Origin of the sequence: Pseudomonas sp. NPDC096950, assembly GCF_044762525.1 — a bacterium.
Taxonomy (GTDB): Bacteria; Pseudomonadota; Gammaproteobacteria; order Pseudomonadales; family Pseudomonadaceae; genus Aquipseudomonas.
The window spans coordinates 1-54,869 of the sequence record NZ_JBIWEL010000020.1 but is presented as its reverse complement, the minus strand read 5'-3'; the positions used below and the strand labels follow the sequence as shown (position 1 = coordinate 54,869).

The window sequence follows — 54,869 nt, the reverse complement described above, 5'->3', positions numbered from 1 at the left end:
GTGTTGCTCGACGAAGTGGAGAAGGCTCACCCGGACGTACACGAGTTGTTCTACCAAATGTTCGACAAAGGCTGGATGGAGGACGGCGAGGGCCGGGTGATCGACTTCAAGAACACCTTGATCCTGCTGACCACCAACGCCGGCACCGAGCTGATCAGCCTCGCCTGCCGCGACCCGCAGAACGTGCCGCCCACCGAAGACATCGCCAAGGCCCTGCGCATGCCGCTGCTGGAGGTGTTCCCGCCGGCCTTGCTCGGGCGCCTGGTGGTGATCCCGTATTACCCGCTGAGCGACGCCATGCTCGGCAGCATCATTCGCCTGCAACTGGGGCGGATCGAAAAACGCATCGCCGACGGCCAGCAAATCCCGTTCACCTGGAGCGACGAAGTGGTCGAGCTGATCGCCAGCCGCTGCACCGAACTGGAAAGCGGCGGGCGGATGATCGACGCGATCCTGACCAACTCGGTGCTGCCGGCGATCAGCTGCGAAATTCTCAACCGCCTGCTGCGCAACGACCCGGCCACTCAGGTCGCGGTCGGTGTGCAGGACGGTGAGTTCAGTTATGACTTCGAGGCGCGCCGAGGAGAGACCGCATGATCGTCCAGATTCGACTGACGTCGCAGAAGTGGGCCTACACCGATTCCATCGAGCAACTGCGCAGCGTGCTGGCGATCGGTGGTCGTTCGGGTTTTCTCCGGCTCGACCTGGTGCTGGAGACTGGAGGTCCTGTTGAGGCAAATCTGCTGATGTCACGCAGAACCCTTTACATCGATGGTTTTCTCGCCAGGAACGGGACTTGGTATTACTTCTCCGATTCGTTTCCCGAGGCGCCGCATCGGCCGGTCGCGCCGGGGTTGATCGACGGCAAGGTGCAGCCTCTGAAGATGCTCGGTACCCATCCTGAAATGGGCACCCACAAAGCAGACACCCGGTTTGATTCTGCCACGCCGCTTGCGTTGCGCGACTTGAGCTCATTCACCGGCGGCAAAGACTTGCACTTGCACAAGACCCTGTCGTTTGCAGCCGTGGCTTGCGCCGAGGCGGCGCGTTTCAAGGAAGTGGAACACACCATCGCGCGCCTGCTCAGCGGCGGTGTCACCGAGTACAAGCCGATGGACGACTGGCGGAACCTGTTCACCAAGTGGGAGGACTACACCGCCGCGGGCAGTGCAAAGGTTTGGGTCAAGCACATTCCCACCGAGGTCCCGGCCGTAGGTGGCAGCAAGGTCAAGGGCTGGAAAATCAAGACAAATAAACAAGCAGGGGGCAGCAATGGCGGATGACCACAACGCGAGGCCTGCGTCCTGCGCCTTGACTGCCTGCCACCCCGTGCTCACTGCGCGGGCTCTTGCCTTTACGTAGACCGAACCCATGGCCACTACCCAGATCAACCGCGAAATCCAGGTCAAGTGCAGCCTCAGCGCCGATGTGCTGCTGTTCCGGCGCATGGACGCTCGCGAAGCCCTGTCCGAACTCAGCGACTATCGCCTGGAGCTGTACAGCGAGCGCGCCGACCTGGCCATCGATGACCTGCTGTCGACGCCGATGACGGTCACCGTCGACCAGCCCGACGGCGGCGAACGCTATTTCAGCGGCCTGGTCACGCGCTTCGAATTCACCGGGCGCCAGGGTCGCTTCTCGACCTATCAGGCTACGGTGCGGCCGTGGCTGTGGTTCCTGACGCTGGCCAGCGACTGCCGGATTTTCCAGAACCTCAACGTGCCGGACATCCTCAAGAAGGTGTTTACCCCGTACACCATCGCCGACGTCGATACCAGCGGTCTCAGTGCCAGCTACAAGCCGCTGGTCTACTGCGTGCAGTACCGCGAGAGCGACTTCGATTTTGTCAGCCGCTTGATGGAGCAGGCGGGCATTTACTACTTCTTCAAGAGCGCCGCCGGGCGTCACACCCTGGTACTGGCCGACTCCTACGCCGCCCATGCGCCGGCCAAGGGGTACGAGAGCGTGCGCTACCTGCCGGCGGAAGATCAGACCATGCGCGAAAGCGAAGTGATCTACGACTGGCGCCAGAGCGGCGAGGTCGAATCCGGCGGCTATGTGTTGCAGGACTTCAATTTTGAGAAGCCTTCGGCCAGCCTGCTGGTGAAGTCGGCGCAGGTGCGCTCGTATGGCCAGTCGCGCCACGAACGCTACGACTATCCGGGGCGCTACATCGAGCGCGCGCAGGGCGAAACCTACGCACGCACCCGGCTCGACGCCTTGCAGAGCCGCTATCGCCGGATCAAAGGCGCCACCCGCGCACGCGGGCTCTTTCCCGGTGCGTTGTTCAGCCTCACTGAACACCCGCGCGGCGACCAGAACGGCCAGGTGCTGATCCTCAGCGCGATCTATCGCTTGTCTTCGGACCGCTACGAACCGACACCGCCGGACGATCCGGAACCGGTGCTGACCTGCGAATTCACCGCGCTGCCCAAGCAGCTCGAATTTCGTCCCGACTGCCGCACCCCGAAACCGCTGATGCACGGCCCGCAAACCGCCATCGTGGTGGGCAAGCGCGGCGAGGAAATCTGGACCGACCCCTATGGCCGGATCAAGGTGCAGTTTCACTGGGACCGCGAAGGCAAGGACGACGAAAACAGTTCCTGCTGGGTGCGCGTCGCGCAAGGCTGGGCCGGCAAGCGTTGGGGCAGCTTGTACACCCCGCGCATCGGCCAGGAAGTGGTGGTGAGTTTTCTCGAAGGCGATCCCGATCAACCGCTGGTCACCGGTAGCGTCTACAACGCTGACAGGATGCCGCCGATCAATCTGCCGGAGCAGGCCACCCGTTCCACCCTCAAGAGCAATTCCTCGAAGGGTGGCGCTGGTTACAACGAGCTGCGTTTCGAAGACAAGAAGGGCGCCGAACAGGTGTTCATCCATGCACAGATGGACCTCGACCAGCGCATCCGTCAGGACTCGCTGGACTGGGTCGGTCGCGATCGCCATTCGATGGTCGCCAAGGACTCGCGCGAGCAGATAGGTGGCGACCAGCACCTGGCGGTGGCCGGCGATCGCAATGAAAAGGCCGGCGGCGATGTGGCCGTGGCCGCCGGCACCAACATGACCCTCGACGCGGGCCTGAAACTGGGCCTCAGCGGCGGCATGGACGTACACATCAAGGGTGGCATGAACGTGGTGATCGAGGCGGGCGCGAGCATCACGCTCAAGGCCGGTGCGTCGTTCCTGACCATCGGTCCGGCCATCATCGCCTCGATGCTGCCGATCCCGTTGCCCCAGGCCGCGACCGCCGCAAACGCCCTGGTGCTGGCGTCGCGGCCGAAGCCGACCGCCCCTCCGCTCAAACCCAAAGAGGCTGACGATGGCAAGCAATAACGCCAGCCCGCGCCGCCATAGCTTAATGCTCAGGAGACCGACATGCCTTTGATACTTCAGGTGAAAAGCTACCGTGACCAGCCTCTGGCCGGGCGCTACTGCGTTATCGCCTCCAGCTCCGGCACCCTGGGCCGCGCCGAAGGCAATGACCTGGTGCTGGAAGATCCCGGCAAATACATCTCCCGGGTCCACGCCCGGGTCGAGCAGCGCGGTGAGCTGTTCTTCCTCACCGACATCGGCAGCAACCCCAGCGTGGTCAATGACCGATTGCTTGGCAATGGCCAGGAAACCCGGCTGGAGGAGGGTGATAGCATCGTCATCGGCGAGTATCGGCTGGAAGTCCAAATGCAAGCCGAGACTGCGGTCGAAGCGGCGGTGACGGACGATGACTCGGCGAGCCAGACCCAGAACCTGACTCTGGCGGTGTTTGAACCCGCCGCGGCTCTGCCGCTGGTCAGCACTGCACCGTCGTTGCCGACCATCGACACCCTGTCGGCGCCCAAGCCCAATGTCTCGCCACCGAGCCCCTCGACCAGCCTGCCGGACGCCTTGGCGGCGGCACGGATTCTGGAGAACGGGCCGCTGATCGAAGCCGAACTGCCGCTGGACGATCCGCTGGGGCTGAACCTGTTCGCCCAGACCCACGAAGCGCGGATGCCGGGGCTGGGCAATCCCCGTGAAGTGCTACTGCGCCCGGCGTTCCGTGGCGCGGAAAACGATCATCTGTCACCGGAACTGCAGGCGTTGCCGTCACCCCTCATCACCCCGGCGGTCGCGCCCGTGACGACTGCGTACGCAGTGCCGGTGGTCACGCCGTTGCTGATTCCCGCGGACTACGATCCGTTGGCGGATTTCCTGGCTGCACCGTCACCAGCGCCTGCCACCCTTCCAGACGCGGTGCCAGTCGCAGCAGCCGTCGAGCCGACTTCTATTGCAACCGCGGCGCCCACGCCAGCACCTGCCCCGAGCGTCCCCGCACCCAGCGATGACGGGGTGCTGCAAGGGCTGCTCGAAGGCCTCGGTTTGCCCGACCTGCGCACCAGCCGCGAGCCTCGTGACCTGGCGCGGCTGGTGGGGGAAATGCTCCGCGAAGCCGTGGGTGGAACCATGGACGTACTGCTGGCGCGGGCCATGACCAAGCGCGACAGCCACATCGACATGACCATGATCGGCGCGCGCTCGAACAACCCGTTGAAGTTTTTCCCCAACCCGGAAAGTGCCCTGAGCCAGATGCTCATCGCCGATGCCCCGGCCTACCTGCCCGGCGTCAGCGCGCTGGCGGCGGCGTTCGATGACCTCAAGGCCCATGAATTGGCGGTGATCGTCGGCATGCGCGCGGCACTGGCGGAAGTGGTGCAGCGCTTCGAACCGGCGCGGATCGAACAGCGTCTCGCCGTGCCCGGCCGTTTCGACAAGTTGATGCCGGGCACCCGCAAGGCCCGGCTGTGGGACCTGTTGACCGCGCTCTACGCCGACCTGGTGCGCGACGGTGATGAAGATGTGCAGCGCATCTTCGGCGAGAGATTCGCCCTGGCCTACCAACAACAAATCGCCCGGTTGCGCGCCGCCCGTTAGGCCACGTCGCCAATCACGCCCACTCATTCAAGCGAGAACCGAACATGTCCTGGAACAGTAAAGTCGTCTGGTCGGAAGGCATGCTGCTGCAACCGCAGCACCTGCAGCAACACGACCGTTTTCTGCAAGCACAGCTCGAAGCCCGGGTCGGTGCCTTGCGCGCCTATGGCTGGGGTTTCAGCCGTTTTGAACTTGACGAGCAGCATCTGGCGCTCGGAAAAGTGGCGCTGAAAACCTACAGCGGTGTGTTGCCTGACGGCACTCCGGTTGGGTTGCCGTTCGATGAAATGCCGTTACCCCTGGAGATTCCCGCCGAGGCCCGCGACATGACCGTAGTGCTGGCATTGCCGACGCAACGGCATGGCGTGGCCGAGGTCGATGATCGGCCCAGTGCGGAAAACTTCGCCCGCCATCGTGCCGTGGGATACGAAGCTTGGGACAGCAACGGCCTGGACAGCAGTGCGCTGATGACCGTGGGCAAACAACGTCTGCGCCTGGCCTTTGCCAACGATGTGGCGGACGCCTACACCAGCCTCGGCGTGGCGCAGGTGATCGAACGTCGCGCCGACAAGCGTGTGGTACTCGACCCCGAATATTGCCCACCGTGCCTGGAGGTCAACGCGGCGCCGCTGTTGGTGAATTTCCTGGAGGAACTGCTGGGCTTGCTGCACCAGCGCAGCGAAGCCATGGCGATGCGTCTGTCGCAGCCCGGTGGCAGCGGCGCGGCAGAGATTTCCGACTTCCTGCTGCTGCAAGTGCTCAACCGCAGCGAGCCGTTGATCCGTCACCTGGCGAGCATGACCGGCCTGCACCCGGAGGCGCTGTATCAGGCGCTGGCGCCATTGGCCGGCGAACTGGCGACCTTCACCCGTCCCGACAAACGCAGTGCGACGTACCCTGTGTATCGCCATGCCGCTCTGGCGGAAAGCTTCGCGCCGTTGATGGTCGACCTGCGCCGCTCTCTGGCCACAGTGATCGACGCCCGCGCTGTACAAATACCGCTGGAAGAGCGCCAGTTCGGCATCCGCGTGGCGGTGGTGCCCGACCCGCAACTGCTGCGTTCGGCCACCTTCGTGCTGGCGGTGCATGCGCAGATGCCGGCCGAAGCGGTGCGCAGCGGCTTCCCGCCGCAGGTCAAGATCGGTTCGGTGGAGAAGATCCGCGACCTGGTCAACCTGCAACTTCCCGGCATCGCCCTGCGCCCGTTGCCGGTGGCGCCACGGCAGTTGCCGTTCCATGCAGGGTTCACCTATTTCGAACTCGATCGCGCCAGCGACTATTGGCAACAACTGACCAATTCGGCGGGTTTCGCCATGCATGTGGCGGGCGCGTTCCCAGGGCTGGAGATGCAGTTCTGGGCGATCCGCAACTAAACCATGACCCGCCAAAGCGAAGGTAAATCGACGTGAATCTGAACGATCCTCTCGGCGCAGGACAAGACCCCGACCGCACGCTGCTGATCCCCAACCCCGGTGGCCGGCGCAATGCTGCTTCCGGCTCGGCGAACCCGGTGCGGCCGGTGGCTGAACGGTTGTCGCTCAATGGCAAGGGCCTCAACCCGTTGGTGCGCGCGGCCAACCCTCTGCTGGACCTGGTGGTGCCGCTGCGTTCGCTCAACAACGCGCCGGACATGGAAGCACTGCGTGAGCGGCTGGTTCAGGCGATGCAGCATTTCGAAGCCCAGGCCCGCGCCAGCAAGGTGGACCCCGAAACCGTGGCCGCCGCTCGCTACGCGCTGTGCACCCTGGTCGATGAAACCATTTCCAGCACGCCGTGGGGCGCCGGCGTCTGGAACAGCCGCAGTCTGTTGGTGACCTTTCACAACGAAGCCTGGGGTGGCGAGAAGTTCTTCCTAATTCTGCAACGGCTTTGCCAGGACTCTGGCCGCCATATCGATGTCTTGGAGTTGTACTACCTGTGCATCGCCCTCGGCCTCGAAGGACGCTATCGAGTGATCGATCAGGGCTTCGAGCAGTTGAGCACCCTGCGTGAGCGCTTGCTCGGGCTGATTCGCCAGCAGCGCGGCGTGCAGGAACAGGACTTGTCGCCACGCTGGCGCGGTGCCGTGACCGAGCAGCGTTCGATGCTGCGCCTGGTGCCCGTGTGGGTGTTGGCGGCGGTCGCGGCGGTGCTGCTGCTGACGCTGCAACTGACGTACAACGGGTTGCTCAACCGCGACTCCGATCCGGTGTTCGCGCAAATGGGCACAGTGCGCGTGGTCTCGCCGTTGCCGCCAGTGGTCGCACCCATCACGCCACCACCGGTGCGGGTTTCGGGCTTCCTCGCGCCGGAGATCGCCGAAGGCCTGGTCAGCGTCAAGGAAAGCGCCGACCGCTCGGTGATCACCCTTCGCGGCGATGGCGTGTTCGGTTCCGGCAGCGCAGAAGTGTCGAGCGCGTTCGAGCCGTTGCTGGCGCGGATCGGCGATGCCTTGGCCGGTCAGCCTGGCGCGGTGGTGGTGGTCGGGCATACCGATAACGTGCGGCCGTCCGCGTCGTCGCGGCTGTCGTCGAACTTCGACTTGTCCCTGGCCCGGGCGAAAACAGTCGCGCGTTTATTGACCGAACGCGCCGGCCCCGCCGAGCGCTACCGCACCGAAGGCCGCGGTGAAACCGAACCGCTGGTGGACAACGACACACCGGCCAATCGCGCACGCAACCGTCGCGTCGACATCACCTTGCTCGTTCCCGCACAGGCGCAGTAACCATGGGTATTTTTAATATTTGGAATGCCTGGTCGTTGATCAGGCGCTATTCGAACTGGCTGAGCAAGCCGTGGCTGCTGTCGCTGATTGGCGTGGTCCTGGTCTCGTTGCTGGTGTGGTACGAAGGCCCGCTGCTGGCGTTCGACGGTCGTCAGCCATTGGCTCCGGAAGCCTGGCGCTGGCGCTTGATCGGTTTGTTGGTTTTTGTCTGGGCGCTGTGGTGGGTGATCGCTTTGTGGCGGGTGCAGCGAGCGAACCGCTTGCTGATGCAAGGAGTCGCCGGCGACGAAGCCTCGGCGCACAAACATGCCGGGGCCAAGGCCTCGGAAGCTGAAGTGGCGCTGCTCAGCGAACGCATGCGCAGCGCCATGGCGGTGCTGCGCAAGGCCTCGCCGGGCTGGAAACTCAGCAGCCAGTATTTGTATCAACTGCCCTGGTACCTGTTTGTCGGCGCGCCCGGCAGCGGTAAAACCACAGCGTTGACCCATTCGGGCCTGCAATTTCCCTTAAGCGATTCCCACGGCGCAGCGGCGGTGGGCGGCGTCGGCGGCACGCGCAATTGCGACTGGTGGTTCACCGATGAAGCGGTGCTGCTGGACACCGCCGGGCGCTACACCACTCAAGATAGCTACACCGAAGTCGACAAAGCGGCGTGGTTCGGCTTCCTGGATCTGTTGAAAAAACATCGCCGTCGGCGCCCGGTGAACGGGGTGATCGTCGCCCTCAGTGTCAGCGATCTGTTGCAGCAGAGCGAGGCGCAGCGCCAGACCCAGGCGCAGGCAATTCGCGCCCGAATCCAGGAATTGCATGAGCGGCTGGGTTTGAATTTCCCGGTGTATGTAGTGGTCACCAAATGCGATTTGCTCGCCGGTTTTGCCGAGTTCTTCGAACCCATGGGCCGGGAAGAACGCTCGCAAGTGTGGGGCGTGACGTTCCCGCTGACCCAGGGCGATCAGGTGCAATTGCCCGGCGCAGCGCTGGCAAGCTTCCCTGGCGAATTCGATGCCCTGGAAAAACAACTGCACGGCCGGGTACTGGAGCGCATGCAACAGGAACGCGACCTGTCACGGCGAGCCTTGCTGTACAGCTTCCCGCAGCAATTCGCCGGGATTGGCGAGGTGCTGACACGGTTCCTCAACACCGTGTTCGAACCCAATCGCTACCAGGACCCGGCGCTGCTGCGCGGGGTCTATTTCACCAGCGGCACCCAGGAAGGCAGCCCGATCGATCGGGTCATGTCGTCACTGGCGGCAGCCATTGGCCTCGGTCGCAATGTGCTACCAGCGGGGTTTGGCAGCGGCCGAAGCTACTTCATCACGCGGCTGATGCGCGAGGTGATTTTCAAGGAAGCCGGGCTGGCCGGGGTCAATCCCTTGCAGGAGCGCCGCCAACGCCTGTGGTTGCGCGGCGCGATGGTGCTGATCGGGGTCACGGCGCTGTTGCTGGTGCTCGGTCTGACGGTCAGTTACCAGCGCAACGAAGCCTTGGTACAAGCCTCGGCCGTGGCGGTGGCCGACGTCGCGCAAAAGGCCCGCGAACTGCCGACCCAAGGCACGGTGCTGGTGACGTTGCCGCTGTTGATCGCTGCCCGCGAGCTGCCGGCCGGCTTCGCCCATCGCGATGATTCGGTGCCGCTGCTCAATCGCCTGGGCCTGTATCAAGGCGACAAGCTCGGCACTGGCGCGATCAATCTGTATCGGCGCCTGCTACGCGGCACCTTGTTGCCGCACATCGTCAGCAACCTTGAAAGCGCCTTGCGCCGTGGCGATGCCAGCAATCAGGATTTCCTCTACGAAACCCTGCGCGTGTACCTGATGCTCGGCGAGCGGCAGTTCTTCGACGCGGCGTCGGTGCAGGCCTGGGTCGAAGTGGATTGGCGCCGTGAAGTGCCGCAAGCCACTGAAGCTCAACGCCTGTCGGAGCACGTTCAGGCGTTGCTCGATGCCGATGATGAAAGCGCCGAACCGGTGCAACTGGACGCGGCGTTGATCAGCAAGGTGCGCCAGACCCTGGTGAGCATGCCGCTGGCCGAGCGCACCTACAACCGCCTCAAGCGCCAGATTGCGACGTTGCGCTTGCCGGAGTCGAGCGTCAATGGCGCGGCCGGTCGCGACGTGTCCTCGCTGCTGGTGCGCCGCAGCGGCACGCCCTTGTCGCAAGGCGTCAGCGGCGTGTTCAGCGTCGCCGGTTACCGTGAATTTGTGGGACGCAGCGGCGCTGCCGTGGCTGAAATGGCCAAGGACAATTGGGTGTTGGGCAGGGAAGAGAAAACCAGCGCCGCCGATGCCGAAGCCATGCAGCAAGCGGTGCTGGGTTTGTATTACGCCGAGTACATCCGTCAATGGGACGCCTTGCTCGCCGACGTGCAACTGGTGCCGTTTACCGGCCTCGACCAGGCGGCGCTGGTCAGCGGCGCGCTGGCGGGCAATGACTCGCCGCTGCGGTCGTTCCTGCAACTGGCCTCTCGTGAAACCACCCTGGAAGGCGCGCTGAAAGCCAAGGCCGACAAGGACGTCGATCCGCAAGTGCGCAAGAGCTTCGACGAAGCGCGCAGGAAACTCGAATCGGCACTGGGCAGCAACGACCGTAGCGAAACGCCGCTCGACACTTCGGGCAATCCGGTCGACCCGCATTTCGCTGCGTTGCACAGCCTGGTCAACAGACCGGCACCCGGTCCGCTGGATGAAGCGAGCGCAATGCTCAAGGACGCCGCGCAGTACTTCGACGGCGCCGAAGCAGCCCGCCGCAGTGGTTCGCCCGCGCCTTCGGGGGAAGTGCTGACCCGCCTCAAACGGGCGGCGACCACGCTGCCGGTGCCGATTTCCTCGGTGTTGCGCGACGTCGACAGCAGTGGCGGGGCACTGACCCTGGGCAACGAGCGCGAACGCCTGAATGCGCTGTGGAATTCGGTCGGCGCGCCGTTCTGTCGCGCTGCCATCGACGGTCGTTATCCCTTGGTGCGCAATGCGAGCCGGGACATCACCGCCGATGATTTCGGCAAGTTCTTCGGCCCCGGTGGCGTGATGGACGACTTTTTCAGCAAGAATCTGGTGCCTTACGTCGACATGAGCAGTAACCCGTGGCGCGCCCGTGCGGCGGGCAGTGGTTCGGTGAGCCTGTCCCAGGACGTGATCAATCAGTTTCAGCGCGCGGCGCAGTTGCGCGACATGTTCTTCGTCAACGGCGCCCGGCAACCGTCGCTGCGTTTCGACCTCAAGGCCTTGAGCGCCGATCCCGGTTTGAGCAAGGTGACCCTGGATATCGATGGCCAACCGGTGGTGTACGAGGCGGGTGTGACCGCCAACTTCACGCCGATTGTGCTGCCAAGCGGCAGGGGTGGCGACCGCGTGCAATTGCAGAGCGAGCCCGGGTTTGCCGCTGCACTCAACAGCGACGGCCCTTGGGCCTGGTTGCACGTGCTGGACAAAGGCACGGTCAAGGGCGGGCAGGGCGAGCGCTATCAAGTGGCGTTCAACCTCGACGGGCGCACGGTGCAGTACGAACTGCGGGCCAGCAGCGTGAATAATCCGTTCCGCCGCGATGCACTCGTGCAGTTCCGCTGCCCGAACCGACTGTAAGGACCGGGAATGGATCAGCGTATTTCGCGTAGCGGTTTCTATGGCAAGGTCGCCAGCCATGGCGATTTCATCAGCCGGCGCTTGTCACCGGCCTTCCTGCACACCTGGGACCAATGGCTGCAGGAAGGCCTGACCAGCAGCCGCGAATGCCTCGGCGAGCAGTGGCAAGCGACCTATCTGTGCAGCCCGATCTGGCGCTTCGCCCTGGCCAGCGGCGTATGCGGCGAGCCGGCCTGGGCCGGGGTGTTGATGCCGAGTGTGGACCGGGTCGGGCGTTGTTTTCCGCTGACCCTGGCCTATGGCGGCCCGCCGGTGTCAGCGCTGGAGCGACTCCGCGAGGACGGCGATTGGTACGCAGAGCTGGAGGCGTTGGCATTGTCGACGCTGGAAGTGGAGTTTTGCCTGAGCGCGTTCGATAACGCGCTGCTCAGCTTGCGCGAACCGTCCCGTGGTACCTCACCGATGCTTGAGCGTAGCCGCACGACAAGCCCTGGTGAGTGTTGGCTGGAGTTGCCTGAAGGGCAGCGTTGGGAAGAATGGCTGCGGTCGCTGGAACTGAACGAATCCAGCGCTCGGGCGCTGTTCTGGACCGACGGTTCGCCGCAGCTTCCACCGTCCTTGCTGGTATGCAGCGGCTTGCCGGGCGAGCGGACCTTTGCCGGTATGCTCGGCGGTCGGCGGCCAAGGCCTTAACGTTCGCAGAGCACCAGCAGCACCGTGGCGTTGTCCCGGCCGCCGTAGTCGGCAGCCAGTTGAATCAAACCTTCACACACTGCAGCGATCGACTCGCTGCTGACCTGGCTCAGGCATTGGGCCAGTTCCTGGTGTGGCACACTGCCGTGCACGCCGTCACTGCAGAGCATCAGCACATCCCCCGGCTGCACTTGATGCAAGGCGATTTCCGGCTCGACCTTGCGCGATGGTCCGATGGCCTGCAGCAGCAGATTGCGTGACGGCAAACGGTCGAAATGCCCGGCGTCGAGGGCTTGCTGGTACCAGGTCTGGTCGCGGCTCAGTTGCAGCAATTCGCCGTTGCGGTAACGGTACAAGCGGCTGTCACCGACATGAAACAGAATCAGCGGGCCTTTCGGATCGCTGCGCCAGACCCCGGTCAGCGTGGTGCCCATACCTTGGCCGTCACTCATACGCCGCGCTTCGTTTTGTGCGTAAAGGCGCGCGTTGACCTGCTCGATCGCCGCTTGCAAGGTGCCGATAGCGCCTATGGCGGGCATCTGGCAAGTGGCGTCCGGGTCGGCACTGGCCGGGGGCGGCGTCGAGGGGTGGCTGAGGCATTCGTGCAAGGTGGCCAGGGCCATGGCGCTGGCCTGGGCGCCGGCTTTATGGCCACCCATACCGTCGGCCACCGCCAGCAACTGCAAATCGCTGTCCACCAGGAAATTGTCTTCGTTGTGCTGCCTGACTGGTCCGGTATCACTGAGACCGAAGGCCAGGGCAGTGGTCAGTCGATGGGGCCCGGATACGCCGAGTGGACAGTCGTTCATGGGGCATTTCCGTGGCTGTGCAAGAGACGCATGAATTCCGTGCGCATCGGCGGATCATTGATGTGTTCGGCCAGCAGCTCAAGGAACGCAGGCTTGCGGTCGGTGACGCGACTGGCGCGACTGACCACGATGCGCGCGATTGGCCCGATGAGTCGGGTCAGGTGCTGTTCGGCAAGAGCGGCAAACTGCGGGTCATAACCGCTGGCGCCGAGCTTGGCGGGTTCGGCCTGCGCCTGGATCAGGCTGTCGCTGCGCGACTGCTCGACGCTGGGCGGTGGCTCGATAAGGTTCAGGCGCTGGGCGAGGGCGGCGGTGGCCTGGCTGAATTGCTCGCGCCCGCGCTCGGAAGGGATGTGCGGCAGCAAGCCGATGCACAGCGCCTCGAAGTCGTCAGCGGCCACCAGGGTGCGCTTGACCAGCAGCCGCGCAAGGGGGCCGATCTGGTGCGAGAGCAACGCTTCCAGCTCTGGCCGCGCCTGATGTTTCCAAGGCGAAAGAGTGTCCAGCGCACCGCTGGCACTGGACTCTACGGAGCTCAATTGCGTGGTGCGGCTGGTGGCCGTTACCTGTCCGAAACCGTTTTGCCGTGGGCTGATCAACCGCGTGGCCTCATCGTCCGTGTCCTGCGGTGCCGGCAACTCGGCATCCATTGCTTGCAGCGCATCGAGAAATTGTTGCGCCGAGGTGTATCGATCGTCCGGGCGCTTGGCCAAGGCCTTGACGATCACCGCGTCGAGCAACGGGTCGAGGGTCGGGTTGAGGCTCGACGGTGGCAACGGCGTCTGGTTGAGGATCTGTTGCATGACCATGGTCGCCGAACCGGAAAACGGCCGCTCGCCGGTCAGCAATTGATAGAGCACGATACCGGCGGAAAACACGTCGGAACGGCCGTCGACCAAGGTGCCGCAAAATTGCTCCGGCGACATGTAACTCGGTGTTCCGATCATCGAGCCGGTTTGGGTCAGGTTCGAAGAGTCCAGGCGTGCCACGCCGAAATCCGCGACTTTGAGGTGCTGCTCGGCGGTGATCATGAGGTTTGCCGGTTTCACGTCCCGGTGCACTACGCCGCGAGAGTGCGCGTACTCCAGGGCTTGCAGCAGTTGGCGCATCCACCCCAGCGCGAGCGCCAGGCGTCGTGGCGGGTGCGTCTGCATTAAGGTGTTGAGCGGCGTGCCGTCGACAAACTCCATGGCGATGTAAGCCGCGCCGGCGTCTTCGCCGTAGTCGTAGACCGCGACAATATTCGGGTGGCTCAAGCGCCCAGCGGCCTGGGCTTCGTTCTTGAAACGGCCGATCAGTTGATCGTGCTGATCGTCGCCGAGCAGTTCCAGGCGAATGGTTTTCAGCGCTACCACCCGCGCAATGTGCGGGTCGAAGGCTTTGTACACGGTGCCCATGGCGCCTTTGCCGAGCACGCTGTCGATGCGGTATTTACCCAGTTGTTCAAGCATGACCGCGCTACTCTTCGAGCATTTTCATGGCGCTGACCAGGCTAGTTCGCATTCGCGCGAACGACTGCGCCAGGCGCGTCAATTCGTCGTTACCACGGGTGTCCATTTCCGGCACGTTGGTCTCGCCGAGGCTGACCCGGTCGGCGAGGTTCGACATCTGGCTCAGGCGCCGGGTGACAAACAGGTGGACCATCAGGTTCAGTGCGCAAAACAGGAAGGCGAAAATCCCCAGCAGCGACAGCATGTAGGTGCGCAGGAGCAGGTTGGCGCGTTCCAGCGGGACGGTCAGCGGCACCGAGACCATGCGTGCGCCGATGATTTCGTTGAGCTTCCAGCCGAAACCGTTCAACGGGCCGTAGCGGTCGACCACGGTTTTCGGCGCCATTTCCGGCGTGGTGTGGCAGGCCAGGCACGCCGGGTCGGTGATCTGGATAGGCTGCGCGACGAACAGCGACGGGCCACCACCATCGGTGCGTTCGCCGACCAATTCCTTGAGGTCAGGCTTGCCGCGCAACTGATTGACGATGTTGGCCTCCCACTCGGTGGCTTTGTCGCGTGGGTTGGTCGGGTTGAGCGTGGCTTCCTTGTACGAGTAGTCGGGGTAAGACTTGAGCAACTCGCGCAGGTGTTCGGTGGAAGCGAACGAGGGAATGGATTGCGGCAGAAATTCGAATTTCAAGCGGTTTTCCAGCAGCGGCACGATCTGCCCCGAGGTATAGACGCTGGCGGCAGACGCGGCACCCATGAGCATGCGCGCGTTGTCGAGAGACTCTTCGCGAGCGCTTTTTTGCAGCAGCCGGTAGGTGAACAGGCTGCTGGCGGCGAAGCCCACAATGACAACCGCCAGGAACACGATATTGAATTTGACAGCCAGCGACAGCTTCATCATCAGACTTCCTTAGGCCGCGGCAGGTTGGAAGAAACGGCACCTGCGGTTTTTTTCACTGCGGGGCCCTTGCTCTCGAAGCGATACAACTCGGTCTCCCATTCAAGAGAGCCGCCCATTTCGCGGATGACCGTCTTGCGAAACGTCGGGTTCGCCAGGCGCGGGGAGAAACGTGTGGCCAGGCCTGCGCGGTTCAAGCCTGGCGCGCGTAGCCATAGGGCGATGTCTTCGAAGTCGACGTCGCGGATTTTTTTGGGCGATACATTGGCGACAGATTTGCCGGACAGCAACACCAGGGGATCGAAAAATGCATTGGGCATTGCGCTGATAAACGAGCCTGGCGGACGCCCCGCGGGTTGTAGCGGCTCGTCACCCTTGCGTTGGCTGTACTGCTCGCGGCTGAGGACAGACTTGCGCCCGGCCTGGCCGCGTTTGTCCAGCTCTACCAGCGGTTGTGTGCCGCTCTCGACAAAAACTTCGACCAGGTTGTTGCCGACGTGTATCACGCTGGCACTACGACTGACGTCCAGGTGCAAAGTGCGGGTGTCGATGTCCAGGCTGTCGGCAGCGGTACTCGGCGCCGGTTGCACCTTGAGCCAGCCCTGGAGAATATGTAGGGTGGTCACCGCGCCATTGCAATAAATCTCGACGCGGGTTTCCGGGCCCAATGCCAGCGTGCTGGTGGCCAGTCCTTCGATCTGTGTGACGGACTGGTCGGACTCGATCAGGTCGCCGCTTTGCAGGCGTGTGCCGGAGCTGGCGCTGTAGAGCACCGTGGTGCGGATCAGTCGCAGCGGTTTCTCGGCGAACGTGATCACGCCCTGGCCGCTGGGAGCGGCCAGGAGGGAGGGCGCTTGCAACAATCCTGCGATCAGCAGGAACACGGAAAATTGCTTCACGGTATCGACCTTTTTGACACAGCCCATTGCGCGCAGTGCGCTTCGAAGTGGCGCCAGCCTAACGCTTCGGGGCGTCACGACAACGTCAATTATGTCTATGCCAAAAGGCTGATCTCATGGAACAAATTCATGGAATAAAGTCTCTGCCCCAGGTGTTATCTCCGTGCGTCGGCCTGCCCACGCACTTATCCGTGCGCACATGGCCTGCGAAGGGGTGGATGGCGCTGAAACATGCCTTGAAAGACGCTGGGAATAAAATCCAACAGCCATCCGTTCTTCTCCTCAATATGAACAGTTCACGCATTTTCTTAAGGTGGAACATGTACTGCTCTGGGCTTGAAACGTCGTTGCTCGAAACCTCCCGCCATTCGTCTGCATGGTCAGCCAGGTGTGCGCGAAGTCTTCGGCAAACATGCGCCGGGATCACGCTCGTGTGCTGAGGCAGATTACTGTCGCTGTGGCGCTTGTGCTCGGCGCGTGGGTGGCGGGCACTGTGTGCGCCTTCGCGGGTGTTGACGAAGCCGAGGCCTTAAGCGTGAGCGCCACCGGCGTGCAGATTTACGACTGCCACGCGGACTCATAGGGGCAACTGAGCTGGCAGTTTCGCGAGCCGTTGGCGACGCTGATCCATGATGGTAAACCATCGGCCGACATTTCGCGGGGCCGAACTGGCAATTGGACGACGGCAGCGAGATCGTTGTCGCGGTGCAAGAAAGTTCGGGTCAGCATACGCACCGGGATGTTCAATCCAGAAGAGGCCAAGTACGCCAACGGTGTGCTGGTTGAACTGCCATATCCGACTGACGATGTTCGATTGATGACCAAGGCTGCAGTGGAGGCTGTTGATCGCGTGTTCCGACCAGGATTCAAGTACAGCAAGGCTGAGGTACTCCTGCTCAACCCTTGCGAAAAAGGGGAGTACACCGATGACCTCTTTGCCGCATCACAACCAGTCTCTTCGGAGAAAGTCATGAGCGTGCTGGATTCCATCAATGAGCGGTGGGGCAGGGGGACACTGCGCTTGGCGAGTGTGCCAACCAATCTTGATTGGGGCATGCGCCGCGAGATGATGAGTCAGAGCTTCACAACGCGCGTCGATCAGTTATGGACTGTATATTGCAGGTGATCGTCTCTGGATCAGAAGGGGGTAGGAGATGTTGTTGCCTGTTACGAAGACATCATCTGTAAGGTGCGGGGAGCTGCTACCTATGAAGTGCTTGAGCATTTGACTGATGGATTCCCACATTTACTCTGCGTCTACTCAGTGAGTGGTTGTAATCTACCTTGATCCTCAGATATTGATAAGCGTCCGGCGAACTCACCTAGCTGTTACCAAAAACCTAGTGATTCTATAATGAAACACCTCTTTATCAGGATGATAACTGCCACTATGAGTAAGCGTAAAAAAAAAGACACTTCCGAAGGATTTCGATCAACTGCTGGAGCACGCTGCGTTTGCCGAGTTGATCGCAGTATTCGACGTGTGCGAGCTTGGCGCCACCGGTGGCTATAGCAAAAGCACCGCGCTTAGTTTTTATAATTGCCCCGATAATCTGGCTCGGTGGTTGGTGGAGCAGGGCGCTGACGTTGATGCCCGTGACCAGTATCAGCGAACGGCCTTGAATGGATCAGCCGGTTTGTTTTCTGTGGCCATGGGGCGTCTTATGCCGGGTCAAGCCCGGGCGGTAGAACGGGAACAGGAACCGGTTAAAATTCGTTGATTCTTATAAGGCGGCACTCATGACCTGCGTGATTTGCAATGAACCAGCAACGGCAATTGATGTGATCGATAGATGCCTGGAGATTACATGTTGCAAGTGCGGACACTATCGAATCACCGGTAGTGCAATTGCGTTCTTGGATAAGCATGGGTGGCGTTTTGATGTCGAGATTGCCCGGGCGTGGATCGAGGACCACCAAAGACCTGAGACGATTCCAATCAATGATTCTGAGGAGGCTGCCCGACTGATTGACGTTTAAGGGAGCGTCCTACGCCCGGGCGGAGGAGGTGTTAAAGGATCAGCTACAGTTGAGCAATAGGCCAATGGGGGCGGCGTGATGAAAGTTTGCGTATGTGAGATTTGCTGGCGAGAGGACGCAGAAGCCTTCGAGACTGATGTCGATGGTCTCGGAATATCGTGTGAGGACTGCGCGGACTATGTGATAACCCTGTATGTGCAGGAAAAGATGCTGCAGAAAAATCTGAAATTTAATATCGAATCCGCCCGGCTTTGGGTCCGGCTCCACAGTAAGCAGGGAGAGCCGCCGCCGATCATCACCTGGACGGTTGCTGGGAACATCTCGATTCACGAGTTCGATTGATACCCACATAGCACAAGCCGGGTAGCCGCTCTTCGCAGCTTATGGCCTCGCTGGCTGGCGTGATTCGTAAAAGTGGGGGATTCGCGTTCCGCCCGGCATGTATCAGGATCAAGGAGATGCAAATCATGACTAATCGCGAAGTCGCACTAGAGCAGGCGCTGGTTGCAATTCTTGGCGCGGCGATTGCCAGCGGGCTTGATCTAAAAATGCTAATGGATCGTGCGGTTTCGGATCTACGGGGCAATGCTTCTTGTTGCGGGGTTGGATACCCACATGCGTCGAACGCAATACTTGCGCTGTGCGACGCTCATTCGGAAGCGCTGACGAAGGTCTGAGCGCAATTGGTTAGGGCGGGGCAGTGGGCATTGCTTGCGCCGCAGTTCCAGCAGTCGTGCAGGTATCGCTGTTAGTCACTGATGAACCGTCCGCACCCATCACAGTTGAACACTTCTTTGCGCGGTTTCTTTGGATTCACTAGTTTGATGCCGATGCAGCGCAGGGCTTCCTTGTTCGAGACCATCCCGGCGTGAACCAGACGGCGGGCTTTGGCAGTTATGTACGCCGAGAAGTTGATAACTACGGGCAGCCAGCCCCACCACATGCCCGGCGCTGAAGGTCTTGGCCAACAGCAGGTTTGAAGTCTTACCGCCTTCGCGCGACATGAACACCAGATCGTTGTCATTCCATTCGCGGTGGTAGGCGGCGTAAAAGCGTGTTTCGCCTTCTGTAGCTGCGGCAGCGTCGTCAGGCATAACGTATTGGCAATCGACGCCGGTATGCGCCCGAGCATCGATGTACGACTTTGGCCAGGGCACATCGGTCTCGCGGCTTTTGTGCTGGCCGACTGCACTTGCCTGGGTGCGTACCTCGGCGCGATCCAGGTTCGTCGTGTAGCCACCGCCCAGCGCCCAGGAGATCAATCCGTCGTCTGTGTTGACGCGACGTCTTGTAAATAGAATTCGTCGTCCATGGTGTTCTCCAGTGCAGGCGCCGCCCTCCGTGACCGGATGCGACAAGGTATGAAAGTTGGTGAAGTGGCAGAGTGATAACCCTATGATTCGCTCTCACTCAAACAGGGCGCTCTACAGATGCGGTATCTGCTGGTGCCAACGATTTTTTTGCTAATCGCCGGCGGTTCTGGTCCGGGTATCATGCCGATGGGCCGAGACACCTACATGGTCGCGAAGGATGGCAGCTTTACTACCTTTAGCGGTAGTGCGGTAAAGGCTGAGCTATATCGAGAGGCAAATGCCTTTTGCGAGGGCAAGGGCAGGGGCAAGCAGCTGCTGCCGGTTAAAGATGAGTCCATAAACGAAGGTTAAGGCCGACATACTAATGCCGAGGTGCAGTTCCGTTGTCTTGACGCCATAGATCTGGAGTTGCGTCGTCCGACGATGAAGTCCGAGCCCAACATGAAAATCAAATTCGATTAAAGCCGCCCGTGATACCGGTGGTGGCGATTGGGATTGGGTTGGTACGGGTGATCAGTATGGAAGCGGGTCAAGGTGAGCTTTATGAGTGATCAAGCGCCGATCGATGTTTTGGAAGGCCTAATAGCAGCAGTGCGGAGGTCGAAAGAACTGAGAGCCTCTGCTTTCAGCTTATTGAGAAAAACTCGCAATTCCAGTGAAAGCGTCGTTTCATTCGGTAAATTATCGGTTGCAGCGATCGGAGCGGGCTATTCGTCGCGGCAGATGCGAAGCGATTCGCGCTGATACGCAAGGGTCAATTTTGCCGACACGTTTTCGGGTATCACGTATTCGTGTCGCGGCGGTTCAGGCAGAGGCAGGGCGCCGCCCGGACCAAGGCTGTGCAGGTGGTGAATCATCAACGTGATCGCCTCGCCCTATTCCTCGATGCCGCTCCAAGCCATTAACTCAGCGAGGGCTTGCCTCGTTCCGGCCATGCAGTGCAGTCGGATCTCTTGCTCGCCGCGAATTTTTCGCCTCGCCGCAGTCTTTGCTGATCGGTCTTTCGGTTCGGCAGCCATGGCCTCTCCAAGTCCGCTGGCCGGCAAGTCCAGCCATGTCCGCCGGCGTCGTGCGCTGGTCAGTTTGTGTATTCGTCTCACGCTGCGACCTTCACCTGATGCCAGGCGCCAGCGGCGTAGAACAACTTCGCGGCCTGCGCCTCTTCGAGCGATACCTCGGCGGGAACAGCAATCCACCCCGACGCCACCAGGTGGTTCGGGTTGCAGCTGTTTCGAAGCTTCAGATAGTAATGCTCGATCGCGTCGGTTACCGGAGTAGTCAGTCGAGCGGCGAGCATGTTTGAAGAACGAAGAAAAAAGGCGAAGGAGAGCTTTGTATGGCTTCTCGACCAACCCGAGATTCGAACGACCGGAGAAGATCAGTACGACGAGCTGCTGAAAATGGCGGATACGATGGACGAGGAGGGGCTGACCAGCTGTCTGGAATGACAACAGTTAGTCAAGGATGCAGGCCGTGTATTCACGCAATCTGCGGAGCGCACACGGGTCGCGGAGCAGAAACTAAAAAGCCCGCATGTGCGGGCCTGTGATCAACAATTAATTTCCGGTTTTAGCTGCCGCCTCCAGAACCGCCACCACTGCTATTGCCACCGCCTGCCGAGCCAGAAGCGCCAGTCTTCGACCCTTCGGGTGTCGGGCCATTATCGGTAGTTCCGCCATCCGCACCTTTAGGCAGCGACGCCGCATTTGGATCGGCGTTTGTAGTTTTGGGCGCAGGATCAAGAGTTTGGCTGGTGCCGTCAGTAGAAGTAGATTTGGGAGCGGTTTCGCCGGCGGCCGCCGCATAAAATGAAGTTGCAGACAACAGCCCGGCAAGCGCGAATATTGCGATTTGTGATTTCATGACTAAAGCCTTCCTTGTGAGTGGATGTAAAGCATTGGAAGGTGCAGTCGCGGGAAGGTGCTAAAGCTCAGACGAGCGGTAAGTGCCAAATAGCCTGACAGTTGTAAGCGGCTGGCAAACACACCCTGCGATGAAAGCGCATAGCTCGGTTGCCGGCGCACTTTGGCTACGACAGATGCCGGTTGCAGCGCCTCAAGTTCGGCTTCGATAACGGCGATATCCGTATCGATCAAGTCTTCGAGCAGGCAGGCTTGATCCGGGCTCAACTGCTTGCTGCGCTTGGCAAACTTGAAGCGTTTGAGCAGGGCGATCTCGTGGGTCAATTTTTCGTTGAGCCATCCAACATCTGGCTTCAATGCAAAGCCTGTAACTCGGGCTCATACAGGCAACCCCGAAAGGGCTATATCTTTGCCCAGGGTTTCCTGTCGGGTCTGATCGCCGGCATCTGCCTGGAGGCAGTTGAAGCGCTCGAAGACGACCATAAGCCACGAAACCACAACATATAAGCGCTTAAAGCCATCATCGCTGAACACCGGACACTGGTCCGCAAACTCCAAAGGACCACCGCATGATTCTTTTCCATTTCTACATCGGCTTCATGTTGCTGGTTGCCCTCTGGTGCTTTGAGGGGATTCGCCGGCTGTTGCGTCGGGAGCGGATTGCGCGGGGAGTAAGGTCGTGAGCAAAGCTGCACGTTTTGAACATTTTGAATTGACCATGGGGAAAGCGGCATGACCTATCGCGACGTGGTATCCGCAGCAGTTCGGGCGCTCGCCGTCGAAACCATCAACTCCGCTGGCGGTTGCGACTTCGAGCCGAAGGTGCAATGCGCGAAGTAAAAGGGCGAGATCGTCGGCAAGGAGAGGCTTTCTTGGTTGACTGCTGGAGTGCTGCGTAAGTCACTGTCTGCCGCGCACTGGCGGGCGCTGGTCGAGAAGTTTCCACGCACGACGAGCGCAAGGACGGCGCCATTCTGGAGCTGTTAAACTCGGTGAAGTCGCCGGCACTGAAACGGTTTCGCGAGTGCACGGTGCTGACCTGAGCAATTCCGCAAGTGTCCGGCACTTGGGGTAAGCGTTCATGCCGGTTGCGTGATACGACATCACTAACTGGGACAACGACGGCAAGCCGGAATCGGCCCGGTATCGGTGGCGCTCGAACATCCGCAAGGCGCTGGATTACCAGGAAAATGAGGGGCTTACCGCCGCCCAGGAACTGCTGGATATAGAGGGCCTGATCGAAAGCTGCGCGGCGTATCGAGCAGCCATTGCATTGAGTGAGAAAGTGATAGATTGAGAAAGTATTAATTCATCCTGTCGATCTTGCGCGTTAGGGATTGACACAGAAAGCCCAGCCAATCGCTGGGCTTTTTCGTTTCCGCCGTTCGTCCAGTGCTCGGCACTTGCGATGCGTCGTCGTCTCGAAAGTTTAAGCACGGACATCCCGCGCGTTAGACCGGAGAGCGAACATGGACATTAACGAAAATGCGCCTGGCAACATTTTTCAGAAGGGCGTAACGAGCAGTACGGACAACGAAACAGGCCATGATCCTAAGAAGCATAAGTCTGAAGCTCCGCTACCTGCTGATGACGAATCGCCTGTCGATGAAGAAATGCTGGACGTAGATGCCGTCAACTCGGTGTCTAGCGAGCATCCAGAAGCGGGAACGATCAGTCGCGACGATAACCCGGACGATGACACGCAGATGAATGATCAGGATGATAGTGACGCCCGCGGTGTACCCGCGAGCGATCCTGAATCCGGGGCCTGATCACGATCGAATCATTTCAATAGCCCGCCGAGCGCGGGTTTTTTATTCCTTAAAATCCACTGCAGCCAGGGCAGCCTCACGGAAGGCCTGGACACTGATAAGCCGGAAAGTGCAGTGCTACGACAAAACACCGGCAGCCCGCGCACCCAGATCTGACAGTGCTTTCTGGGTGGCGCGAGACTGAATCAGCGAGATCGATATAATAGGGTGTCGACGCTGGTGTGGCCTTTGGCGGACTGCGCGGGAAGACGCGCACACTTTCAGAGGCTACGCCGGTTAGCGAAGCCTCGACGGATGTAGGTGGTGACTAATTGCCGCTCCGCAGCTCAGCTCTTGCTTTATCCCAGGATCTTTTGCCTTCAAGGGTCTTAGCATCAGCCGCGGCTCGCGCAGTTTGAAACGCAAGGGCGTCTTCTGGTGAGTTGGCTACGTTGGGGAGAAGGTCGTAGGCGATGTCGTTGAGGCGATCTGCCTCGCGAAACAATTCGTTACTCAGGTCGGTCGCTGCGTGCCAGGTGGAAACGGTTATCGTGTTGCATTTCATGAGATCCGCTCGCTTGATTTAGTTGCGCCATATCGGTGTACAGGGCGCTTTTTTCTTTCTTCGTGTTCCATCGGGTATGGGCTACTTCCTGAGTAATAGCAACGAACGCCCGAGCAACGGTTATTCCAGTTGTACTTGGATAGTCAGTGCATGTCGGGGATAAAGCTACTCAGGCCGCCAACGTCTGCTATAACGTGCCTTATGACCGACTTGAGCTATTTTCAATTGTTGCGAACTGGTCGGTTTAGATGCTAATGACCCGGTGGTGTGTAAGCGGCGGGCTTAAAGGCCTCAGCTCCAGATAAACGCCATTGAACGTTCGTGATACCGAATCGCTCTGCGAGCGGCTTGCTGACTCTCCTGACTTTCTCTAGACCAAATTTTGGTATCCGGCCCACGCCGGCATCGCAGCTCGCCCAGTGCCACGCTTCAGCGTTGTTCATGACATCTGCCCGAATGATGAAAGACTTCGGTACACCATGTATCTCGTAATCGATCACGTAAAGTTTTGCCGAGGGCATGGTTGTTACTCCTTGTGAGGAGTTACTGAGTTCTGGCCTAGCTTTTAATTCCATAGATCTGATGAGCGTTGTGTAGGTTGTATGGAGCTAACACCTATTCATGCCTCGGCAATCGCCGGTTTTTTTTCGTTTTGGCGTCTTCCATGGATGACAGCGCGGACTCATAAAAACCCGCAGGGGATGGCTGCAACCCACTTACAACTCCTTGACGGGGAGGAACAGAGGGTGCCAAACATGCAGACAAACCTGACACCTGACACCTGACACCTGGCTCATTGTGCTCGCGTGGCTGAGTCAGCAAGCTCCGACGATATACGCTGGCGCGCTTTCATTCGTGGTGGGGGCATTGCGGATCATTTTTTGCGGAGGAACGCAGCGCCAAGCGCTGCTGGAAGCATCGCTGTGCACGCTGATTACGATTGAGTTGATACCGCTGCTCGAATACTTCGACTGCCTCAAAATTTCGCCACCGCTGCGGGGGTGTTTATCGGCTTCCTCGGTGTAAAAAAGATCGCCGATCTGGCTGACCGCTTTGCGGACTTCAAGCTTTATAGACGGGCTGAGTGAGCTTCCCCTCAAGGTGGAGCTCGTTCAAATGACGACAGTGAGTTTCAGCCAGCTCTGCGTGAGTGAAATTTTGCTTGATCCCCTGGCCGGTGCGTACGTCGACGACCCGATAGTAGAAACCGTTCAACACGCCATTGGCGGGCCTTTTTTGCACGATGAAGTTTTCCGCCATGAGTGTGCTCCCCGCGTGGTCAATCCATTCACCTTAATTGGTGTTCGGGGATTTTCAAGCGAGATGGATGAATGGCCTCCTGTTTGTTAATCCCGGTGTCGCGACACGTTTTGCGAAATCAATTTGTGTCGCAACGTGCGACGAGGGAATCACCATGGCTTGGACTACCAACTCCTCCAAAGCGGTCTCCACTCTCGGCTGGATCGTCATCGCGATCATTGTCCTCGGCGTGATTGTATTCAGTTTCGTGTGATGGCATTGCCAACGTAACCCGCCTGCATCCCGCGTTAACGCTGAGTCCCGCCATCAACCAGGCGGTGACTAAGCTGGATAGCGCGAATGACGCAGCCAAGGCTGCAGGCCTGCCTCAAGGGTTTGTCTTATCACTCCTGCACGGGCACGCCCAGATGAAGACCACCATCATGGTGAGATGCATGACGATAAAGGTTCTGGAATTCAAGCGGGAGGATTGGCGCGACGCGGCCAAGACCCTGCGCAAGATCGCTGACGATCTTGAAGCCGGCGAGCATCCGGAATGCATCCTAGGCGCCTTGACCCTGCTTGGCCCCAAGGGCGAGGTAAGGTATTCGGCCTTGGTCCGAAGTGCGACGATCTGCAATGCTTGGGTGCAATGCGCTTGGAAGAGCAGAAGCTGATTGATGTGCTGCTGGAAGGTGGGGAGGGGTAAAAGTGCTGTAGGTGAGTGCGGCACTGATTACTCTATCGGCCGTTTCTTTTATCCCATTCTTCTTGGGCTTCACTGCGGCTTATAAAACAATCGGGAAGCCTTTTGTCTTCGTGTCTGTCCAGGATGAGAAATCCGCGTGTCGGGAGATTATCCCTCTGTGCGTTCACTTTATTCATGTTAGGTAGAAATGGCCGTGCATTAACGACCATGAATCGGTCCAACATTTCAATATCCCTCGAAAATGTGGTTTAGCCGCAATCGATTATTTATAGCACTTTAAAACGACGAGAAACTCAATGGCAACCAAGCAACCCGACCGGGAGCGCATTGAACAGCTCTTCCGGGCCGGTTTGCTCTCGGTGCGCGAGATCGCATCAGCGAGTGGTGTATCCCACACCGCAATCAAGGAACGGTCAAAGGCTAAAGGCTGGGAGCGAGACCTCGAAGCGAAGGTCGATTCGCTGGTTTCCTAACGCGAGGTTTCCAGCAAGGTTTCCACGGATACGTTGGCAACCGAGCGTGGAATCTTAGAGGCGAATGCTAAGGTCATTGCTGACTTCTGGTTCGTTCGCCAGGTCGGTGAAGAGTTTCACGTCATCGATTGCTATGAACTCAGGCGAAGGCCTGCGACATTACATGAAGGTGCTCAAGGACAAAAGTTACACCTATTCCGAGCACTGGGGGACGCACGACATCGATAACCGTGAGTTCGGCAGCGATGCCAAGACCCGCCGCGAGCTGGACCGTGAAGGGTACGACATCGACGGGCAGAAGTACTCCATGGCGCTTCGGGTCGTCCCCCATCTCGGCATCAATGACGGCATCGAGCAGGCTCGCTAGATACCGCCGAAATGCGTGTTCGATGAAACCAAGTGCGAGAAGGGCATCGCCTCTCTCGAGAACTACCGCAAGGAATGGGACGACAAGTGCGGCTACCAGCGGCGCCACGCACTACTACGCCACCAGCATCAAGGCGCCAGCCTCGGCGGCGAAGGCGAAGCAGACATTGAAGCTGGGTGGCCACGTAATCTTCAAGGTTGTGCCGTGAGCCCGGCGGCGTGGAGAGTTGCCACCGTGCCGGCGCTCATACTGTTGGAGGCCGTTGGCGCATGGACGGTGCAGGGCTGGCGCTACACCGCGCAACTTTCCGCGCTAGCCCGATCCCACACTGACACCCTGAACCAGATCGCCATGGCCGGCGCCACGGCCCAGAAGTCCGAGCAGGACAAACGACTTGTGCTCGAGCAGCGCTTGTCGGCCAGCGACCAAGCCCACCACAAGGAACTGAGCGATGCTCAAATCAATCAGGCTCACCTGCGCGATCGCCTTGCCACTTCTGATCTGCGGCTGTCAGTCGTCCTTGCTCAGGGTTCAACCGGTGGCTTTTCAGTGCCTGCCACCTCCGGCGCCGGCAGCATGGTTCATGGAGCCGTTCGAGCCGACCTTGATCCAGCGCATGCTCAAAGAATTATCGCCATCACCGATGAACGTAGCCGGGCGGTGATTGCGCTGAAGGCGTGCCAGGCGTACATCAGAGAGATCTTACGCTGAACGACCTTCGGGTATTCTTGTCGATGATCCGGAGGTGCATCAGCTGATGCACTTCATTGAGCTGATAAGACCCTATGAACAAGCAATTGGCTGGCCTTTCGTTTCTGCTGATTCTCACATGGGTGATTGTCGTAATATGTGTGATGTATTGGATGTCGCAGTGAAGGTGACGCTCGAAGTAAACCTTTAGGTCCATAGGAGAAGAGAAGCGTGTGGAAGGAATATCTTCTCCTTGGAGCGACGTTTGTTCTAGGCGTCCTTGTATGTGGGCTGGCAGTGAGCCTCGTCATTTTTTTCTCCTGTCTGAACTAGTTTCATGAGCCGTGAGAGCCTTTCATCCGTCTTGCCGATCCGCGCATTTTAGCCAGCAGTAGTCAACCACTCAGCTTTTGCAATCAATTTGCTAGGCGCAATTTGTCTACGCTCTGATTTACCGGAAATCATTTCGGAAAATACAAGGAAGGTGTGGCATGACTTCAATAAAGTTTGGCGCTTCCATTCTATTGCTCTGTTTAGCCGGTTGCACAACGAACGGCGGCTATAACCCACCGCCAGTGCCTGGCTCAGCTGTAACGTTGGACGATGAGCAAATTCACAGCTCTTTGGTGGGCAAGCAGTTGTACGGGACGTACGCTAGAGGGAAGTCATCCCTATTCAATCAATTTTTCTTCGGATGGAACAGACGTTTTCCAGATGGCAGCTTCACCACCCGAAACGGAGCATTGGACACTCAACCAGGGTGTTGTTTGCGTCATCCCTAATAATTATCCCAAGGAATGCAGCCTGGTGAAGATGGCAAACAATGAATACTGGTTTGTTGATCCCGTGAGCGGAAAAATCAACGGACATTTGAATTCCCATCCCTGAGATGGTGCTACAGGGTCGGCGGAGCTAAGTCGACCCGTTGGTCCGCCAGTGTTAGAACTGCTTATATCTACCCAGTCGCGCTGTGTGCGCTGTTTTTTCCAAATAATGGCTCGAAGTAAAAACGAGTTCTGATTGTAATTCACTCCGGCGCCATCATGACCGCGAGCATCAGCTTGATGAATTCTTCGTTTTTGTCGAGGGTGTCCAGGGCGCCACGCACGTTGTCGGTAATTTCTGCTTTGCCATTGGCCTCAACCCAATTCGTCAGTTCCATGATTGCGGCCTCAAGGGCCAGCTGGTTTTCGTTGAGCTTGTAGAGTAGGCAAGGGAGAAGGTCAGAATGTGACATCGCGAATCCTCTGTTGTGAGGTCGAGCGTAGCAGAGGGAGTTAGGGTCGGCAGAACGCCTGAGAAGAGCGCACAAAACCATCTCTGAACGGATTGTATTTAGGTGGCCACTTGCCGTGAACCCACCGCCAGAAGTGCTTGAGCCTCCGACCACGTTGATCACGATATCGACACCGCTCCAGCTCAACGACAGTCTGTGCGAGTTGAGCCACGCCTTGTGCCGACGTCAAATTGGCACCGATGTAGGTGACGCCATTCACTTGCGTCACTGACACGTCGCGCGCCGATGTCGCCACCTGGACACCACCCTCTACGAGGTCCTTAACAACTGCAGCGCCAAGGCCCATCGTGCCGCCGGTGACGACTGTGCGAAGGCCGTTGAGTTGAAGGTCGAGGCTCATACCGTGATCTCCAGAGAAGTGATTAGGCCGCGTTGAAGACGGGAGCGGTACGACAGAACGATCGGGCTGCCAGGGAAATTGCCGGTGACGTTGGCGCGGATGTGTTGGAATCCGTACTCTCGCTCAATGGCATAGGGCACGCTCGTCGCGCTGTACTTGTTCGATGCCTCGGCCATGAACGACTCGATGGCATTGATACCCGTATAGGTGTGACCGGCGTCCTTTAAGACGGCTTGCTCTTGGCGCTGGTGCGATTTTGACCCAGGCTGCTGATTTTGACTGACCCACATGCTGTCTTTGAAATTGCCCGCAAGATCATCATTTTTTGAGCGCTCGGGTGGGTCAATGAGTTCCGGTAGCCTGGGGTCAAAATCGCATCAGCGCCAACAGCCTGCATCTTCCGCCCCGAATTGATCCGCGTAACGCTATTCGGTGGTCTGTTGGGGCTGGGTGCTCACGGTGGTTACCACGCGGTGATGACCTGGCTGCCAACGTTCCTCAAGACTGAGCGCAATATGTCCGTACTCAACTCTGGTGGCTACCGCGCGGTGATCATCTTTGCGTTCTGGTGTGGGTGTGTAGTCAGCGGCTTTTTGATCGACCGTATTGGCCGGCGCAGAAATATCGTGCTGTTCGCGCTTTACTGTGTCGTCACTGTGCAGAGTTATGTGTTCCTGCCGCTGACCAATACCCAGATGCTGTTTCTGGGGTTCCCGCTCGGCTTTTTCGCGGTCGGTATTCCCGCGAGCCTTGGCGCACTGTTCAACGAGCTGTACCCGGCGGATGTACGCGGTGCCGATGTGGGCTTCTGCTACAACTTTGGCCGAGTGCTTTCAGCGGTGTTCCCGTTCCTGGTGGGTCACATGAGCGACTCTATGTCCCTTGGGTCTGCGATTGGTATCGACGCGGGGATTGCCTATGGCGTGTAGGTGATCGCCGCACTTTGTCTGCCGGAAACCCATGGACGCAGCCTCGACGCTTCCAGTGCATCGGTGCCAGCAACGATCAACGGCAACGAGAGTGCGCGGGCTTGATGCTCTTTACCTTCTATAGAAGAACGTTATGACTGACACCTGTTCTACGCCGATCATCGGCATCGACTCCCATGCTCATGTCTTTATCCGTGCTCTAAATCCAGTCGGTGCACCGCGCTACACCCCTAATTACGACGTTACGCTTGAGCAGTATCTGACGCAATTGCACACTCATGGTCTGAGTCATGGCGTATTGGTGCAACCGAGCTTTCTTGGCACCGACAACAGCTACTTGCTGGCGGCGTTGAGGCAAGCGCCGGATCAGTTGCGAGGCGTGGTAGTGGTGGAACCGGGCGTCAGTCGTGCCATGTTGAATGACATGGATCACCTGGGCGTGGTCGGCATTCGCTTGGACCTGATGGGTAAGGCGTTACCTGATTTTCGTAACAGCGCCTGGAGAAAGTTTTTCAGCCACATCGCTGATCTTGACTGGCATGTCGAGTTGCATCGGGAGGTAAAGGATCTACCGGGACTGATCCATCAATTGCCGCCATTCGGTTTGAAATTGGTGATTGATCACTTTGGTCGGCCGGATGCCAATTCGGGCGTCGATCAGCCCAGGTTTTGCGAGTTACTGGAGTTGGGATCAAAGGGTTCGATCTGGGTGAAGGTATCGAGAATCTATCGTTTGGGAGGTACGCCGCAACAGAACATAAATTTCGCTCGAATGGCGTTACCGCTGCTGGAACAAAGTTTCAGCCTTCGTCAGTTGATGTGGGGCACCGACTGGCCACATACGCAGCATGAGCAAAGCATCGGTCAGCACCATAGTCGATCAGTTGCAAGCCCTGGAGTATTCGGCGCAGGTTAGCTATTCGTTGCTGGTTCAAGTTCCTCGAATGTTATTCGGTTTTGCAAAAGTCGAAAGCTAAGACTTAGGGTTCCCGTTTCGATAGGGTGTTCACAGATGTTGGTATGCCTGGCATGAGCAGGATTGAGCTAGGTAAAAAGCTCCGGGACTGCATCCGCAGGCTCCAGTCGTTCTCACATCTAGCTATAGCTGTGTTCTAGCCGAGCACGGAATATATGGATTAGAACTGGTTAACAAGCCTTGTTCGGTGGATGCGCTGTCTCGCATTTTACGTAGGGTCATCAAGAGATGACCATATCAACCAGTAGCCAATGTTTCTGCAATTAGACAGAGGCGGTGGGAACGAGGGCCGCTCTATTAGGTAAGCTGAGCTCAGAACTGCAGCAACGGGTGGCTATTGACCGGCTACCATCTCTCTCGCGTAAGGTGATTTACGAAAGGCCTGGCCGAGGTAACCGCAGCAATCTAACCAAACCAAACGCGGCATAACTTAATGAGAAGCAATCATCCATGATAAGTTCAGACCGTCGGTTACATACGTGTGGACCTACCTGCCCGAAACGGCTTTCCCAATAAGCTGCCCGCTATTCGGGATAAAGCAGGCGGAGAACTATTAAGGACGGCTTGCCGATAGGCCACATTCAGCCATTCACCTCTAATCCTGCTTCACTTATCGAACCAACGTTTGCTACTCAGCATCCATTCTTTGCCTAACCTTTTTCAGCAGTTCGCTGATCTGAAACGGTTTAGTCAGCATATCCATGCCGCTGCCCAGAAATACCTGGCGATCGAGCGCCGTTTCCGCGTACCCGGTCATAAAGAGAATCGGCAAACCCTCACGCCAACCTCGCGCTACATCCGCCAATTCCCGGCCACTCATGCGAGGCAAACCGACGTCAGTCAGCAGCAAATTGATCGACGGGTCGTTTCGCAAGCGCTCCAGCGCCGTTTCGATATCAGCCGCCTGCGTGCAGCGATAACCGGCGTCCTCCAGCACTTCAGTGACAAACATTCGCACGGACGGCATGTCCTCAACGATCAAAACATGCTCGCCAGTCCCTAGCGGATCAACCACTGGCGCGGGAATGTCGGCGCCCGTCGGGTCGCTGGTCGCCGGCAGCATGATCGTCACTTCGGTACCGCGCCGCGCGACGCTGCGAATGTGCGCATCGCCCCCGGACTGGCGGGCGAAACCATAAATGGTCGACAACCCCAACCCCGTTCCCTGGCCCAGCGGTTTGGTGGTGAAGAACGGATCGAAGACCTTGTCGATCACGTTGTGTTCGATGCCCGTACCGTCGTCGCGCACCGACAAGGCGACGTAAGCGCCATCGGCCAGATTCGGATCGCCATGGGAATAAGCGGCGTAGGTGTTGACCCAGATATTGCCGCCGGAAGGCAACGCATCGCGGGCGTTGATCACCAGATTGAGCACTGCACTTTCCAGCTGCACCGGGTCGACCAGCGCGATCGCCGATTTAGTGGTCAGTTCAAGCTTAAGGTTGATGCGTTCGCCGATGGTACGTGTCAGCAGTTCTTCCAACGAACGTACATGCTCGTTGATGTCCACCGGACGCGTATCGAGCGGTTGCTGACGGGCAAATGCCAGCAGGCGGTGGGTGAGGGCGGCAGCACTCATGGCCGAGTTCAGCGCGGCTTCGGAGTAAAACATCACCTTGTCCAGACGGTCGTCGGCGACGCGTTTCTGGATCAGTTCCAAGCTGGTGATGATGCCGGTCAGCAAGTTGTTGAAGTCGTGAGCGATGCCGCCTGTGAGCTTGCCCAAGGCGTCCATTTTCTGCACTTGCAACAACTGCGATTCGGTGCGCACGCGCTCGGCGACTTCCTTGGCCAGTTGCGTGGTGGTGTCGTCCAGTCGCGCCAGGTGCGAGCGCTCGCGATGGCGGTGTTCGGTGACGTCTTCGACAAACACCAAGCTCAATTCCGGCGTGCGGTACGGGGAAATCTGCCACTCGGTTTCGCGAATCTCACCGAGCACGCGCATGTTCAGCGTGCCTTTCCAGCGTTCGCCATCGACCAGTCGCAGGCGCAGTTCATTGAGGATTGCGCTTTGATCATTGGCGAAGCATTCGCGTAGCGCCTGCGGATCCTGATTGTCCTGGATCAGCTGGGCGAAGGCATAGTTGCACTCGTGTACCTTCAGACTGGCATCAAGCACCGCGATCGGTGCCGACACGTTGGCAAAAATCTCGCGGAACCTGGCCTCGCTCTCGCGCAATGCGTTTTCCGCGTCGCGCACCCGCATCAGCGTGCGCAGGGTCGCCAGCAACACGTCCGGGTCGACCGGATGAATCAGATAAGCATCCGCGCCGGCGTCGAGGCCGGTGATGATGTCGCCGGTCTGGATCGACGCGGCAGAAACGTGGATTACCGGCAACAGCGCGGTGCGAGCATCAGCACGCAGGATGCGAACGATGTCGAAGCCGCTCATGTCCGGTAGATTGACGTCGAGGATCAGCGCATCGAGCGTTTCGTTTTCGATCAGCGCCAGCCCCTCAGTGCCGGTACTGGCCTCCAATACTTGGTAATGGTGGCGCTCCAGACGCCTGCGGAGGGCGTAGCGTGTGGCGACGTTGTCGTCGACGATCAACAGGCGGATATCACGTTTCATCGACGTTCTCCAGAGCGACCGCCAGCGGAATGACCACGAAGAAGGTCGAACCGACCCCCGGCTTACTTTCCAGCCCGACTTCACCGCCCAGCAGGGCTGCGAAGCGTTTACACAACGACAGTCCCAGGCCAGTGCCGCGCAGCCGTTTCTGCAACGGTGAGTCAACCTGGGAAAAATCTTCGAACAATGCGCCATGCAGTTCTGGCGCGATACCGATGCCGGTGTCACTGACGGCAAAACGTACTTTGTCCATGCCTTCGAGCCGTGCCGAGACCCGCACTTCGCCACGGGTGGTGAACTTCAGCGAGTTAGAAATGAAATTGCGCAAGATTTGCGCAAGTTTTTTGTCGTCGGTGTACAGCCGTGGCAGGCCGACCGGCTCTTCGAAGATCAGATCCACTGCCGTCGCATCGGCAATCGGTCGGAACATTCCGCGCAGTGCAGAGAACAGGTCGAACATATCAAACCACGCCGGGGAAATGCTGACGCGCCCGGCTTCGATTTTGGCCAGATCGAGCAAGTCATCGACCATGTCGCTGAGCTCGCGGGCTGCGGAGCTGACGAACGCGACTTGTTTGTGCTGTTCGGGGCTGAGCGGGCCGTCGATCTCATCGGCGAGCAGGCTGTTGATGCTCAGGATTGAACCCAATGGCGTGCGAAATTCATGGCTCATGTACGACAGAAAACGGCTCTTCAAATCCGAGGCCTGACGCAGTTCCTCGGCCTGGGTGTCGAGTTCGGCGTACAGGGCCAGCACGCCCTGATTGGTTTCATCTAGTTCTTCGCGCAGGGCGGCGGTTTCACTCTGCAACTGCGCAATCAGCGCGGTCTGCTCGGCGCTGTTGAGAATGGGCGACTCAGGCATGGGCGGCCTCCAAGGCAACGACTAACACCGTGACATCGTCGCGTCCGCGACAGAAATCGCGGTGCAGGACGCTGGCTATCACGGAGGGATGGCGGTGCACCAGGCCGGGGTAGTCTTGAAGATTCCAACGGGACTGCAAGCCGTCGCTGTACATGATCAATAGATGTCCGTTCGCGTGAGCATAGTCAAAGGGGCGGGCTTTCCGGTATTGCACACCGACAATGCCCGGGTGCGAGGCCAGCCCTCGGGATTTGTCGGCGGCGATTAGACTGGCGCCGATGTTGCCAACGCCGGCAAAGGTCAGGCTGTCGCGTCCGGCATCGAACTGAGCAAACGCGACGGCGCCACCACGACTGCCAATCATGTCGCGGTGCAAGTCTTCCATCAGCATCACCGGTTCGGCGAACGGCGTCAGGGCGAAGGTTTTGGCGCCTGCAAGACCTGCGCGTTCGGCTTCCTCACCGTGGCCCAGGCCATCGACGATCAGCGCACTGATGTTGCCGTCCTCATAGGCCAGGTGCCAGACGTCGCCGCACGCGGGATCGTTATGCAGCGAGTGCTGGCTGACACCAAAACGAATGTCCGGCGCCCGGTCAGTGCGCGGGTACAGTCGCGCCAACAACACCGCGCCACGGGCATCAGCGTAGACATCAAAAACTTCCGTCTGACGCGAAATTGAGCCAAGACCGATGCCTTGGGTGCCACCGGTCGAGAAACCGTCGGCCAGACAAGCCTCTAAATCAAAGCCCTGTGCGCGGTCAACGGCGAGCATTTCGATACCGAAACCATCTGGGCGCGGCAACACCCGCAGGAGCATTTCACCGTGGCTGGCGTGCTTGAGTATGTTGCTTGCCAGCTCTGTTGCCACCAGCGCCACGCGTCCGGCATCACGCTCATCGAAGCCATGCTGTTCGGCCAGTTGCTGAGCGGTACGCCGTGCGTAGCCGATCTGGCTGCTGTCCTCGATCGGCAGCACTTGCGTCAGGCTTGTGCCGATATTCATGTCCATCGGGTGATCGTTATTCGAGTGCCTTTGCCAGGTTCAGTGTTCAGCTCAAACTCTTCGACCAGCCGTTTCGCGCCGGTCAGGCCCAGCCCCATGCCGCTGCCGGACGTCCAGCCGTCCGTCATCGCCAGTTTGATATCGGCGATGCCCGGGCCTTCATCGCGGAAGGTCAGGCGCAGGCCGACCTTGTGATCCTCATCGAGAATTTGCCAATCCATGTCGCCGCCGCCACCGTAAACCATGGTGTTGCGCGCCAGCTCGCTGACCGCCGTGACCATTTTGGTCAGGTCGATCAGGCGCATGCCGCATTCGGTCGCCAGCTTGCGCGCGGTCTGGCGCGCCAGCACCACGTCCTGCTCGATTTGAATCGCTTGAGTACCGCTGCTGCGCACGGTCATTGTTGCAATACTCGATCCCAGAGCAGTTTCATCCCGCGCTCGACGTTCAGTGCGGTGCTCACGCCCGGCAAGGTCATGCCGAGTTCAACCAGGGTAATCGCTACCGCCGGTTGCATACCCACCAATACCGTCTCAGCGTCCATGATTTTCGACAGACCAGAAATCGTACCGATCATCCGGCCAATAAACGAGTCGACCATGTCCAGCGCCGAGATGTCGATCAACACCCCGCGCGCCGAGGTTTTGCTGATGCGTTCGGACAAATCGTCCTGCAGGGTGAGGGCGAGTTGGTCGTGCATGTCGACCTGAATGGTCACCAGCAGAAAGTCGCCCATCTGAAGAATCGGGATACGTTCCATGCTTAAATCGTTTTGACGAGGCTGACACCCAAACGGGTCAGGGCTAGTTTCAACGCGTCCGCCAGATTGGCTTTGGTGACGACGCCTTGCAGGTCGAGGCCGAGGTGGACGATGGTTTGCGCGATTTGCGGACGCACGCCGCTGATGATGCAGTCAGCGCCCATCAGGCGGATCGCGGTGACGGTTTTCAACAGGTGTTGAGCAACGAGGGTATCGACGGTCGGTACGCCGGTGATGTCGATGATGGCGATCTCGGAGCCGGTATCGACGATGCGTTGCAGCAGCGATTCCATCACCACTTGAGTGCGTTGCGAATCAAGGGTGCCGATCATCGGCAACGCCAATACGCCGTCCCACAGCTTGACCACCGGGGTCGACAGCTCCAGCAGTTCTTCCTGCTGACGTTTGATCACCGCTTCGCGGGATTTCTGGAAAGTGCGGATGGTGTGCATGCCGAAAGCGTCAAGCAGCTCTGAAATTTCCCAGAGTTGTTCCGCGAGCAGAGCCGGTTGTTCTTTGTAATGGGATTGCAACAGGTTAAACAGCGGGCCTTTGAGAGCGAAGATGAAACTGGCGGTCTGCTGCGAATCCTGGCCGAGCAATGCGCGGATGTGGGAGAGCTTTTCGAGGAACTGGCGGGTGCTTTCCCAGCCCGGTGTGGCGATGTTGGTACCGTTGTCTTTCTCGATACCAGTGACCAAAAGTTGCAGGAATTCGCTGGTCTGTTGCTGCACATCGTGGTCTTTCAAATTACGGGTGGCGCCGCTGGATTGCAGGCCATTGATCCATTCGCCCAGCAGTTGCGTCTGCTTGTTTTTCATCGCATCGAGTGTGCTGTTCTGCAGTGCTGCCATGTGCCTATTGCTCCGTACATGTGGGGAGCCGGTTGGCCTATGCTACCGGCGCGAATGGGATGACCCTAGCCATCAGAAATAGTCTTGATAATTTTTACGTGATTTACAGCGGGTGAAAAATCAGTGTTCGGAATGCCGACCGCTTCGCGTGGAAGCGACATAGAGTCATAAATTCTGCCTGACCCAATGTCGTCATTTACCTGATATTTATCGGTCACGATGGGGTAGAAATCGGTCAGGTTCGTAATGCAAATGTAGAAGCCAAATTCAGGCGGGCCTCTAAACTGTTCGTTTCGGCAACCTATTTGTCTCAACCATTGCGGCGTCAAGGTAGCATGCTGGCGCGTGCTTTCAGCCAACATCCGCCATTTACACTGAACTATTTATTCGCATCACGGACAGATTTGCACTTGGAGGCAATAATACAAATGTCGTACTCAAAAATCTCTCCGAGAATTGGAGCGCATTATGGGCCGATCACGCAGTGAGTTTGAGTTCTGGTGGAGTACGTCCGGATTATGGGCCGAGCCGCCGAATGTACGCAGAAGCGGCACCAGCGGTGCCCAGCTGGTTGTGTGAGATAACAGAATGTTCTTCGTAATGCGTCTGACCGGTTATTTGTTTCGCAGTCTCCTCTAACCACCGGCCAGCGTCCGAGCCATCGCACCAGAACGTTTCTTGATCGAAAAATTGGGTATGGCGAACACTTGTTGAACCGACCATTCGCTCTAGGAGCGGAGAACATCTTTTGATCCGGTCAGATTTTGCATGACTTATCTCAGTATGAACCTTAGCGACTGGCATGCTTCCTACGTTTTAGTGTTGACGTGTCAAGGAAAATATTTTTTCAGGCGCCCCCTTGAAAAATTTTTTGCGCGACGGATCTCTTATATTTGAGAGCAAAAGAAAAGCAGCGATCTCGAAGACCCCACCTTCGATGGTCAGGATCAGAGCATCCATGTCGGTTTCTGCTTCTGCTTCTGCTTCTGCTTCTGCTTCTGCTTCTGCTTCTGCTGGTGCTTTTGTTTTTGGCTTTTCCCTACGATTTAGAAGATTGAACACAAGTCGTCTGCCTTTCCTCGCGGGTACAGCAAAGTCGCTCCCTTTGCGGCGTAAGCCGCTGCTTCCAGTTTGATTTCAAACAACGAGTCATTTTTTTGAAAAAATACCCGTGTCGGACAACGTTCGCATTAGAGCGAGTTCGTCATAGGAACTGGGAGTGCAGATGGAACAAGAACTTGAATGTGATGTTTGGCGCTTGGCGCAGCGGACATGTGACTCGTCAGCGTTTGTGCGACTCCTTGAAGAGGCGGTCGGCGGTTTCAAGAGAGAACCAGGGCTTGATCCTACCGTGCGGTTGTTCGCGTCAGGGATTGGCCTGGAGAGCATCAGGGTGCTGCGCGACGTGATGACACGCCATGATATCCAAGCAGGCCAGTCTGCAGACTACGTCGAGCTTAGGTCTCGTTTGAAATTGCATTTGCGCGATCAATTGCAACTGCATCTCATGAAGAGTGGTCATGCCACCGACGAAATTAAGGATGATCAGCTGGGCCGAGATCTAGGCCTATAGGAGGCTTCGCGTTACTGCGCTCATCCACGGGCCATTAGCCTAATTTCTCGGTCGTGACCGACCGCAAGTAGTCTTCGTTGCCGGCTGTATGTATATACAGTTTAAATTGAGGCATGTCTTATGAGCGTTACAATTCTCGGGACACTGCCAGAAGGGGTACCCAGCTCCCGTTTTACTCGTTCAAACTCCCTGCTGGGTTGCCATCGCCAACAGCTGATCATTCTTCAACAATAAATCCCCGTCGACGAGCTCCTAGAAATCCGAACGCCGCATATCTAACTCGTGCGCGTCGATGGTCTCAGCGTGGAAAGGGCCGGGATATTCGATGGTGATATGGCGGTGGTTGATCGCTCGATCACCGCTGAGCATGGACACATTGTGATGCGGCACCTAACTGGGAGCCGGTGTGTACGCGCTCTGCAAACTTGGGCCCAAGATTGCTGCCGCTAACCGAAAAGTGACCCACTTGAGGCTGTTCTCCCGCCCATGCTCTAGGAGTGAATGGCCTCGCGGGCAAAATGGCGTTAGCATTCCATTCACTCGGCTTAAACAGCCTGTTTTTCTGATCAGGGTCGCATTGTGGAAAAGCTAAAACGCCTTCAAAGCGGAATAGAAGGGCTCGACGCTCTGCTCAAGGGCGGGCTGGTCGAAGGTGCTTCATACATTATCCAAGGGCGCCCAGGGTCTGGAAAAACAATCCTTGCCAATCAGCTCGGTTTTCATCATGCGAGTAAAGGAGGCCGAGTTTTGGTCGCCACATTACTGGCCGAGTCACATGACCGTCTATTTCAGTTCCTTTCAACGCTGAGCTTTTTCGACGCATCCAAAGTTGGCGCCGAAATTCAATTTGTTAGCGCGTTTGACACCTTGGAAAACGAAGGTCTCGGTGAAGTAGTGAAACTGCTTCGGCGCGAGATAAGTCGTCAGAAGGCCACGGTTATGGTGGTGGACGGTTTGCTCAATGCGCGCTCTAAAGCTGATTCGCCTGTCGACACCAAGAAATTTATCTCCGAACTACAGGGACACGCCGCTTTCGCTGGTTGTACGGTGCTGTTTCTTACCAGTTCCCGTCTCGACGACGGCAGCCCTGAGCACACCATGGTTGATGGCGTGATTGAGATGGGCGAAGAGCTGTATGGCACTCGTTCAGTGCGTCGTATTCAGCTGCGCAAAACACGTGGTAGCGGAGCAATGACCGGTCTCCATGAATGTGAGATTACTGAAAAGGGATTGGTGGTATATCCACGACTTGAAAGTCTCTATAGCCACCCGTCTTCTCCCGATAGCGCAGACTTGACGCGTATTTCCAGCGGCATCGTCTCGCTGGATGGAATATTGGGAGGGGGGCTGCACAGCTCAAGTGTGTCCCTAGTCATAGGGCCTTCCGGCATAGGTAAAACGACGCTTGGTCTTAAGTTTCTAGCGGAGTCGACGGTGGAAGCTCCGGGACTGCATTTTGGCTTCTACGAAAGTCCACAACGATTACATCTAAAAGGCCTTTCACTTGGCATCGATATTAAGGGCATGGAAGAAAGCGGCGCCTTGAGCATTGCATGGCAGCCCACTACTGAAGGCCTTCTAGACGGGCTGGGCGCACGACTCCTGAGTATCGTCAAAGAAAAGGGCATCAAGCGCTTGTTCATCGATAGCCTCAGCGGCATGACGCGAGTGACGACAAATTCGGCACGGATTACTGATTTTTTCAGTGCCCTGATGAACGAGCTGCGATCCAGGGGCGTCACGGTATTCGCGTCTTGGGAAATGCGCGATCTATTTGGCTCCGAGGTCAGCTCGCCTAACTCTGACCTGTCCAGCATCGTCGACAACCTGATGCTGATGCGGTTCTCTGAGAATCGCTGTGAACTAACCAGGACGCTTTCCATTCTTAAAATACGAGACAGCTCTTACGACCCATCTCGATTCGAGGTCGTCATTCGCGATCAAGACGTTTTCTTGGAAAAGGCTTCAAGACATGAACCATCAGTCCCCGCTGAGTCATCGCCCGGTTCAATTTCTTAAGCTTTTGAGCGGGTTGAATTAAATGACCACCATCCTGGTCGTCGACGACGAGTATTTGATCGCTGACATTCTCAGCTTTGCGCTTGAGGATGAGGGGTTCATGGCCGTGAAGGCCAGCAATGGCCAGAAGGGGCTTGAGGTGCTGGAAAGAGAAAGGCCCGCTTTGATCATTACCGATTTTATGATGCCGGTCATGGACGGCTTGGAATTCGCAACAGCCGTCCGCGCCCTTCCTTTGGCAAATCATTTGCCGATCATCTTGATGAGCGGTGCCCAGGCACACATAGGCATGCAGAGATCGGATTTGTTTGATGCTGTATTAGCCAAGCCATTTGATATCAATTTGATCATTGCCGAAGTCAAGAAGCTGCTGGCTTCTGAATAGTACGTAACCTTCTGAAGCGTGCTCAGTTACACGTCCAAGATTATCGGAGCACTGAGCGAATTTGGCCCTACTTGGCTCGCAATATCGTGTTCGATCCGTCGGCCCGGCCCAACATTGTCTGCGCCATTAAACCTGAGCGATATGGTTTCCAGTGTCATGGCATCCAACGGAAAGGTTGAATCACCGACACACCTCCGATAGGGCGATAGATCGTCACTGCAGACGATTCAGATCTCAAAAGGTGGAGAACCAGTGATTGCTGATGTGTGTAGTCTCTCCCAACCTGTACGGACGACGCTTTGGGTAAAAAACGCTAACCAGTTCGCTCGTCAAGGTTGTGACGCAGCCAGGGTGCCGACAATCGGTCAGTCGAAAAATCGAACGCTAGAAATTGGGGGCCCGTCCAACCTACATACCCCAATGATGAGGGTATCGAGAGGTGTGTATGAATAACGATCCAAGGCTACAAGGTGATATGAGTGGGGAAGATCCCATCCCCTCTTCACCAGATCCGCTGAATCCCGACCGCACCGAGGTTGACCCGATGAAGGAGGGTGGCGTAGACGAGAGCACTGATAACGAAGGTGAGCGCCCCATTGATGATGACGATGTCGAAATGGATCCCGATCGAGGCCGGGAAGACACGGATGCAGCAATAACGGAAAAGCAACAGGACGCTCGTTAATCGTGGAATACAACTCCAACCATGGTTAACCACAGGCGTTCCAGGGAAGGTTTCCAATCAATCAGGTTGGGTCAGAAGCGTATGATGGGTGATGACTCAGATTTCTGCAGCGGTGTACAAACGGCCCGCAGGGAGCGGGCCAGGAATCATCAAAGCAGCAACTTCCGCACGATGGCTAGAGTTGTGGATTATTATGATCAAGCGTTACTTCATTAGGTTGTTCAATATGAATGACGCCAGTAATCGATCAATCTAAAATAATTGTTCAATAAATGTTGTAGATATGTATTAATTTTGCATTGGCTCAAGCAAGGCATTGATTTCCTAGGTTGAGTCGTATAAAAATTCTTTGTGTAACATTTACAATGCGCTCGGCTTAGCAGGCATGATTAATCTCTATAATTGCGTGAAATCGGCGGTGTGTTATGCGAAATGAGGTGGTTTTGCTAACGGTGACACTTATGGTTTTTATCATGGGCACGGGCTTCCTTATAACCGTTATTTCCCTGTTCGGCGTGTGACTTCCGCACGCGTATTGGTGCATTACATGGCGAATGCGAGTTTGATCTTCATAGCTTAAACCTCTGTACTGCACCTTTTCTGACTACCGTCCATCAACGAAGTGCTGGTGGCACCCCTCAGCGCCTTCATTATCACATGCGCGCTAAAATTAGCGCGGGCGTAGATGATGTCTGACTCTCAAGACATAAGTAGACGACATCCCACCGCGTCCATCATTTCCTGCTTTCCTCCGTGCGAAGGCGAGCAGGGAGCCTCAGCTTTCGCGTGGCCTTAGGCTCGCGCCAGGTTCAACGAGTAGTGCCTCTGTAACCTCTGATGCATTTACGTTTCTATCCTGGCGAAACAGAATATTCAAAGAAGGAAAATCACTAAACGCGTGTATGCTCATGTTCATTCCCATGTCCATCAGCCTGTGCGGTTAATTTCCGTGATTTCGTTTGGGTTTGTGCACGCTCACGTAGTCTGCCCCCTGTGATGGAGCCCTCATGATTGCGCAACTATTTACTGATCCATGCGATTCTCCTGAGCGTCTCGCAGCGCTGCATGGCTACGAAATCCTCGATACCCCCCGCGAGTCCCATTTCGACGAGCTTGTCAACTTGGCCGCCTCCATCTGTGAAGCACCCATCTCCGTAATTAATCTGATTGACAGCCATCGCCAATGGTTTAAGGCTGAAATAGGGTTAGGCATCCGCGAGACACCTTTGGATGTTTCCATCTGCCGTCATGTCCTCCTTCAACCGGGCGTCACCGTCATATCGGATCTGAGGGATGACCCAAGGATGAGCTCCAATCCGCTTGTCACGCCGGATGAGGGTCTCCGCTTCTACGCTGGCTGCTTATTGGAAACGCCAGAAGGCTTTGGCCTAGGCACACTGTGCATTCTCGACCGCCACCCAAGAGAGCTAACCCAGCGACAGAAAACGGCCCTTGCCACATTAGCCAGACAGGTCATGGCTCAATTGGAGTTAAGGCGATCGCTGAAACAGAAAAATTTGCTTCTGGAGCAGAAAGATATGCTCCTTAAGGAGATCAATCACCGAACGAAGAATCACTTGCAGCTCATAATTGGACTAATTCAACTCCAAGTACGGCAGTTAACGGATCCTCAAGCGCGTGCTGCGCTGGTGGACACCATCAGAAGAATCGCAAGCATCGCGGTTATCCATGAAAAGCTGTATCAAGCCGATCAAGTGGAGACGGTCAACGCCGGCCTTTACCTTGCAGAGTTGATAGATGGGCTTCGAGGTTCTGCGCCCTTGCAAACAAGTTTTGTCGTCGACATGGTTGAGATAATCTTACCATTGGACAAGGCAATTCCATTGGCTCTTGTTCTAAATGAACTGGTCACCAATGCCCTCAAATACGCCTATCCACATGGGGCACCAGGCGAGGTGCTTGTTGAATTAAAGGCGTCTGGAGATAACGTGCTACTCACGGTGGCGGATAGGGGAGTAGGGCTCATTGACGGATTTGATCTCCAAAAACACTCGTCCGTCGGAATGAAAATAATTAAATCACTGACCCGCCAGCTTCGTGGCGAGATTTCAATTCTGAATATGCACCCAGGGCTGCAGTGCACACTTAAATTTCCGCATTAGAATACATGTCTGATTCATTGAGCAGCTAGTCGAAGTTAATTGTTGAAATGCTCGACTCACCGGTTGCTTCAGAAATGAGCTGATTGGGCCGCAGCCAACGAGACCAACTTAAGAACGCTAGCTCAGTTGATCCATTCACGCTGTTTAGCGAGCTGTATGTCCGTAAGCGTCTACGGCCTTAGCTGTGCCAAGATTGACTTGATCATTTTCACCTAACGAGCTGTACTGCTCACGAAGTTTTCGTAGATCTCTAGAACCCATCTTATCCAAACACAAAGTGGCGTTCTGCGCATCGTTAGTTGCGCGTATCAACTCGTCAATTTTGAGATGCAAAATATCGTTGTCGCGATTTTGCGTGTTTTGGATCAGAAATACCATTAAGAAAGTGATGATGGTCGTCGATGTGTTGATGATGAGCTGCCAAGTATCATTGTAGTGGAAGTACGGCCCCGTGAGCGCCCAAACTCCGATCAAGGCGATAGCTAGAAGGAATGTTTTCGAGCTGCCAGTCCAATTCGATAGTGATTGGCAGAAACGTGCGAATTTCATGATTGCGAACTCTGGTGGTGGATAAGCCATAGACCACACGAGACTATGAAATATCTTATTACAAATTGACCGTTCGTCGGGCATCTGTGATGTGTTTTGGGAATCCGGACACATGAAGCTACCGCCGTCAGTGCTCCTTCCCGAACGTTCCTTGGAACGAATGCAAGCGCTCATCGACGATTTAAGCCGCCCGCGACATATCTATCTCCGCATCTGAGGCGTCAGGTTGACGCTCATCAACCACTTTGAACTCTCCCATTAACTAATCCGTCCTCTGCTCTGAGGGGCTCATAGCAATCGTGCTGCGCAGTCCCGTTGACGTTTTCATCAGAAAGCGAGGGACGACATGAATACTTCAGACAGCAGGGCCGGAGCCCCATCGGATACACCAGATGATGGGAAACCTCAGGATTTTCAACACTTGAAGGAGGACGTTACCGAGGCGCTCGGTGGTGCGAGACAGCAAGCAGATGCGCAATTTGGCCAGTATCGAGATACCGCCGCTGACCAGATCGAGGCATTGGCACAGGGCGCGAAAAGCTTCATCTCGGAAATCGAAGACAAGGATAGCCTGGGCATGTCCGACTATTTGACCGACATGGCTGAGTCCATGACCGGTTTGGCGGGTAACCTTCGCGGGAAAAGTGCGGAACAGCTGCTGCACGACGCAGCCAATCTGGCTCGCAACAGTCCCGGTTTATTCATTGCCGGCAGCATCGCGTTGGGTTTCGGTCTATCGCGATTTCTAAAGGCTGGCAGCCCCGCTGCCGCGACCGTCACCGCGAGTCACGATCCGGCGGCGAGCAGCTCTAAACCGCCCTCCGCAGGGTTTGGTGCGCAACGACCTTACGAGACTTCCCCTCCAATGCCGTCCGATCCGAACCCCGGGTTGGCTACAGGTATAGCACCAAGCACACCGGGCGAATCAGACCACTCCTCGGACTTTGCAGGGTCGACGACGCCTGCTACGCCTAGCGCGAAAGGAGCACTGTGATGAACAGAGACGATTCAGAGCTCCCAGGCTCTAGACCACTTACTCAACCTGAAGACCCATCGATGATTAGCCTATTGCGCCAATTATCCCGAGAAGTTCCCGCGTTGTTTACCAAGGAGTTGGCATTAGCGAAAGTTGAGCTTCAGTCGAGCCTCAACACGCTTAAGGCGGGTGTCGCAGCGGTCGCGGGCGGAGCCATCGTGTTTTTGGCAGGCTTCATAGTTTTGCTGATGTCGGCGGTCTACGGTTTGAGTCTGTTCATGGCACCCTGGGTGGCTGCACTGATCGTCGGTGTTGTCGTGATGATCATCGGGTTTGCCATGCTGCAATCGGGGAAAAAACAATTCGAGCCGTCCCACCTCAAGCCTGACCGGACGCTGGACGCCTTGAACAAAGACCAAGAAGCGCTGCGGAGGAAAGTCTCATGAATACCGACCTGAAAGTCGAATCCGAAAAAAGTCCTGAGCAGATAGAGCGTGAGATCGACGCGCAGCGTGCCAGCATCGGCAACATTGTCGACAAACTAGAGAGCAAGTTTACCCCCGGCCAAATGATCGATCAGGCGTGGGGCATGATGCAGAACAACGGCTCGACGTTCATCAGCAATCTGGGCACCAGCGTTCGTAACAATCCGGTTCCTGTGGTGCTGACCTCCATTGGCCTGCTGTGGATGATGATGAGTCAGAATCGCCCGCCGGTGCCGCAACCGGTGTATCGCACCGGCCCGGATCAGGACAGGGCAGGGGATTGGGCGGATGGCCTGGCAGAGGGGTTCGACAGTGCGCGCGACGGCCTTAACCACACCGCCGACTCTCTTAAAGAGGGATACCAATCTTTGAAAAGCAAGGCTAGTCACCTCGGCGATAACGTCGGAGCCGCCGGGGAAAACCTCAGTCATGCTTTGCATGATGCAGGCGACCGGTTGAATCACAGTACCCAGGCATTGGGGCAGCAGTTCAATCAAGTGCTCAAGGAGCAGCCGTTAGTTGTCGCAGCGGCAGGTATCGCGTTGGGTGCTCTCATTGGCGCGGCGCTACCAACCACGCCGACAGAGCAGCGCTACATGGGGCGAACCAGTACGGGCCTGGTCGACAAAGTCAAAAAGCAAGCTCAAGAGGGTTACGAGGCAGTACGCGATACCGTGACGAAGACGACAGACGCAGAGGGGCGGACGGATTCACCCCAAAACTCTGCGTCTACGACGAGTTCAGACCTCTCCAGCGGTCTAGGGACATCTTAAAGTTGCGACAACCGGGAGGCCAGCGACAAGGCCTCCTTTTTCTTGTTCGTGTTCCGTGAGTAAGCCTTCGGCAGCCCCATAACTTTGTTTGAAATCGAATCTTTAACCGGGAAATGTTCAGGTTGATCGGAAGGAATACTCCCGAGAACAATGGACGTTGGCGCGAGAGCCGAAATTGCTTGCTCAGATTCTCAGCCTGCTGAACTGAATAGATTAGAGCGTTACGCATTTTCAGACGCCTCGGTATTCTCCCCGCCGGACAGAATTCCACCTGTGACTCGCGCTAGAACTCACTTATTTGCTACATGTGCTCGGCGGAAATCCGACACCTTCACAGGCATGCCTATACTTCCGTCCAGACCAAGGCGGCAGTCTCGCGCCATTTCACTTCAGTTACGCCGAACCGTTCTGCCTGAGGCCTAGATATGACTTTCAATGGAGGCTTACCAGGTTTGGGTATCGGGACTAAGCCGGCATCGCAGCTTGCCCAATGCCACGCATCCGACCCGCGCATCGTTCTCGTGCGAATGACAAAAGATTTTGACTGCCCATGAAGCTTGTAGTCGATGACGAAAATATCAGTTTGGCTCATGGATCTCTCCTTACGCGCATAGGTAGATGAATCGTCCAACCAGTAATAAATTCAACGTTTTCCTGCATTTCTTCAAAACACGATTTTTAACCCACTGGCTGCGCATTGAATCGAAAATTTTTCTAGCAAGCACTGAACAGCTTTGAGCTAGAGGGGTCATAGCGAAACTGACATTTTATTAAGAACAAATATGCGGCAGTTCTTCGAGGAGGTGCATCGTTTCAGCAAATGGATGTTCAGATTCATTACCCGCTCACGCCATTTTAACCCTTGACTGCTTCCCAATCTGGACAACAATTAATGCATATTCCCTTTAGGGCAAACGTGATGATCTCCGCTCTTGAACTCCGACATATTATTGAGTGCGGTTTCCTGCCTTTGTCCTGTTCATGCACGTTGAATTCTGATGGCTATTTGATGATCAAGGTCACGGAGCCTTCATCAGGCAGTGTTGAGCTGTTGGTGACAGGAGTGTCGACTGCGCCGCTCACTTCGAGTCGTGCGATTGCCAATCTGATCGGTGAGTTACGCAGCGAAATGGCTGCCCGCAGAACTAGCTTTGAATCGAATGTGCGAAGAGTTGAAGCTAGTTGATCTTAACCCGCAGCGTTGCGACCGCTCGATAGATTTGATATCAAACCGAAACTGGCAATCAGGTGAGGGTGGGATTCTTTGGCCAGAGTCGATTGGCAGGTTATGAAACTGCACAGGCCGCTGCGTTTTCTGCTGCATCACCATGGCTCGTGATGATGCGTGCTCGCCGTGAGCGACATCGCGCTCTCGCGGAGCTTGGTTAAAAAGCTGACGTCGAACCAGCAGTGAGTGCTCCACTTTCTTCCCCCTGCACATATGCGATGCCTTACTGGTAGCGAGTTACAGACGCCCATAACGTTGCCTGTATTGCGCTGGTGTGTGCCCGGTAAGGCCCTTGAACATCCGCCGCAAATTGGCATCGCTGCTGAACCCGAGTTCCAAACTGATGGTAGTCACGGGTAAAGAGGTCAAGGTCAGACGCTCACTGACTTGGTACAGCTTGATCCGCCGGACGTAGGTCGCCACGGACTGACCGGTTTCGCTTCTGACCTTGCGCGCCAGTGTGCGATCCGACATCCCGAGCCGGGTCGCCAGCGCTTGCACCGTTAGCTGTTCGGCGGCAGTCTGCTCGATGAGGGTGTGCAGCTTTCGCAGCAAACTACCAGGCTGCTCCATGAGGCTCGCGCTTTGGAAAGCGGCGTGGGGAATGGCTGGACGTGGGAGCACCATCAACTGGGTGAGGTCTCTGAATACATCCCCACTGACACGGCGCTCAATCAGTTTCTGGGCAATGGGTAGGTAGCCACTCACACCCGACGCCGTGGCAGTTCGAACGTTGAGAATGCAACTTTGCTCGCTCTGCCAGTGCACAGCCGTGAAGCGTCGTTGCATAGCATCAGCCAGCCACCACGTCACCGTGGCAGCTTGTCTGGTGAGCCGACCGCTGGCCGCCAGTAAGCAAACTCCCGTGCAATAGCTCCAGAGTTGCACGCGCCTGCCAAGCGTCGACAAGGCTTTCACCAAGGCGGGATGGGTCGCGAGAGTCTCTTCGACCTGTATTGCTGACTCTGCCCAGAAGCCAGGAATCAGCAGTGCATCCAACTCGCCACTGTCGAGGGAGATCGCGTGCAAGCTCACCCCATGAGCACACTCGACAGGCCCGGCCTTTAGGCCGACGTAGTGAACCTCGAAGAGCTTGCGACCCGTCCGTTGATTGGCCGCGTGCAAAAGGTCGGCGAAAGCGAAAAGCCCGGCAGGCATGCAATTTGAAAACAGGAGCAATCCAACACGTAAGGTTTCCGGCATGGCTTGTCTAAAAATGAACTAAAGATGTCCAATTCTGACATTATGCTGCTGAGCCTGGCTAGGCAGGATGGAGTCCTTCATTAGAGGGATTCGCATGAAACTCCAACAGATCCGCAATGCAACGATCATTCTGGACTTGGGCCCCTACCGCGTCCTTGTCGACCCCATGCTGGCCCGGAAAGGCGCGCTACCGCCATTGCGCCTCTTCGTTGCTCGGCAACGTAATCCTCTGGTCGAGTTGCCCGCAGAAGCTCCAGCGGCGCTCGACTCGGTCACGCACTGTCTGATCACGCACTGTCAGAAGGGGCACTTTGATCATTTGGATCGAGCAGGAATACGGTGGTTGCGGGAAAAGAAGTTGCCGGTAATCTGCACGCCTCATGATGCTGCTTATCTCTCGGCGCAAGGCCTAACCGTCCAGCCGCTATTAGCGGCACACGAGCAGCCTGGCCCTTTTCTGAACGGCATCATTCGTACGGTCAGATGCACCCATGGGCTGGGGCTAGTAGGTAAGTTGATGGAACACGGCGTTGGTTACTTCATCGAGATGCCTGGTGAGCCCAGTGTTTACTTGGCCGGCGACACAGTACTGACCTCCACCGTGCGGGAATTCGTTGCGAAACATCAACCTGATGTCTGTGTAGTACCTGCAGGGGGAGCACGATTCGACTTTGGCGGCGAAATAATCATGGGAGTTGAGGAGGTCATTGAGTTCACGCGCTTGTGCCATGGAAAGGTGGTTGCCAATCACCTCGAAGCCTTAAGCCATTGTCCGACTACCAGAACTGAACTTTCCAAAGCAGCGATGAGCGCGGGTGTTCATTTAATGGTTTTGGAGGACGGCGAGACAGTCGCTTTTTGAAGGCGGCAGGTTGCGACTTTTGGTGTGGAGATGACTGAGGCCAGTGGCCGCTGTGATTTGACTGGATTGGTCGGTAATCTCCGCTCTTGGCCGGAACCGACACTTCGGGTCGATGAGCATGGGTCACTCTTCGATGTAGTGCGTCAGCCCATCCCTTAAGCTGGGATCCGGCGTTTAAGTCATGGCTGAATCATCAGGGGAAGCTTTCCCGGGGCGGTCATGCAGGATGAAGTGCATCGGACGCGGAACAGTTAGGCCTCCCATATATTTTATGGAAGGCCCATCTGGCATTAGCTTTTGATGAATGCCAGCAAATCGGCGTTGATAACCTCTGGGTGAGTGGTGCACATGCCGTGCGGATAGCCCTTGTAAACTTTAAGGGTGCCGTTCTTAACCAGTTTGATAGACAGCTCAGCGGAGTCGGCAATCGGGACAATCTGGTCGTCGTCCCCGTGCAGGATCAGAACCGGCACTGTGATTTTTTTCAAGTCTTCGGTGAAGTCGGTTTCCGAGAATGCCTTGATGCAGTCGTAGTGTGCCTTCGCGCCGCCCATCATGCCCTGGCGCCACCAGTTCTCCTTCACGCCTTCAGAGATGACGGCGCCTTCACGGTTGTAACCGTAGAACGGAATAGGCACTTCTTTATAGAACTGTGCGCGATTGGCAGCGAGCGCTGAACGGAAGCCATCGAACACGTCGAGCGGCAGACCGCCAGGATTGCTGGCGGACTCGACCATGATTGGTGGCACTGCGCCAATCAAGACAGCTTTGGCTACAATGCCCGCGCCGTGCTGAGCGACGTAGCGAGCCACCTCGCCGCCACCGGTGGAGTGGCCGATGTGCACTGCGTTTTTCAGCTTGAGATGAGCGACCAAGGCTGCAACGTCCGCAGCGTAGGTGTCCATGTCGTTCCCGGTTGAGGTCTGCGTTGAGCGACCATGACCCCGGCGATCATGAGCGATCACTCGATAGCCTTTGGAAACAAAGAACAGCATTTGCGCGTCCCAGTCGTCGGAACTGAGAGGCCAGCCGTGGTGGAAAACGATGGGCTGACCGGTGCCCCAGTCTTTGTAGAAGATTTCGGTGCCGTCGCTGGTGGTGAAGCTGGTCATTTCGTTATGTCCTTCTTTAGTCGGGGCCGAAGTTGCCGCCTGGGCAACGTTGCTACCCATCACCATTCCCGAAATTGAACCGGCAGCCAGCGCCGTGGCGCCAACTTTGAGTACCTGCCTGCGAGAACTCGATGGGGCGTTGTATTGATCGGACACAGTACCTCCTGCTCTCGGCATCGCACGAGAGTCAGACTCAGGATCTTGGCTCAACAAGTGAGCGTGAATTAATGCTTGAACGGGTGATTCAAAAGGCTCGGGTGTTTCTCACAGAGCCTTTGCAGCGGCCTCGATGATTTGGGCGACTGGTTTTGGATTGGAAACCATGACTACGTGAGACGCACCTTTGACCACCACCGTCTGTTTGGACTTCGCCCGCTCAGCCATGAACTTCATGGCTTGCGGGGGGATGTTCTTGTCCTTGTCGCCGTAGATCCACCACGAAGGAATGGTTTTCCATGCAGCGTCCGTTGCCACTTCGTTCAGTGCTTGCTCAGTGACGGGGCGCTGAGTAGCGGCCATCAAGCGGGCGTCGGCAACGGGGACGTCGGCTGCGAATTGAGCGGGAAACTTATCCTGCTGGATGTAGAGATCCTTACCGCCACCCTCCAGAGCTACTGGAGCGCCGAGCGTTGGGCCAAGGGTCGCCCCCGGGAATTTTCCGGTGAGCGCGACGGCGCTTTCACCGGCTTCAGGTGCAAAAGCGGAGACATACACCAGTGCTTTCACATTGGCTTGTCCATAGGCCGCTTCGCTGATGACCGGGCCCCCATAGGAATGGCCTACCAGCACCACCGGGCTCTTGATGCCCTGGAGCAGATTAGTAATGGATTGGGCGTCGCTTTTAACACTGCGCAACGGGTTGGCGGCAGCAATAACGGTGTAGCCATCTTTCTCAAGAATCTTGATTACGCCGTTCCAACTGCTGGAGCCGGCGAAAGCACCGTGAACGAGCACAATGGTCGGTTTGCTTATGTCGGCCATGGCGGACGTTGCGCCAACCATCGCAGCAGAAAAGGCTAGCTGGATCACTAATTTTTTCAGTTTCATACAGGGTTCCATCCAAGGGTGTATTGCAGGTTTTGGAGAACACCGAACATGAATTTGAAGAGCGAGTGTTTATCCACACGCAGCCTCTTCGACACGCTAAGCGATAATCAGATTAGTGCGTACAAAGGTAAGGCGATTGTATTCGTGTGCTGTTGCTCTCAAATGAGTAGCGAAGGGGTCTATAGGCAGTATTACGAGAGAGCAGAAGCTGCATGCAGGCGTTCGATCTCACCACCCTCGCGACCCTGGCAAGCCGTCCCCTGCCATTCGTAACTAGGATGTCTATTGGGCCAATGTGATCGACGGATTGTCAGGTCGGACGCAGATAGCTGGATAGAACTGGGTGTTTAGCTACCAGTCTTAGCGAGCGGCAATATGAGCTAGGCTCCCATTGACCAACTGCTGCCGCATCAGTGGGTATCTGCCTGAGTCGTGCAAGGGGACTTCGGGCGGGCGCTTACCAAAAATCATCGAGATTTTTGTAATAGAAACCGCCTCAGTGCTTTGTTAAACCGTCCTTCATCAGGCAACTCTTCAATTTGCAATTTATTTAACGCAGCTTTCGGTACGGAAAATAGATACAGGCGCTCTCATATAATTCATTTTTTTTCGACATTTACCTCGTCGCCTAACCGTCCGTCAGACGTGCGCTGGATTGATTGAACATACGTTCTTAACCCTCTGCCACATAAGTCTGAGCAAGCGAATCTTTCCTTCGTTGAGCTAATGGGAGAAGGACATGAAAGCAATTGTTTACAACGGCCCGCGTGATGTCAGTGTGCAGAACGTCCCCGATGCCAAAATTGAAAAAACCACTGATGTGTTGGTGCGAATCACCACCACAAATATCTGCGGTTCGGATCTCCACATGTACGAAGGTCGTACATCGATGGAGACTGGGCGTGTCTTCGGGCATGAGAATCTCGGTGAGGTAATCGAGGTAGGCGCAGGAGTTGATCGCGTGAAGGTTGGCGATCGGGTCTGCCTGCCGTTCAACATCGGTTGCGGATTCTGCGAGAACTGCGAAAAAGGTCTCACCGGTTTTTGCCTGACCGCCAATCCTGGCAGCGCGGGCGCCGCTTACGGGTTTGCTGACATGGGGCCTTATCAGGGCGGGCAGGCGGAGCTGCTGCGCGTGCCTTATGCCGACTTCAATTGTTTAGTGCTGCCTGAAGATGCCGAGGAGCGCGAGGACGACTACGTTATGCTCTCCGATATCTTCCCGACAGGCTGGCATGCAACTGAACTCGCGGGTCTGCTGCCGGGCGAGAGCATCGCTATTTACGGCGCAGGCCCGGTCGGATTGATGGCTGCGCACTCGGCAATGATCAAAGGTGCGTCGCAAGTTTTTGTCGTCGACATCCACCCGGATCGTTTGAAACTGGCCGCGCAGTTGGGGGCGACCCCGATCAACTCGCTGGAAAAGGAAGCGGTGGATCAAATTCTTAATCTGACTCATGGCAAAGGCACGGATCGCGGTTGCGAATGCGTCGGTTACCAGTGCTGCGACCGCCATGGTCATGAAGCTAATCACTTGACTATGAATAACCTTGTTGCCTCAACCAAAGCTACTGGTGGAATTGGTGTCGTTGGCGTATTTGTCCCGCAAGATCCAGGTGCTGAAAATGATCTCGCTAAGCAAGGCAAGATGGCATTTGATTTCGGCTCATTTTGGTTTAAGGGTCAGCAGATTCGTACTGGTCAAGCCAACGTCAAGCACTACAACCGACGCCTTGCCGAACTTATTCACCACGGGCGGGCTAATCCCGCACAAATCATCTCACATCGACTGAAACTCGCCGAGGGGCCTAATGCGTACAAGCATTTTGATGCCCGCGATGACGGCTGGACAAAAGTTGTACTCAAGCCTGCAGCTTGATATACGACGTCAGCGTCGGTTGCATTACAGCCGACGCTTTTCTCAATACTTTAAATGCTGATCACTAGACTTAATTGTCGGCGTGAGGGGAATAAAATGATAAAAAACTATTCAAAACTGGCCCTCGCATTGTCAGCCATCGCGGCCATCACGCTCCTTAACGGATGCGCTAGAGATCCGGAAAAACCCTCAGTCACTCAACTCGCCGTAAGTGGTACAAAAAGCATGTTGCGGACTGATTCAGACATGCAGACAGTTCTGAACAAGTTTGCCAGTTTTGATGGCAAGGCGATTGAGAAGATCACGCCAGTCGAAGCCCGTCAGCAACCGACCATCGCTGACGCCGTCAAGGGCGTACTAGCGGATCAGAAACGTGACGCTACGCCCACCGCGCTAGTTCCTGGGGTGACGACTCGTGAAATTCAGGTACCTGGCGCCGGAGGCTCAATGCCGGCGACGGTATACACGCCCGAGGGCAATGGGCCATTTCCTGTGGTGTTGTATTTTCACGGAGGAGGGTGGGTTTTTGCGGATCGAAAGATTTATGACGGCGGGGCACGTGGGTTGGCGAAACACGCAAATGCTGTCGTAGTTTCGGTGGACTACAGACTCGCTCCAGAACACAAATTCCCTGCTGCTCATGACGATGCTTTGGCCGCTTACCGCTGGCTTACTACGAAGGCATCCACGATAAACGGAGATCCGAAACGTCTCGCTCTCGCGGGTGAGAGCGCGGGTGGCAATCTTGCTGTTGCAACTGCGGTTGCAGCTCACAAAGCGGGCCTCACCCCACCTAAGCATGTGTTGTCGGTATATCCCGTAGCACAGTCAAACACAGATACCGAATCGTACATGAAGTATGCCGATGCGATACCGCTCAACCGCCCGATGATGCTGTGGTTCATTTCGCAAGTCACCACCAGTCCGGCAGATACCAAGGATCCGCGTATCGATCTGGTACACGCCAATCTGCGAGGGCTTCCTCCGGTCACGCTGATCAACGCTGAAATCGACCCATTGCGTGATGACGGCGCGCAGCTTGAGCAAGCGCTGCGCGGCGCGGGCGTTAGTGTAGAGCGCAAACTTTATTCTGGTGTGACACACGAGTTTTTTGGCACTGCAGCGGTAGTTGAAAAAGCCCAGGAGGCGCAAGCGTATGCCGGTGCTCGACTGAAGGCTGACCTTAAATGATTGAGTTTTTCTCATGCTACGCCCATAAGAAAATCGCGTACCCGTGATCTCATTGCCGAGCGGAGTTACTTTTCATGAGCGACCTTCTAGTAGAAAGCACTTCATTGAGGCCATTACCTTTTGAGCCTTCTTTCGAGCAGATTCCCGACGATGAGTCGCAGACTAGCGAAGAGTTGGCTGAGGCCCTGCGTTCCATTATGGAGACAATGCTCAAGGACAACGGTCACGCCACGCGCAACGTCCACGCCAAAGCTCATGGCTTACTGCGAGGGCGAATCGCAGTGCTCGAAAACTTGCCTGTTGAAC

54 protein-coding genes and 12 pseudogenes (1 of these 66 running past the window's edge) are annotated in these 54,869 nt (G+C 57.0%); 39 read left to right on the top strand and 27 right to left on the bottom strand.

From position 1 onward, the window contains the following. The 8 genes from tssH to tagF all read left to right on the top strand — a co-directional run. On the top strand, window positions 1-597 hold the 3' end of the coding sequence (gene tssH, locus ACIQY3_RS25330) for a type VI secretion system ATPase TssH (protein ID WP_403025147.1). 2,070 nt of this gene lie to the left of the window's left edge; 597 of the gene's 2,667 nt are visible here — the last part of the coding sequence; the start codon falls outside the window, past its left edge; the stop codon is at window positions 595-597. After that, window positions 594-1,283 (top strand): ribosome-inactivating family protein, encoded by a 690-nt coding sequence (locus ACIQY3_RS25325; RefSeq protein WP_403025144.1) that lies wholly within the window; start codon window positions 594-596, stop codon window positions 1,281-1,283. Before tssH ends, ACIQY3_RS25325 begins: the two co-directional genes overlap by 4 nt. Before the next feature lie 88 nt (window positions 1,284-1,371). Continuing rightward, window positions 1,372-3,333, top strand: coding sequence for a type VI secretion system Vgr family protein (locus tag ACIQY3_RS25320; RefSeq protein WP_403025142.1), 1,962 nt, complete (start codon window positions 1,372-1,374; stop codon window positions 3,331-3,333). Between the two features lie 42 nt (window positions 3,334-3,375). Beyond that, window positions 3,376-4,908, top strand: a complete 1,533-nt coding sequence (gene tagH, locus ACIQY3_RS25315) for a type VI secretion system-associated FHA domain protein TagH (RefSeq protein WP_403025139.1) — start codon at window positions 3,376-3,378, stop codon at window positions 4,906-4,908. A 44-nt stretch (window positions 4,909-4,952) separates the two neighbouring features. Then, window positions 4,953-6,281, top strand: coding sequence for a type VI secretion system baseplate subunit TssK (gene tssK / locus ACIQY3_RS25310; protein WP_403025136.1), 1,329 nt, complete (start codon window positions 4,953-4,955; stop codon window positions 6,279-6,281). Window positions 6,282-6,313: 32 nt separating this feature from the next. Next, a complete protein-coding gene (gene icmH / locus ACIQY3_RS25305; RefSeq protein WP_403025133.1) occupies window positions 6,314-7,612 on the top strand; it encodes a type IVB secretion system protein IcmH/DotU in 1,299 nt (432 codons plus the stop codon). A gap of 2 nt (window positions 7,613-7,614) precedes the next feature. Next, on the top strand, window positions 7,615-11,190 hold the full coding sequence (gene tssM / locus ACIQY3_RS25300; RefSeq protein ID WP_403025130.1) for a type VI secretion system membrane subunit TssM: 3,576 nt from the start codon (window positions 7,615-7,617) through the stop codon (window positions 11,188-11,190). A gap of 9 nt (window positions 11,191-11,199) precedes the next feature. After that, entirely contained in the window at window positions 11,200-11,883 is a 684-nt protein-coding gene (tagF, locus tag ACIQY3_RS25295) for a type VI secretion system-associated protein TagF (RefSeq protein WP_403025127.1), read from the top strand. Here the strand turns inward: tagF and ACIQY3_RS25290 are convergent. From ACIQY3_RS25290 to ACIQY3_RS25275, 4 genes are read right to left on the bottom strand one after another with little or no spacing between them, the layout of a single operon-like run. Then, window positions 11,880-12,692, bottom strand: a complete 813-nt coding sequence (locus ACIQY3_RS25290; protein WP_403025125.1) for a PP2C family protein-serine/threonine phosphatase — start codon at window positions 12,690-12,692, stop codon at window positions 11,880-11,882. The genes tagF and ACIQY3_RS25290 overlap by 4 nt on opposite strands. Further along, on the bottom strand, window positions 12,689-14,143 hold the full coding sequence (locus ACIQY3_RS25285; RefSeq protein ID WP_403025122.1) for a serine/threonine-protein kinase: 1,455 nt from the start codon (window positions 14,141-14,143) through the stop codon (window positions 12,689-12,691). The genes ACIQY3_RS25290 and ACIQY3_RS25285 overlap by 4 nt, the downstream gene beginning before the upstream one ends. A 7-nt stretch (window positions 14,144-14,150) precedes the next feature. After that, window positions 14,151-15,032: a DUF3365 domain-containing protein gene (locus ACIQY3_RS25280; RefSeq protein WP_403025119.1), complete on the bottom strand. Its 882-nt coding sequence runs from the start codon at window positions 15,030-15,032 to the stop codon at window positions 14,151-14,153. Further along, entirely contained in the window at window positions 15,032-15,928 is an 897-nt protein-coding gene (locus tag ACIQY3_RS25275; protein ID WP_403025116.1) for a hypothetical protein, read from the bottom strand. The genes ACIQY3_RS25280 and ACIQY3_RS25275 overlap by 1 nt, the downstream gene beginning before the upstream one ends. Before the next feature lie 700 nt (window positions 15,929-16,628). On the opposite strand from ACIQY3_RS25275, the pseudogene ACIQY3_RS25270 reads away from it, so the two are divergent. Both ACIQY3_RS25270 and ACIQY3_RS25265 read left to right on the top strand, forming a co-directional pair. Further along, window positions 16,629-17,054, top strand: a pseudogene (locus ACIQY3_RS25270) (DUF4113 domain-containing protein); the annotation flags it as partial. A gap of 1,321 nt (window positions 17,055-18,375) precedes the next feature. Next, window positions 18,376-18,585 carry a hypothetical protein gene (locus tag ACIQY3_RS25265; protein ID WP_403025113.1) on the top strand — a complete coding sequence of 70 codons (210 nt, stop codon included), beginning with the start codon at window positions 18,376-18,378 and terminating at the stop codon, window positions 18,583-18,585. Between the two features lie 99 nt (window positions 18,586-18,684). On the opposite strand, the gene ACIQY3_RS25260 is transcribed toward ACIQY3_RS25265, so the two are convergent. Beyond that, entirely contained in the window at window positions 18,685-19,170 is a 486-nt protein-coding gene (locus tag ACIQY3_RS25260) for a hypothetical protein (protein WP_403025110.1), read from the bottom strand. Between the two features lie 168 nt (window positions 19,171-19,338). On the opposite strand from ACIQY3_RS25260, the gene ACIQY3_RS25255 reads away from it, so the two are divergent. Both ACIQY3_RS25255 and ACIQY3_RS25250 read left to right on the top strand, forming a co-directional pair. Further along, complete coding sequence (locus ACIQY3_RS25255; RefSeq protein WP_403025107.1) at window positions 19,339-19,572, top strand: hypothetical protein; 234 nt, start codon at window positions 19,339-19,341, stop codon at window positions 19,570-19,572. 192 nt (window positions 19,573-19,764) lie between these two features. Next, window positions 19,765-19,965, top strand: coding sequence for a hypothetical protein (locus ACIQY3_RS25250; protein WP_403025373.1), 201 nt, complete (start codon window positions 19,765-19,767; stop codon window positions 19,963-19,965). Here the strand turns inward: ACIQY3_RS25250 and ACIQY3_RS25245 are convergent. Next, a pseudogene (locus tag ACIQY3_RS25245) lies at window positions 19,929-20,240 on the bottom strand (hypothetical protein). The gene ACIQY3_RS25250 and the pseudogene ACIQY3_RS25245 overlap by 37 nt on opposite strands. A gap of 77 nt (window positions 20,241-20,317) precedes the next feature. Then, a complete protein-coding gene (locus tag ACIQY3_RS25240; RefSeq protein ID WP_403025370.1) occupies window positions 20,318-20,518 on the bottom strand; it encodes a hypothetical protein in 201 nt (66 codons plus the stop codon). On the opposite strand from ACIQY3_RS25240, the gene ACIQY3_RS25235 reads away from it, so the two are divergent. After that, window positions 20,517-20,669, top strand: a complete 153-nt coding sequence (locus ACIQY3_RS25235) for a hypothetical protein (protein WP_403025104.1) — start codon at window positions 20,517-20,519, stop codon at window positions 20,667-20,669. The genes ACIQY3_RS25240 and ACIQY3_RS25235 overlap by 2 nt on opposite strands. Window positions 20,670-20,790: 121 nt before the next feature. Here the strand turns inward: ACIQY3_RS25235 and ACIQY3_RS25230 are convergent, their stop codons facing one another. Both ACIQY3_RS25230 and ACIQY3_RS25225 read right to left on the bottom strand, forming a co-directional pair. After that, a complete protein-coding gene (locus ACIQY3_RS25230; RefSeq protein WP_403025101.1) occupies window positions 20,791-21,084 on the bottom strand; it encodes a hypothetical protein in 294 nt (97 codons plus the stop codon). Between the two features lie 146 nt (window positions 21,085-21,230). Next, window positions 21,231-21,413 (bottom strand): annotated as a pseudogene (locus ACIQY3_RS25225) (transposase); the annotation flags it as partial. Window positions 21,414-21,815: 402 nt separating this feature from the next. Here ACIQY3_RS25225 and ACIQY3_RS25220 point away from each other — a divergent pair. Both ACIQY3_RS25220 and ACIQY3_RS25215 read left to right on the top strand, forming a co-directional pair. Further along, a pseudogene (locus ACIQY3_RS25220) lies at window positions 21,816-22,380 on the top strand (hypothetical protein). A gap of 172 nt (window positions 22,381-22,552) precedes the next feature. Beyond that, window positions 22,553-22,855, top strand: a complete 303-nt coding sequence (locus tag ACIQY3_RS25215; protein ID WP_403025098.1) for a hypothetical protein — start codon at window positions 22,553-22,555, stop codon at window positions 22,853-22,855. Between the two features lie 307 nt (window positions 22,856-23,162). On the opposite strand, the gene ACIQY3_RS25210 is transcribed toward ACIQY3_RS25215, so the two are convergent. After that, a complete protein-coding gene (locus ACIQY3_RS25210; RefSeq protein WP_403025096.1) occupies window positions 23,163-23,399 on the bottom strand; it encodes a hypothetical protein in 237 nt (78 codons plus the stop codon). A gap of 251 nt (window positions 23,400-23,650) precedes the next feature. Further along, a complete protein-coding gene (locus tag ACIQY3_RS25205) occupies window positions 23,651-23,920 on the bottom strand; it encodes a DUF6555 family protein (protein WP_403025093.1) in 270 nt (89 codons plus the stop codon). A gap of 253 nt (window positions 23,921-24,173) precedes the next feature. Here ACIQY3_RS25205 and ACIQY3_RS25200 point away from each other — a divergent pair. The 8 genes and pseudogenes from ACIQY3_RS25200 to ACIQY3_RS25165 all read left to right on the top strand — a co-directional run bounded on the left by ACIQY3_RS25200 (window position 24,174) and on the right by ACIQY3_RS25165 (window position 27,765). Further along, window positions 24,174-24,487, top strand: a pseudogene (locus ACIQY3_RS25200) (phage holin, lambda family). A 28-nt stretch (window positions 24,488-24,515) separates the two neighbouring features. After that, window positions 24,516-24,749 carry a hypothetical protein gene (locus tag ACIQY3_RS25195; RefSeq protein WP_403025090.1) on the top strand — a complete coding sequence of 78 codons (234 nt, stop codon included), beginning with the start codon at window positions 24,516-24,518 and terminating at the stop codon, window positions 24,747-24,749. 344 nt (window positions 24,750-25,093) lie between these two features. After that, window positions 25,094-25,347: pseudogene (locus tag ACIQY3_RS25190) on the top strand (hypothetical protein). 296 nt (window positions 25,348-25,643) lie between these two features. Continuing rightward, window positions 25,644-25,820, top strand: a complete 177-nt coding sequence (locus tag ACIQY3_RS25185; RefSeq protein WP_403025087.1) for a hypothetical protein — start codon at window positions 25,644-25,646, stop codon at window positions 25,818-25,820. An 87-nt stretch (window positions 25,821-25,907) separates the two neighbouring features. After that, window positions 25,908-26,280: pseudogene (locus tag ACIQY3_RS25180) on the top strand (terminase); the annotation flags it as partial. Window position 26,281: 1 nt separating this feature from the next. Next, a pseudogene (locus ACIQY3_RS25175) lies at window positions 26,282-26,395 on the top strand (cell wall hydrolase); the annotation flags it as partial. Between the two features lie 143 nt (window positions 26,396-26,538). After that, window positions 26,539-26,898, top strand: coding sequence for a lysis system i-spanin subunit Rz (locus tag ACIQY3_RS25170; RefSeq protein WP_403025347.1), 360 nt, complete (start codon window positions 26,539-26,541; stop codon window positions 26,896-26,898). Between the two features lie 582 nt (window positions 26,899-27,480). Then, a complete protein-coding gene (locus ACIQY3_RS25165) occupies window positions 27,481-27,765 on the top strand; it encodes a hypothetical protein (RefSeq protein WP_403025084.1) in 285 nt (94 codons plus the stop codon). Window positions 27,766-27,904: 139 nt separating this feature from the next. Here the strand turns inward: ACIQY3_RS25165 and ACIQY3_RS25160 are convergent, their stop codons facing one another. The 3 genes from ACIQY3_RS25160 to ACIQY3_RS25150 are packed head-to-tail and all read right to left on the bottom strand — an operon-like array spanning window position 27,905 to window position 28,804. Then, window positions 27,905-28,114, bottom strand: a complete 210-nt coding sequence (locus ACIQY3_RS25160) for a hypothetical protein (RefSeq protein WP_403025081.1) — start codon at window positions 28,112-28,114, stop codon at window positions 27,905-27,907. Window positions 28,115-28,154: 40 nt separating this feature from the next. Continuing rightward, a complete protein-coding gene (locus tag ACIQY3_RS25155; protein ID WP_403025078.1) occupies window positions 28,155-28,514 on the bottom strand; it encodes a hypothetical protein in 360 nt (119 codons plus the stop codon). Continuing rightward, window positions 28,511-28,804 carry a nuclear transport factor 2 family protein gene (locus ACIQY3_RS25150; RefSeq protein ID WP_403025075.1) on the bottom strand — a complete coding sequence of 98 codons (294 nt, stop codon included), beginning with the start codon at window positions 28,802-28,804 and terminating at the stop codon, window positions 28,511-28,513. The genes ACIQY3_RS25155 and ACIQY3_RS25150 overlap by 4 nt, the downstream gene beginning before the upstream one ends. Before the next feature lie 99 nt (window positions 28,805-28,903). Here ACIQY3_RS25150 and ACIQY3_RS25145 point away from each other — a divergent pair. Further along, a pseudogene (locus ACIQY3_RS25145) lies at window positions 28,904-29,548 on the top strand (MFS transporter); the annotation flags it as partial. 28 nt (window positions 29,549-29,576) lie between these two features. Next, a pseudogene (locus tag ACIQY3_RS25140) lies at window positions 29,577-30,420 on the top strand (amidohydrolase family protein). Window positions 30,421-31,047: 627 nt separating this feature from the next. On the opposite strand, the gene ACIQY3_RS25135 reads toward ACIQY3_RS25140, so the two are convergent. From ACIQY3_RS25135 to ACIQY3_RS25105, 7 genes are all read right to left on the bottom strand, one after another. Further along, window positions 31,048-32,991: a response regulator gene (locus ACIQY3_RS25135; protein ID WP_403025072.1), complete on the bottom strand. Its 1,944-nt coding sequence runs from the start codon at window positions 32,989-32,991 to the stop codon at window positions 31,048-31,050. Next, window positions 32,981-33,856, bottom strand: a complete 876-nt coding sequence (locus ACIQY3_RS25130) for a sensor histidine kinase (protein WP_403025069.1) — start codon at window positions 33,854-33,856, stop codon at window positions 32,981-32,983. Before ACIQY3_RS25130 ends, ACIQY3_RS25135 begins: the two co-directional genes overlap by 11 nt. Next, entirely contained in the window at window positions 33,849-34,859 is a 1,011-nt protein-coding gene (locus ACIQY3_RS25125; protein ID WP_403025065.1) for an ATP-binding protein, read from the bottom strand. The genes ACIQY3_RS25130 and ACIQY3_RS25125 overlap by 8 nt, the downstream gene beginning before the upstream one ends. After that, window positions 34,856-35,260 (bottom strand): anti-sigma regulatory factor, encoded by a 405-nt coding sequence (locus ACIQY3_RS25120; RefSeq protein WP_403025062.1) that lies wholly within the window; start codon window positions 35,258-35,260, stop codon window positions 34,856-34,858. Before ACIQY3_RS25120 ends, ACIQY3_RS25125 begins: the two co-directional genes overlap by 4 nt. Then, the gene (locus tag ACIQY3_RS25115; protein ID WP_403025057.1) at window positions 35,257-35,619 is read right to left on the bottom strand and encodes an STAS domain-containing protein; all 363 of its coding nucleotides are present in this window, start codon (window positions 35,617-35,619) and stop codon (window positions 35,257-35,259) included. Before ACIQY3_RS25115 ends, ACIQY3_RS25120 begins: the two co-directional genes overlap by 4 nt. A gap of 2 nt (window positions 35,620-35,621) precedes the next feature. Then, the gene (locus ACIQY3_RS25110) at window positions 35,622-36,473 is read right to left on the bottom strand and encodes an STAS domain-containing protein (protein ID WP_403025052.1); all 852 of its coding nucleotides are present in this window, start codon (window positions 36,471-36,473) and stop codon (window positions 35,622-35,624) included. Window positions 36,474-37,289: 816 nt separating this feature from the next. Then, window positions 37,290-37,535 carry a hypothetical protein gene (locus tag ACIQY3_RS25105; protein WP_403025049.1) on the bottom strand — a complete coding sequence of 82 codons (246 nt, stop codon included), beginning with the start codon at window positions 37,533-37,535 and terminating at the stop codon, window positions 37,290-37,292. A gap of 163 nt (window positions 37,536-37,698) precedes the next feature. On the opposite strand from ACIQY3_RS25105, the gene ACIQY3_RS25100 reads away from it, so the two are divergent. The 6 genes from ACIQY3_RS25100 to ACIQY3_RS25075 all read left to right on the top strand — a co-directional run bounded on the left by ACIQY3_RS25100 (window position 37,699) and on the right by ACIQY3_RS25075 (window position 43,258). Beyond that, window positions 37,699-38,046: a hypothetical protein gene (locus tag ACIQY3_RS25100; RefSeq protein ID WP_403025046.1), complete on the top strand. Its 348-nt coding sequence runs from the start codon at window positions 37,699-37,701 to the stop codon at window positions 38,044-38,046. 333 nt (window positions 38,047-38,379) lie between these two features. Beyond that, entirely contained in the window at window positions 38,380-38,496 is a 117-nt protein-coding gene (locus ACIQY3_RS25095) for a hypothetical protein (protein WP_403025344.1), read from the top strand. A 129-nt stretch (window positions 38,497-38,625) separates the two neighbouring features. Then, on the top strand, window positions 38,626-40,065 hold the full coding sequence (locus ACIQY3_RS25090) for an ATPase domain-containing protein (RefSeq protein WP_403025043.1): 1,440 nt from the start codon (window positions 38,626-38,628) through the stop codon (window positions 40,063-40,065). A gap of 22 nt (window positions 40,066-40,087) precedes the next feature. Then, on the top strand, window positions 40,088-40,450 hold the full coding sequence (locus ACIQY3_RS25085) for a response regulator (protein WP_403025040.1): 363 nt from the start codon (window positions 40,088-40,090) through the stop codon (window positions 40,448-40,450). 445 nt (window positions 40,451-40,895) lie between these two features. After that, entirely contained in the window at window positions 40,896-41,135 is a 240-nt protein-coding gene (locus ACIQY3_RS25080; RefSeq protein ID WP_403025037.1) for a hypothetical protein, read from the top strand. Window positions 41,136-42,142: 1,007 nt separating this feature from the next. After that, complete coding sequence (locus ACIQY3_RS25075) at window positions 42,143-43,258, top strand: sensor histidine kinase (protein ID WP_403025034.1); 1,116 nt, start codon at window positions 42,143-42,145, stop codon at window positions 43,256-43,258. A 144-nt stretch (window positions 43,259-43,402) separates the two neighbouring features. On the opposite strand, the gene ACIQY3_RS25070 is transcribed toward ACIQY3_RS25075, so the two are convergent. Continuing rightward, entirely contained in the window at window positions 43,403-43,807 is a 405-nt protein-coding gene (locus tag ACIQY3_RS25070) for a low affinity iron permease family protein (RefSeq protein WP_403025030.1), read from the bottom strand. A 346-nt stretch (window positions 43,808-44,153) separates the two neighbouring features. Here ACIQY3_RS25070 and ACIQY3_RS25065 point away from each other — a divergent pair, with 346 nt between their 5' ends. From ACIQY3_RS25065 to ACIQY3_RS25055, 3 genes are read left to right on the top strand one after another with little or no spacing between them, the layout of a single operon-like run. Beyond that, window positions 44,154-44,801 carry a hypothetical protein gene (locus tag ACIQY3_RS25065; RefSeq protein WP_403025027.1) on the top strand — a complete coding sequence of 216 codons (648 nt, stop codon included), beginning with the start codon at window positions 44,154-44,156 and terminating at the stop codon, window positions 44,799-44,801. Continuing rightward, window positions 44,801-45,229, top strand: a complete 429-nt coding sequence (locus ACIQY3_RS25060) for a phage holin family protein (protein WP_403025024.1) — start codon at window positions 44,801-44,803, stop codon at window positions 45,227-45,229. Before ACIQY3_RS25065 ends, ACIQY3_RS25060 begins: the two co-directional genes overlap by 1 nt. Then, a complete protein-coding gene (locus ACIQY3_RS25055; RefSeq protein WP_403025021.1) occupies window positions 45,226-46,041 on the top strand; it encodes a DUF3618 domain-containing protein in 816 nt (271 codons plus the stop codon). Before ACIQY3_RS25060 ends, ACIQY3_RS25055 begins: the two co-directional genes overlap by 4 nt. 343 nt (window positions 46,042-46,384) lie before the next feature. Here ACIQY3_RS25055 and ACIQY3_RS25050 read toward each other — a convergent pair whose 3' ends face one another. Beyond that, window positions 46,385-46,633, bottom strand: coding sequence for a DUF6555 family protein (locus tag ACIQY3_RS25050; RefSeq protein WP_403025018.1), 249 nt, complete (start codon window positions 46,631-46,633; stop codon window positions 46,385-46,387). A 300-nt stretch (window positions 46,634-46,933) separates the two neighbouring features. Between ACIQY3_RS25050 and ACIQY3_RS25045 the strand changes: the two genes are divergently transcribed. Continuing rightward, window positions 46,934-47,227, top strand: coding sequence for a DUF1652 domain-containing protein (locus ACIQY3_RS25045; protein ID WP_403025015.1), 294 nt, complete (start codon window positions 46,934-46,936; stop codon window positions 47,225-47,227). A 105-nt stretch (window positions 47,228-47,332) separates the two neighbouring features. Here ACIQY3_RS25045 and ACIQY3_RS25040 read toward each other — a convergent pair. Then, window positions 47,333-47,416: pseudogene (locus ACIQY3_RS25040) on the bottom strand (integrase); the annotation flags it as partial. Window positions 47,417-47,506: 90 nt separating this feature from the next. Then, a complete protein-coding gene (locus ACIQY3_RS25035) occupies window positions 47,507-48,472 on the bottom strand; it encodes a GlxA family transcriptional regulator (RefSeq protein WP_403025012.1) in 966 nt (321 codons plus the stop codon). A gap of 94 nt (window positions 48,473-48,566) precedes the next feature. On the opposite strand from ACIQY3_RS25035, the gene ACIQY3_RS25030 reads away from it, so the two are divergent. After that, window positions 48,567-49,334 (top strand): MBL fold metallo-hydrolase, encoded by a 768-nt coding sequence (locus tag ACIQY3_RS25030; protein WP_403025009.1) that lies wholly within the window; start codon window positions 48,567-48,569, stop codon window positions 49,332-49,334. Window positions 49,335-49,624: 290 nt separating this feature from the next. On the opposite strand, the gene ACIQY3_RS25025 is transcribed toward ACIQY3_RS25030, so the two are convergent. Both ACIQY3_RS25025 and ACIQY3_RS25020 read right to left on the bottom strand, forming a co-directional pair. Further along, a complete protein-coding gene (locus tag ACIQY3_RS25025; RefSeq protein ID WP_403025342.1) occupies window positions 49,625-50,446 on the bottom strand; it encodes an alpha/beta fold hydrolase in 822 nt (273 codons plus the stop codon). A 264-nt stretch (window positions 50,447-50,710) separates the two neighbouring features. Next, the gene (locus ACIQY3_RS25020; RefSeq protein WP_403025340.1) at window positions 50,711-51,487 is read right to left on the bottom strand and encodes an alpha/beta fold hydrolase; all 777 of its coding nucleotides are present in this window, start codon (window positions 51,485-51,487) and stop codon (window positions 50,711-50,713) included. A 745-nt stretch (window positions 51,488-52,232) separates the two neighbouring features. Between ACIQY3_RS25020 and ACIQY3_RS25015 the strand changes: the two genes are divergently transcribed. From ACIQY3_RS25015 to ACIQY3_RS25005, 3 genes and pseudogenes are all read left to right on the top strand, one after another. Continuing rightward, window positions 52,233-53,372 (top strand): glutathione-independent formaldehyde dehydrogenase, encoded by a 1,140-nt coding sequence (locus ACIQY3_RS25015; protein WP_403025006.1) that lies wholly within the window; start codon window positions 52,233-52,235, stop codon window positions 53,370-53,372. 96 nt (window positions 53,373-53,468) lie between these two features. Further along, window positions 53,469-54,563, top strand: a complete 1,095-nt coding sequence (locus ACIQY3_RS25010) for an alpha/beta hydrolase (RefSeq protein ID WP_403025002.1) — start codon at window positions 53,469-53,471, stop codon at window positions 54,561-54,563. Window positions 54,564-54,637: 74 nt separating this feature from the next. Continuing rightward, a pseudogene (locus tag ACIQY3_RS25005) lies at window positions 54,638-54,869 on the top strand (catalase); the annotation flags it as partial.

What these genes read in the sequence shown, in the direction of transcription:
- ACIQY3_RS25325 (WP_403025144.1), top strand. Translation starts at nt 594, where the DNA reads ATGATCGTCCAGATTCGACTGACGTCGCAGAAGTGGGCCTACACCGAT.
- ACIQY3_RS25320 (WP_403025142.1), top strand. Translation starts at nt 1,372, where the DNA reads ATGGCCACTACCCAGATCAACCGCGAAATCCAGGTCAAGTGCAGCCTC.
- tagH (WP_403025139.1), top strand. Translation starts at nt 3,376, where the DNA reads ATGCCTTTGATACTTCAGGTGAAAAGCTACCGTGACCAGCCTCTGGCC.
- tssK (WP_403025136.1), top strand. Translation starts at nt 4,953, where the DNA reads ATGTCCTGGAACAGTAAAGTCGTCTGGTCGGAAGGCATGCTGCTGCAA.
- tssM (WP_403025130.1), top strand. Translation starts at nt 7,615, where the DNA reads ATGGGTATTTTTAATATTTGGAATGCCTGGTCGTTGATCAGGCGCTAT.
- tagF (WP_403025127.1), top strand. Translation starts at nt 11,200, where the DNA reads ATGGATCAGCGTATTTCGCGTAGCGGTTTCTATGGCAAGGTCGCCAGC.
- ACIQY3_RS25290 (WP_403025125.1), bottom strand. Translation starts at nt 12,692, where the DNA reads ATGAACGACTGTCCACTCGGCGTATCCGGGCCCCATCGACTGACCACT.
- ACIQY3_RS25285 (WP_403025122.1), bottom strand. Translation starts at nt 14,143, where the DNA reads ATGCTTGAACAACTGGGTAAATACCGCATCGACAGCGTGCTCGGCAAA.
- ACIQY3_RS25280 (WP_403025119.1), bottom strand. Translation starts at nt 15,032, where the DNA reads ATGATGAAGCTGTCGCTGGCTGTCAAATTCAATATCGTGTTCCTGGCG.
- ACIQY3_RS25265 (WP_403025113.1), top strand. Translation starts at nt 18,376, where the DNA reads ATGACTAATCGCGAAGTCGCACTAGAGCAGGCGCTGGTTGCAATTCTT.
- ACIQY3_RS25255 (WP_403025107.1), top strand. Translation starts at nt 19,339, where the DNA reads ATGCGGTATCTGCTGGTGCCAACGATTTTTTTGCTAATCGCCGGCGGT.
- ACIQY3_RS25250 (WP_403025373.1), top strand. Translation starts at nt 19,765, where the DNA reads ATGAGTGATCAAGCGCCGATCGATGTTTTGGAAGGCCTAATAGCAGCA.
- ACIQY3_RS25235 (WP_403025104.1), top strand. Translation starts at nt 20,517, where the DNA reads ATGTTTGAAGAACGAAGAAAAAAGGCGAAGGAGAGCTTTGTATGGCTT.
- ACIQY3_RS25240 (WP_403025370.1), bottom strand. Translation starts at nt 20,518, where the DNA reads ATGCTCGCCGCTCGACTGACTACTCCGGTAACCGACGCGATCGAGCAT.
- ACIQY3_RS25230 (WP_403025101.1), bottom strand. Translation starts at nt 21,084, where the DNA reads ATGAAATCACAAATCGCAATATTCGCGCTTGCCGGGCTGTTGTCTGCA.
- ACIQY3_RS25215 (WP_403025098.1), top strand. Translation starts at nt 22,553, where the DNA reads ATGGACATTAACGAAAATGCGCCTGGCAACATTTTTCAGAAGGGCGTA.
- ACIQY3_RS25210 (WP_403025096.1), bottom strand. Translation starts at nt 23,399, where the DNA reads ATGAAATGCAACACGATAACCGTTTCCACCTGGCACGCAGCGACCGAC.
- ACIQY3_RS25205 (WP_403025093.1), bottom strand. Translation starts at nt 23,920, where the DNA reads ATGCCCTCGGCAAAACTTTACGTGATCGATTACGAGATACATGGTGTA.
- ACIQY3_RS25195 (WP_403025090.1), top strand. Translation starts at nt 24,516, where the DNA reads ATGACGACAGTGAGTTTCAGCCAGCTCTGCGTGAGTGAAATTTTGCTT.
- ACIQY3_RS25185 (WP_403025087.1), top strand. Translation starts at nt 25,644, where the DNA reads ATGGCAACCAAGCAACCCGACCGGGAGCGCATTGAACAGCTCTTCCGG.
- ACIQY3_RS25170 (WP_403025347.1), top strand. Translation starts at nt 26,539, where the DNA reads ATGGCCGGCGCCACGGCCCAGAAGTCCGAGCAGGACAAACGACTTGTG.
- ACIQY3_RS25165 (WP_403025084.1), top strand. Translation starts at nt 27,481, where the DNA reads ATGAGCAAATTCACAGCTCTTTGGTGGGCAAGCAGTTGTACGGGACGT.
- ACIQY3_RS25160 (WP_403025081.1), bottom strand. Translation starts at nt 28,114, where the DNA reads ATGTCACATTCTGACCTTCTCCCTTGCCTACTCTACAAGCTCAACGAA.
- ACIQY3_RS25155 (WP_403025078.1), bottom strand. Translation starts at nt 28,514, where the DNA reads ATGAGCCTCGACCTTCAACTCAACGGCCTTCGCACAGTCGTCACCGGC.
- ACIQY3_RS25150 (WP_403025075.1), bottom strand. Translation starts at nt 28,804, where the DNA reads ATGTGGGTCAGTCAAAATCAGCAGCCTGGGTCAAAATCGCACCAGCGC.
- ACIQY3_RS25135 (WP_403025072.1), bottom strand. Translation starts at nt 32,991, where the DNA reads ATGAAACGTGATATCCGCCTGTTGATCGTCGACGACAACGTCGCCACA.
- ACIQY3_RS25130 (WP_403025069.1), bottom strand. Translation starts at nt 33,856, where the DNA reads ATGCCTGAGTCGCCCATTCTCAACAGCGCCGAGCAGACCGCGCTGATT.
- ACIQY3_RS25125 (WP_403025065.1), bottom strand. Translation starts at nt 34,859, where the DNA reads ATGAATATCGGCACAAGCCTGACGCAAGTGCTGCCGATCGAGGACAGC.
- ACIQY3_RS25120 (WP_403025062.1), bottom strand. Translation starts at nt 35,260, where the DNA reads ATGACCGTGCGCAGCAGCGGTACTCAAGCGATTCAAATCGAGCAGGAC.
- ACIQY3_RS25115 (WP_403025057.1), bottom strand. Translation starts at nt 35,619, where the DNA reads ATGGAACGTATCCCGATTCTTCAGATGGGCGACTTTCTGCTGGTGACC.
- ACIQY3_RS25110 (WP_403025052.1), bottom strand. Translation starts at nt 36,473, where the DNA reads ATGGCAGCACTGCAGAACAGCACACTCGATGCGATGAAAAACAAGCAG.
- ACIQY3_RS25100 (WP_403025046.1), top strand. Translation starts at nt 37,699, where the DNA reads ATGGAACAAGAACTTGAATGTGATGTTTGGCGCTTGGCGCAGCGGACA.
- ACIQY3_RS25095 (WP_403025344.1), top strand. Translation starts at nt 38,380, where the DNA reads ATGGCGGTGGTTGATCGCTCGATCACCGCTGAGCATGGACACATTGTG.
- ACIQY3_RS25085 (WP_403025040.1), top strand. Translation starts at nt 40,088, where the DNA reads ATGACCACCATCCTGGTCGTCGACGACGAGTATTTGATCGCTGACATT.
- ACIQY3_RS25080 (WP_403025037.1), top strand. Translation starts at nt 40,896, where the DNA reads ATGAATAACGATCCAAGGCTACAAGGTGATATGAGTGGGGAAGATCCC.
- ACIQY3_RS25075 (WP_403025034.1), top strand. Translation starts at nt 42,143, where the DNA reads ATGATTGCGCAACTATTTACTGATCCATGCGATTCTCCTGAGCGTCTC.
- ACIQY3_RS25070 (WP_403025030.1), bottom strand. Translation starts at nt 43,807, where the DNA reads ATGAAATTCGCACGTTTCTGCCAATCACTATCGAATTGGACTGGCAGC.
- ACIQY3_RS25065 (WP_403025027.1), top strand. Translation starts at nt 44,154, where the DNA reads ATGAATACTTCAGACAGCAGGGCCGGAGCCCCATCGGATACACCAGAT.
- ACIQY3_RS25060 (WP_403025024.1), top strand. Translation starts at nt 44,801, where the DNA reads ATGAACAGAGACGATTCAGAGCTCCCAGGCTCTAGACCACTTACTCAA.
- ACIQY3_RS25055 (WP_403025021.1), top strand. Translation starts at nt 45,226, where the DNA reads ATGAATACCGACCTGAAAGTCGAATCCGAAAAAAGTCCTGAGCAGATA.
- ACIQY3_RS25050 (WP_403025018.1), bottom strand. Translation starts at nt 46,633, where the DNA reads ATGAGCCAAACTGATATTTTCGTCATCGACTACAAGCTTCATGGGCAG.
- ACIQY3_RS25045 (WP_403025015.1), top strand. Translation starts at nt 46,934, where the DNA reads ATGCATATTCCCTTTAGGGCAAACGTGATGATCTCCGCTCTTGAACTC.
- ACIQY3_RS25035 (WP_403025012.1), bottom strand. Translation starts at nt 48,472, where the DNA reads ATGCCGGAAACCTTACGTGTTGGATTGCTCCTGTTTTCAAATTGCATG.
- ACIQY3_RS25030 (WP_403025009.1), top strand. Translation starts at nt 48,567, where the DNA reads ATGAAACTCCAACAGATCCGCAATGCAACGATCATTCTGGACTTGGGC.
- ACIQY3_RS25025 (WP_403025342.1), bottom strand. Translation starts at nt 50,446, where the DNA reads ATGACCAGCTTCACCACCAGCGACGGCACCGAAATCTTCTACAAAGAC.
- ACIQY3_RS25015 (WP_403025006.1), top strand. Translation starts at nt 52,233, where the DNA reads ATGAAAGCAATTGTTTACAACGGCCCGCGTGATGTCAGTGTGCAGAAC.
- ACIQY3_RS25010 (WP_403025002.1), top strand. Translation starts at nt 53,469, where the DNA reads ATGATAAAAAACTATTCAAAACTGGCCCTCGCATTGTCAGCCATCGCG.